Here is a 45,200-nt window from a genome sequence, read left to right on the forward strand (position 1 = left end):
GCCTGGTGGCCTTCGCCGCCGCCACCGGCGTAATGCCGCTGGACATGCCAGAATCGGTTCTGGTGCGCTTCAAGGGCAAGATGCAACCGGGTATCACCCTGCGTGACCTGGTCCATGCCATCCCCTACTACGCCATCCAGAAAGGCCTGCTGACCGTCGAGAAGAAAGGCAAGAAGAACATCTTCTCCGGCCGCATCCTCGAGATCGAAGGTCTGGACAACCTGACCGTCGAGCAGGCGTTCGAGCTGTCCGACGCCTCCGCCGAGCGTTCGGCTGCCGGCTGCACCATCAAGCTGCCGGAGTCGGCCATCGCCGAGTACCTGAAGTCCAACATCACCCTGCTGCGCTGGATGATCAGCGAAGGCTACGGTGATGCCCGCACCCTGGAGCGTCGTGCCCAGGCGATGGAAGCCTGGCTGGCCAACCCGGTCCTGATGGAAGCCGACAAGGACGCCGAGTACGCCGAAGTCATCGAGATCGACCTGAGCCAGCTCAACGAGCCGGTACTGTGCGCCCCGAACGACCCGGACGATGCCCGTCTGCTGTCCACCGTGGCCGGCGACAAGATCGACGAAGTGTTCATCGGTTCGTGCATGACCAACATCGGCCACTTCCGCGCTGCCGGCAAGCTGCTGGACAAGGTCAAGGGTGGTATCCCGACCCGTCTGTGGCTGTCGCCGCCGACCAAGATGGATGCTCACCAGCTGACCGAAGAAGGCTACTACGGTATCTACGGCAAGGCCGGTGCGCGTATGGAGATGCCGGGCTGCTCGCTGTGCATGGGGAACCAGGCACGTGTGGCTGCCAACTCCACCGTGGTTTCCACCTCCACCCGTAACTTCCCGAATCGCCTGGGCGATGGCGCCAACGTGTACCTGGCCTCTGCCGAACTGGCAGCGGTCGCTTCGATTCTCGGCAAGCTGCCGACCGTCGAGGAGTACATGGCTTACGCGAAGGATATCGACAGCATGGCTGGCGACATCTACCGCTACCTGAGCTTCGACCAGATCGCCGACTTCCGTGAAGCGGCAGCCAACGCCAAGATCCCGGTCGTTCAGGCCTGATCAAAGCGTAGTGAAAGGAGCCCCGCCTAGTGCGGGGCTTTTTTATATCTAAGCCAAATGGCCTTTTTCCGCCCCCGGCTTGCAGCCGATGCGCCACCGTCTACCTTCTGAAATGGGGAATCCCCCCAAGAACCATTCAGGAGCCCATCATGAAGTCATGGATCATCGTCGCCCTATGCCTGTTTGGACTGGCCGGCTGCGCCAGCGAATACATCATCACCACCACCGATGGCCAGATGCTCACCAGCGATGGCAAGCCGGAACTGGACAAGGACACTGGCATGCTCGAATTCACTGACAGCGAGGGTCGCAAGCAGCAGATTCCGCAAAGCAGCGTCAAGCAGATGCTCGAGCGCTGAGGCCTGAACCCGCACTGGCATATGCCTTGCTTCATCTCACTGCAAAAAGCCCTTCCAACGTCGGAAACGGCTTGATCGACAACGGCGTCGTATCGAATCCCGGAGCTCTCGCGCCTGGATCTGGTACGACGCTTTTTATGGGCAGCCGTCCATGAATCAATGTTTTTGCGTGAAGGTAAGGAAGCAGCATGAGCGAACACGACACCCCGCGCGACGATGCCCTGGCCTGGGCCTGGGGTAGCGATGCCCCGGAGAAGAGCATGCTGAACATCGGCTTCATGGCGCTGAGCGATTCGGCCTCGGTGATCGTCGCCGCGACTCAGGGCTTTGCCGAAAAGTATGGGCTGAGCCTCAGACTGCAACGTCAGACGTCCTGGGCCAGCTCGCGCGACCGCCTGCTCAGCGGCGAGCTGGACGCCGCCCACAGCCTGTACGGGCTGATCTATGGCGTGCAGCTGGGCCTTGGTGGTGCCGCCGCCACGGATATGGCCGTGCTCATGGGGCTGAACCAGAACGGCCAGAGCATCAACCTGTCGCACACCCTGCAAGCCGCTGGCGTGACCAGCGGCGAAGCACTGCGCCAATACGTGCACCAGCATGAAGCACGCCTGACCTTCGCCCAGACCTTTCCCACCGGCACCCACGCAATGTGGCTTTACTACTGGCTGGCCAGCCAGGGCATCCATCCACTGCGCGACGTCGACAGCGTGGTGGTGCCGCCGCCACAGATGGTCGAACACCTGGAAGCCAAACGCATCGACGGTTTCTGCGTTGGCGAACCCTGGACCGCCAAGGCCGTCGATGAACAGCTCGGCTGCACCGTCACCACCATTCAGGCGATCTGGCCGGATCACCCGGAAAAGGTGCTGGGCTGTACCCGCGCCTTCGCCGAGCAGAACCCCAATACCGCCCGAGCCCTGATCATGGCGGTGCTCGACGCTGCACGCTTCATCGACGAGAGCGAAGAAAACAGACGCAGCACCGCCCTGCTGCTCAGCGGTAGCGAATACGTCAACGCACCGGTTTCGGCGATCACTCCGCGTTTTCTCGGCCACTATCAGGACGGCCTCGGCCATGCCTGGCAGGACGAGCATCCTCTGCGCTTTCATGCCGGCGGGCTGGTCAACCATCCCTATCTGTCCGACGCCATGTGGTTCATGACCCAGTTCCGCCGCTGGGGCCTGTTGCGTAGCGATCCCGACTATCTGGGGGTGGCCCGCCAGGTCCAACAACTGGCCCTGTACCGCGAGGCCGCATCGACGCTGGGCATACCGGTGCCGGGGGAAATGCGTAGCTCCATCCTGCAGGACGGCACGTGCTGGGACGGCAGCGACCCGGCCGCCTACGCGCGCAGCTTCCGCCTCCATGCCCTGGCCGACAGCCCGGCTGTCGCCCTGTAATTACCGGGAGAGCGTCCGATGCTGCGTATCCTTCTGATCAACGACACCCCGAAGAAGGTCGGCCGCCTGAAATGCGCCCTGATCGAAGCGGGTTTCGAGGTGATCGACGAATCCGGCCTGACCATCGACCTGCCTGAGCGGGTCGAGGCGGTGCGCCCCGACGTCATCCTGATCGACACCGAATCACCCGGCCGCGACGTGATGGAACAGGTGGTACTGGTCAGCCGCGATCAGCCACGACCGATCGTGATGTTCACCGATGAGCACGACCCCGGCGTGATGCGCCAGGCGATCCAGAGCGGCGTCAGTGCCTATATCGTCGAGGGCATTCACGCCCAACGCCTGCAGCCGATCCTCGACGTGGCCATGGCCCGCTTCGAGAGCGATCAGGCGCTGCGTGCACAGTTGCAGGCGCGTGACGCACAGCTGGCCGAACGTAAGCGCGTGGAGCTGGCCAAGGGTCTGCTGATGAAGATGAAGAGCTGCAACGAGGAAGAGGCCTATACCCTGATGCGGCGCCAAGCCATGAGCCGCCAGCAGAAGCTGATCCAGGTGGCCGAGCAGATCATTGCGATGCACGATATGCTCGGCGGCTGAGCAACTGTACCGGTGAAACAGTTCACTGTATCGGTACGGACTGTATCACTCGGGTAACTGTTGCAGCCGCCTTCGTCGGCGCCTGTGTATGCCGCGCCCTGCCGGGCTCGGCTAGGGTAGACAGTCCCTAGCCGAGGATTCCCTCATGACCGAACACGACCTGCTGGCCGAAGCCGACCGCCGCGCCCTGACATACCTGGACGGCATTCCCACGCGCCGGGTCTTCCCCGACGCCACAGCCATCGCCGCCCTGGCCACCTTCGACCAGTCCCTGCCAGAGCAAGGCCATGCTGCCGATCAGGTACTCTGCCAGCTCGACGAAATTGGCTCACCGGCCACCGTAGCGAGTAATGCCGCGCGTTACTTCGGTTTCGTCATCGGCGCGACACTGCCGGTGGCAGCTGCTGCGGAACGCCTGGTACTGGCCTGGGATCAATGTGCCTCGTCCTTTGACAATTCGCCAGTCGCTGATCGGCTGGAGAAGATTGCCGGACGCTGGGTTTGCCAAGCACTAGGGCTACCGGATCACAGCGCCGTGGGGTTTGGCACCAGTGCAACCGCCTGCACCCTGGCCTGTATCTCTGCCGCACGGCGTGTACTGCTGGCACGCCAGGGCTGGGATTTCGATGGTGACGGATTATTCGGCGCACCGCAGATCCGCGTCGTACTCGCCGAAACGGCACACATCACGGTGAAGAAAGCGCTGCGCGTGCTCGGCTTCGGCATGAACCACCTGCACTATGCGCCAGTGGACCAGTACGGGCGTATCGACCCAGCCCGACTGCCTGAACTGGATGAACGCTCGCTGCTGATATTGCAGGCCGGCGAGGTCAATACCGGCGAGTTCGACCGTTTTGCCGAACTGATTGCCATCGCCCGCGAGGCTAACGCCTGGGTGCATGTCGATGGCGCATTCGGCCTATGGGCGCGAGCCTCATCCTCAGCGCATTTGCTCGAGGGCGTCGAGCTGGCAGATAGCTGGACGACCGATGGACACAAGTGGCTGAACACCCCTTACGACAGTGCCATGGCGATATGCCGTGACGCCGATGCACTGGCCGCCGCTATGAACAGCGATGCGGCATACGCCTCGGCAAGCAAGGATGCGCAGAAGAACCTGACACTGGAGTTCTCTCGCCGCGCCCGTGGCATCGCCATCTGGGCGGCTCTGGCCAACCTGGGCCGCAACGGCCTGCAAGCGATGATCGACCGCCATATCCGCCAGGCTGAAGAACTGGCCAGCACATTACGCAACGCCGGCTATCAGGTACTGAACCGGGTTGTGCTGAACCAAGTATTGGTGCGTGGCGACACGGACGAACAGACCATCGCCATTCGCCAAGCAGCCCAGGCATCTGGCGAAGTCTGGTTCGGCCCCACTGTCTGGCAGGGCCGCCCCGCCTTTCGCCTGAGCCTCTGCTCCTGGCGCACCGAAGACGCTGATGTGGAGGCACTGGGCGCCTTGCTGCTGCGCTTGAAAGATGAGTTGAGCTGAAGCGACTGATTCGCTGTTTTATCCCGCAACTGCGCTGGACAGCGCAGTTCGGCAGCCCTTATCTTTAGCGCCGGCCACCGCAGTGGCCAACGTCGCTCGGACGGTTCCGGGCGCTTACGTATCCGAGGAAATCATGGCTGACAACGCCAAGCGCCGCTTTGCGCGCATCGATCGTCTCCCCCCCTACGTCTTCAATATCACCGCCGAACTGAAGATGGCCGCACGCCGTCGCGGTGAAGACATCATCGACTTCTCCATGGGCAACCCCGACGGTGCGACTCCGCCGCATATCGTCGAGAAGCTCGTGCAGGTCGCCCAGCGTGAAGACACCCACGGATACTCCACCTCCCGCGGTATTCCTCGCCTGCGCCGCGCCATCTCGCGCTGGTACAAGGACCGCTACGACGTGGAGATCGATCCGGAAAGCGAAGCCATCGTCACCATCGGCTCCAAGGAAGGCCTGGCGCATCTGATGCTGGCCACCCTGGACCATGGCGATACCGTACTGGTGCCCAACCCCAGCTACCCGATCCATATCTACGGCGCGGTGATCGCCGGTGCTCAGGTGCGCTCCGTACCGCTGGTGCCGGGCGTGGACTTCTTCGCCGAGCTGGAACGGGCGATTCGCGAATCGATTCCCAAGCCGAAGATGATGATCCTCGGTTTCCCCTCCAACCCCACCGCACAGTGCGTGGAGCTGGATTTCTTCGAGCGCGTGGTGACCCTGGCCAAGCAGTACGATGTGCTGGTGATTCACGATCTGGCCTACGCCGACATCGTCTACGACGGCTGGAAAGCGCCGTCGATCATGCAGGTACCGGGCGCCAAGGACATCGCTGTGGAGTTCTTCACCCTGTCCAAGAGCTACAACATGGCCGGCTGGCGGATCGGTTTCATGGTCGGCAACCCGGAGCTGGTCAGCGCCCTGGCGCGGATCAAGAGCTACCACGACTACGGCACCTTCACCCCGCTGCAGGTCGCGGCCATCGCCGCACTGGAAGGCGATCAGCAGTGCGTACGCGATATCGCCGAACAGTACCGGCAACGCCGCAACCTGTTGGTCAAGGGCCTGCACGAGATCGGCTGGATGGTGGAAAAACCCAAGGCCTCGATGTACATCTGGGCCAAGATTCCCGACGCCTATGCCCATCTTGGCTCGCTGGAGTTCGCCAAGAAGCTGCTGGCAGAAGCCAAGGTCTGCGTCTCGCCCGGCCTGGGTTTTGGCGACTATGGCGACGACCATGTGCGCTTCGCCCTGATCGAGAACCAGGACCGCAGCCGCCAGGCACTGCGCGGCATCAAGGCGATGTTTCGCGCCGACGGTTTGCTGCCAGGCAAGCCGGCCAAGGCAGAGACCGAGTAAGCATTGAAGGGCGCCGTAAGGCGCCCTTTCTACATGGACCTGAAAACCGACAAGTTCTGCGACAATTCAGGACGTTACGCACGCCAAGCGGGGGTTTCGAGCAATTGCCCGGCAGAGTGAACGCCCGTACACTGCGCGCCCCTTCCCAGACGGTTCTCCCCAATGCTCTTCGTTTTGCGCATGCTGTTGATGGGCGTGCATTTCATCCTGGCCGGCCTGCTCGGCCTGCTGCTCGGCCTGTGCCGCCCGTTCAATCCGGACAACAGCCGCCTCTGCGCCCGTCTTTATTCGTTGCCCGCCCTGTGCCTGCTGCGCCTGAAGCTGAAGACCGACGTACGCCCGCTGCTGGAGCACCAGCGTTCCTGCGTGATCATCGCCAACCACCAGTCCAACTTCGATCTTTACGTGCTTGGCCGCGTGGTACCGAAACGTACCGTGAGCATCGGCAAGAAGAGTCTCAAGTGGGTGCCATTCTTCGGTCAGCTCTACTGGCTGGCCGGCAACGTGCTGATCGATCGCAGCAATGCCGTCGCCGCCAAGCGCGCGATGCTCACCACCACCGAAACCCTGCGTCACCGCGACACCTCGATCTGGGTGTTCCCCGAAGGTACGCGCAACCTCGGCCGCGGTCTGCTCCCATTCAAGAAAGGAGCATTTCAGATGGCAATCGCGGCCGGCGTACCGATCATCCCGGTGTGCGTGAGCAACTACAGCCAATCCATGCGTCTGAATCGCTGGAACAGCGGCCGCATCATGATTCGCTCGCTGCCGGCCATCCCTACTGCCGGCCTGAGCCTGGATGACATGCCCGCGCTGATCGAACGTTGCCAGCAAGCCATGAGCGAATGCATCAGCAGCATGGACAAGGAACTGGCCTCGGCATGAGGCCTGACGCGATCGCGAGCAGGTAGCTCGCGCCAGTCATCAAATCTATCGATAGTTACTCTGCCGCGCATCCATTATTCAATCGAAATGACTTAGGCGATTCTGTGCCCACGCCAACTCCTGACCTGGAGCACAGAACATGTCCCGCCTCTCTCAAGCCGCCCGCAACGGCGCTCTCGCTGCCATCGGCCTGTACCTGATCAGCACCTCGACGGTGCTGGTCGTGAGTTACGCTGCCGTCCAGCCAAGCACCCCGACCTTTGCACAAGCAGGCCCACTACAGAGCCTGATCGCTCATCTGCCCGCCCTACTCGGCGCGCGCTCGCAAGGATGAGTGAACGGCCATGATCAAAAATCACCGCACCCGCCTGTTGGTGCTCGCCAGCCTGTCGCTGCTGACCACCTTGCTGGCCCTCAGTGGCATCGGCAAAGGCTCGGCTGGCGCCGTGGCGCGCAACATCGAATGCAGCCACAAACTGGCTCATCACCTGGATCTGGCCGAGAGCCTCAAACGGCAACGCAGCAGCCCGCCACCGAACAGAAGCGAACGGCTCTCGCCTTACTTCGTGCTCACTCAGCAGACATGAAAAAGCCCGGCTAACCGGGCTTTTTCATGTCTCGATATCAGACTCAGGCCTTGGCTTGCTTGCCCTGAGCGACAAAACGCATCATCCACTCCGCCACAGCACTGCCCTGCTGCGAGTGTTTGAGGCTATCCACGCCCTGCTGATAGATCTGCTCGCCAAGATGCTGCTGACGCAGCTCAAGCAGCGCCCGCGAGTAATCGTGAACGAACTCCGGGTGCCCCTGGAAGCACAACACCTGATCCTCGATGTGGTAGGCACCAATCGGGCAGAAGTCGCTGGAAGCCAGCAGAGTGGCCTTTTCCGGCAGGCGAGTGACTTGGTCCTGATGGCTGATCAGCAACTGCAGCTCATCCAGCTCTGGGCTCATCCACTCGGGCTTGCCCGCCAGACGATAACTATGCACGCCCACGCCCCACCCCTGCTCTGCACGCTCAGCCTTGCCGCCGAGCAGCAACGCCAGTAGCTGGTGACCAAAGCAGATGCCCAGCAGCTTGTCGCCACGCTTGTAGCGCTCGAGCAGATACTCCTTGAGCGTCTGAATCCAGGGGTCGCTGCCGAAAGAGTCAGCCTTGCTGCCCGTCACCAGATAGGCATCGAATTTCTCGCTATCGGGCGGGTAATGGCCATCCACCACGTTGTAGACACTGAACTCCGCCGCAACCGGCTGCTGAGCGAACAACTGCTCGAACATGCGGCCATAGCCCTGATACTGGTCGACCAGTTCGGGGCGGAGGATGTCAGTTTCCAGAATACAGATACGCAGTGGCATGAGGTTTCCTGTGATGAACACGCGGGCGGGTAATTTGTGCGTTTTTCTTAACATATGAATTCGCACAAATAAATAGCCAACCCCGATTTTCAAGCAGATCCGCGATTATCGGCGCTGTGCAATGCCACGAACAGTCGTCAATTAAAATTGACGAAACTTTACCCTGTCAGTGCGTGGCGACGCTTCATCAGCCGCTTCGATAGTTACCATGCACGCCATTCACTTCTGTGATTGCACGCCCGCAGCGAATATCGCCACATCGGGCAGTCGCCCTCATCGCACAGAAGGAAATCGATCATGAGCATCTACGCCGCACTCGCCAGCTTCGCCGCCGCTTCCGCCTTCCAGACCGTCGTACCGGTTCGTCCCGAGCAGGCTGCCGCCCCAGCCCGCGACGTTCGTCCGAGCTGACACAACCCAGGAGAGCCGCCATGCACAGCCAACTCAGCCTGGACGCCTACGGCGTCACCTACGCCCACCTGCAAGATGGCAGCCTGCAGTTCGAAACCGAAGCCGCCCTGCAACTCGATGATGGCAGCATGTTGACCCTACGCATGCCGACTCGCCATAGCGAGATGCTGGCGATCCACGAAGCCGTGTGCATCCGTCAGGGCTGGTGCCAGGCGGCGTGAGAAAGCGATGGTCTAGACTCCTCGTGACATTCACGGAACGAGGAACTGGCCCCATGCAAACACGCACTCTGATCGCCCTGTTCGCCGGCAGCCTGTTGCTTGCTGGCAACGCTCTCGCGGATCGCCCCGGCAGTGACTGGATCAGCATCGACGAGGCGCTGAGCAAAGCACGTGCAGCTGGCTACACGGAGCTACACAAGATCGAAGCCGACAATGACGGTTACTGGGAGGGCGAAGGCCTGAAACAGGATGGCCGTATTCACGAATTTCGTATCGACGGCAAGAGCGGCGCGGTGATTCGCGACCAGCTGGACGATTGACTCAGCCAGTCAGCTAGCCAATGAGAAACGGCCCTTTCGGGCCGTTTCTGCATCCGTAGGGTGCGCCGTGCGCACCGGGGACACTCCGCTTAAGCGGTGCGCATGGCCTGGGCGGCCCCGCGACACCCTACATGGGAGGCTCAGAACGTCTCGCCCTTGGCGGCCTTTTCCAGCAACAGAGCTGGAGGCAGGAAGCGCTCGCCGTACTGCTCGGCCAGGTACTGCGCACGGGCGACGAAGTCCTTCACCCCGTACTGGTTGATGAACTGCAGCGCACCGCCGGTCCAGGCGGCGAAGCCGATACCGAAGATCGAGCCGATGTTGGCATCGGCCACTGACTTCAAGACGCCCTCTTCGACGCAGCGAACCGTCTCGATGGCCTGGATGAACAAGATGCGGTCACGCACGTCCTCCTGCGAGATCTGCGCATCGGCCTTTTCGAAACGCGCCTTGAGCTCGGGCCACAGGTGCTTCTTGCCGCCTGCCGGGTAATCGTAGAAACCGCCACCGGCCGCCTTGCCCGGACGCTTGAACTCGTTAAGCATCAGATCGATCACCGCAAACGCCGGGTGCTCGGGAATGGATTTGCCCTCGGCCGCCAGATCCTTGATGGTCTGCTGGCGAATGTGATTCATCAGGCTCATCGACACTTCGTCGCTGATCGCCAGCGGGCCGACCGGCATGCCGGCCTTGCGCGCTTCGTTCTCGATCATCGCCGCGCTGACGCCTTCACCGAGCATAGCCAGGCCCTCATTGGTGAAGGTGCCGAATACCCGCGAGGTGAAGAAGCCGCGGCTGTCGTTGACCACGATGGGGGTCTTCTTGATCTGCATGACGTAGTCGAAGCCACGCGCCAGCGTCTCGTCACTGGTCTTCTCGCCGCGGATGATCTCCACCAGCGGCATCTTGTCCACCGGGCTGAAGAAGTGCAGGCCAATGAACTTCTCCGGTTTGGCCACGGCAGTCGCCAGGCCGGAGATCGGCAGCGTCGAGGTGTTGGAGGCGATGACCGCATCGCTCAGCGCAGCAGCTTCGGCTGCCGCGGTGACCTTGCCCTTGAGCGCACGATCCTCGAATACGGCTTCGATGATCAGGTCGCAGCCGGCGAAATCCGCCTCGCTATCGGTAGCCTTGATCAGCGCTAGGAAAGCCTCACGCTGCTCGGCCGTCATGTGGCCCTTGCTGACTTTCTTGTCGAGCAGCTTGGCCGAATAGCTTTTGCCCTTCTCCGCCGCGTCGAGGGACACATCCTTGAGCACCACCTCGATACCAGCTGCCGCCGACACATAGGCGATGCCGGCGCCCATCATGCCGGCACCGAGCACGCCGACTTTTTTCGTCTGGGTTTTCGGATAGCCCTGTGGGCGCGAGCCGCCAGCATTGATTTCGTTGAGCTGGAACCAGAAGGTACCAATCATGTTCTTCGCCACCTGGCCGGTGGTCAGCTCGGTGAAGTAGCGCGCTTCGATGATCTGCGCAGTGTCGAAGTCGACCTGCGCACCCTCGACAGCCGCGCACATGATCTTCTCCGGCGCCGGGAAGCAGCCCTTGGTCTTGTCGCGCAACACGCTCGGGGCGATGGCCAGCATCTGCGCCACGTTGGGCGAGCTGGGCGTACCGCCGGGAATCTTGTAGCCCTGCACATCCCACGGCTGCTTCGCGGACGGGTTGGCGGCGATCCAGGCACGGGCCTTGTTCAGCATCTCGTCGCGGTCGCTGGCCAGGTCGTGAATCAGCCCAGCCTTGAGCGCGGCGTCCGGGCGCACCTTCTTGCCTTCGGCCAGATACGGCAACGCCTTTTCCAGACCGAGCAGGCGCACCATCCGCACCACCCCGCCGCCGCCCGGCAACAGACCGAGAGTCACTTCAGGCAAACCGAGTTGCACGTGGCTTTCGTTCAGGGCGATACGGTGGTGACAGGCCAGGGCAATTTCCCAGCCGCCGCCCAGCGCCGCACCGTTGATGGCGGCGACCACCGGCTTGCCGAGAGTTTCCAGGCGGCGCAGCTGACCCTTGATCCTCAGGATCATCTCGTAGAAACCCTGAGCATCGGCCTTGGTGACCTTGATCAGCTCGTTGAGGTCACCGCCGGCGAAGAAGGTCTTCTTCGCCGAGGTAACGATCACCCCCGCGATCGAATCCTTTTCCGCTTCCAGGCGTTCGACGATCTGGCCCATGGCTTCGCGGTATACCGCGTTCATGGTGTTGGCGCTCTGGCCGGGCATCTCCATGGTCAGGACGACGATATTGTCCTGACCTTTTTCGTAACGGATGGCGTCAGTCATTTTTATATTCTCTTCCCAAAGCTGCGAGAGCTGCGTAGGGCGGGTGCAACCCGCCAACATACGAATGGCGGGTTTCACCCGCCCTACCGGTCAGACTCGTTCGATGATGGTGGCGATGCCCATGCCGCCGCCGACACAGAGAGTGGCGAGGCCGTAGCGCAATTGGCGTTTTTCCAGCTCGTCGAGCAGCGTGCCGAGAATGGCGCAACCAGTAGCACCGAGCGGATGGCCCATGGCAATGGAGCCACCGTTGACGTTGACCTTGTCCTCGCTCACGCCCATGTCCTTCATGAACTTCATCACCACCGAGGCGAAGGCCTCATTGACCTCGAACAGGTCGATGTCGTCGATGGACAGCCCCGCCTTGGCCAGCGCCTTGCGCGTGGCCGGTGCTGGGCCGGTGAGCATGATGGTCGGGTCAGTGCTGGTCACCGCCGCCGCGACGATGCGCGCGCGTGGCTTCAGGCCCAGCTCCTTTCCCTTGGCCTCGGAGCCGATCAGCATCAGCGCCGCACCATCGACGATGCCCGAGCTGTTGCCGGGCGTGTGCACGTGCTCGATACGCTCGACATGGCTGTAGACGCGCAGCGCGGTGGAGTCGAAGCCCATCAGCCCCATCATCTCGAAGCTCGGCTTGAGCTTGCCGAGGCCTTCCAGGGTCGAATCGCCGCGAATGAACTCGTCATGATCGAGCAGCACAATGCCGTTCTGATCGGCGACCGGCACCAGCGACTTGGCGAACGACCCATTGCCGCTGGCACGCGCTGCCTTCTGCTGCGAACGCAGGGCGAAGGCGTCGACATCGGCGCGACTGAAGCCTTCCAGGGTGGCGATCAGGTCGGCGCCGATACCCTGCGGCACGAAATTGCTGTGGATGTTGGTTTCCGGGTCCATCACCCAGGCACCGCCGTCGGAACCCATGGGAATGCGCGACATGGACTCCACGCCACCGACCACCACCAGATCCTCGAAGCCGGAGCGCACCTTCATCGCCCCCAGGTTCACCGCCTCCAACCCAGACGCACAGAAGCGATTGAGCTGCACACCTGCCACGCTGACGTCCCAGTCCGCGACCATGGCAGCGGTCTTGGCGATATCGGCACCCTGATCGCCCACCGGCGTCACGCAACCGAGGACGATGTCATCCACCTGACTGGTGTCCAGATCATTGCGCACTTGCAGGGCGTTCAGCAGGCCGGCAACCAGTTGAACAGGCTTGACGCTGTAAAGCGCGCCGTCCTTCTTGCCCTTGCCACGGGGCGTGCGCACCGCGTCGAAAATATATGCTTCGGTCATGGCGTCCTCGGAGACTATTACGGCGCTGGCGGAACATCATGCTCCGGCCACACCTGTTCTTATTGAGCCTGCTTACCATAGCGCCGAGACGCCGTGGCTCAATGACCGAAGCGCTCAGCGCTATTGACCACTGAGCTCAGACGAACGGTCGGTTGCCGGGTTGGCAGTGGCCTCAGCAAGCAAGCGCTCTGTCTCAAGGCCTGCGACATGTCCTGCGAGGGCGCACATAGCTCGAACGTTTTAACAGGCTTCGGCTAGAAACCAAGTCATCTAAGGAAGTTGTGACACCAACCCTAGAGTTACACATGCGCCCTTGCACAAAGCGGCGCAGGGAGCCGCCGCCGGGTCATGCCGGGGCGGTGAGTCAGAACAACGCCCAGGCGTGACGCAGCGACCTGTCAGGCAGTACCACAGGCATCCAACGCCACCCATAACAACAAAAGGCATACGGCCATGTTCAAACAGCCGAAATACCGCCAGGCTGGCGTCATCCTTTTCGCCACGGCAGTCATCCTGATCCTTCCCAATCTGACCCGTCTGGTCAGTTGATCCCCACCGTTCCCGCAACTGCGCAGACGCCGTAGCGCGCTCAGCGCAGTGCGGGTATCCACCACGCCAGCAGCAGTGGAATCAGCACGAAGGCCAGCAGTGTCGAGCACAGCACCAGACTCGCGACCTGCTCAGGTGAACGGCCTGCGCGCACCGCGAACAGGTAATTGAACACCGCCACTGGCATCGACGACTGCAGCACCAATACGGCGTGCGCCAACGGCTGCAAGCCGATTACCCAGCCGATGATCCAGCCCAGCGCCGCACCACAGAGAATGCGCAGCAATCCCAGCACCAGGCCGTTACCCAGGTGCTGCACGCGGATACTGGCCAGTGATACACCCAGCGTGATCAACATCAGCGGGATGGTCATACCGCCCAACAGGTCGACGGTATTGGCCAGCCAGCGCGGCAATTCAACGTCGAGAAACAGCACCGGCAACACCAGCGCCAGGCTGATCATGATCGGGTTGAGCAACAGTCCCTTGACTGAAGCCGCGGCCCCGGAGAGCAGCATGCCGATACTGAAATGCCCCACCGACAACACCAGGAAAAACGCCACCGCCAATGCCAGGCCAGGCTCACCGAAGGCGAACAGGGCCATGGGCAGGCCCATGTTGCCCGAGTTCGGGAACAGGTAGGCCGGTACCAGCACTTTCCAGTCCAGGCCGAACAGGCGACTCAGCAGCCAGCCGACCAGCCCCATGCATGAGGTCACCAGCACGCAGGCCAGGGCCATCTGCGAGAAGGCCCCCACATCCAGTTCGGCTCGGCTCAGGGTAGACAGCACCAGGCAAGGCGTACCGACATTTAGCACCAGGCGCGCGATGAAATCAGTGGGGTACTGGTGACCACTGCGCACCCAGCCGAAGCCGATGCCTGCCGCAATCAGTACCGGAGCCAGAACGGCGAACAACTCGGCTAACATCTACTACCCCCGTCACGTCGAGCGAGGCATCCTAGACTGCACAAAAGGCCCGGGCAATGATGCCGGGCCCATCAATCCGCTCTGGGGTCTGCCATGCGCCTGATTCTCCTGCTCACCAGCCTGTTCGCTCTGCTCACTGCCCATGCCAGTGAAATCGATCAGGCCGCCGCCATCTCCGCCTTGCAGCGTAGCGACAGCCTGTTGATCGACGTGCGTAGCGCCGAAGAATTCGCGGAGGGTGCACTGCCCGGCGCCATCCGTATCGGCCATGAAGATATCGCCGCACAGATCGCCAGTGTCGCCCCGGACAAAGATCGCCCCCTGGTGCTCTACTGCCGCAGCGGTCGCCGCTCCGCCATCGCCCAGCAAAGCCTTGAGGAAATGGGCTATAGCCAGGTGATCAATGCCGGCGCCTATGACGGACTACGACCACTGCTGGAGCATCGCGAATGAGAGCTGCCCTGTTGCTGACGTTGATCATCCTGAGCGGCGTGGCCCAGGCGGCCGAGTTCGAGGTGCAACTCAACGATGGCCGACGCGCCTGGAGCAGCAGCGAACTGCTCGAGCACCCGCAAGCGCGCGATATCGAGATCATCGATGACGTCAGCTACAAGCGCACCATGCACTACCGTGCCGTGCCGTGCCGTGCCGATCAGTACGTTGCTGGAGGGTATCGAGCCCGGCGACCATCTCCAGGCCGTGGCCCTCGACGGTTTTGCCGCGGAACTGCCAGCCTCGATTCTCTTGGCCAGGGAAGGAGCAAAAGCCTGGCTGGCCATCGAAGATCCCGAGCATCCCTGGCCGCCGCTGACGCAAGGCAAACCCAGCGCAGGACCTTTCTACCTGGTCTGGACCGATCCTTCTGCCAGCCAGATCGGCCCCGAGCAGTGGCCCTTTCAGGTCGCCCGGATTCGTCAGTTGGCCGCTGTCGAACAGCGCTTCCCTGCCCTGCTCCCGGCGACGGATGCCAATGCTGAGGTGCAGGCGGGTTTCGCTGTCTACCAGAAGAACTGCATGGCCTGTCATCGCCTCAATGGCGCGGGTGATTCCGAGTTCGGCCCAGACCTGAACATTCCGCACAACCCGACCGAATATTTCAGCGGCGATTTTCTACAGCAGTACATCCGCGACCCACAGAGCCTGCGGCGCTGGCCGCAGGGGCGTATGCCCGGCTTCAGCGAGCAGGTACTGCCACCTGCCGAACTGCAGCGCTTGATCGCCTACCTGCGGCACATGGCCCAGCGCAAGAGCGACACGAGCCCGTAGAACGATTTGGGAAGGGTGCGCCGTGCGCACCGGGATTTTGGCGGGGTAAACCGAGGTGCGCATGGCGCACCCCACGAAAGGTCGTCAGTCTGGGGCGCGCGGCGCCCCTATGTCACGAGCGCCTATCGGCGCGTCACTGCTGACGCACCTGCAGCAGTGGCGCCACCTGCACCTGCGCATGCATTTGCTCGCAACCGCCACCGCGGCGCATGCCACGTACCGGGCAGGCATCGAGGTAATCCAGGCCGACTGCCAGCTTCAGATGTCGCTCCGGGCGCGCCAGGCAGTTGGTTACGTCGAAGCTGTACCAGGCATCGCCGACCCAGGCCTCGGCCCAGGCGTGGCTGGCCAGGTGCTCGGCATCGTCGGTATAGAGATAGCCCGACACATAGCGCGCCGGCACGCCCAGGCTGCGCGCGCAGGCGAGGAAGGCGTGAGTGTGATCCTGGCAGACGCCACGGCGACTGGCGAAGGCCTCAGCGGCGCTGGTGTCCACTTCGGTGGTGCCGGGCTGATAGGCAATGTGGGCGTTAAGCGCATGCATCAGGTCGATCAGGCCAGTGCGATCCACGCGCGCCTTGCTTTGCTGCGCAGCGAACTCACGAATGGCCTCATCGGCCTGAGTCAGGCGGGTGAAGCGCAAGAACGGCAGCGCTGACTGGCGCTCGTGCTCGGCCTCGCAGGTTTCGTCGATCTCCACCTGGCCGCGGGCGCCGATGACGATGGACTCGTGCGGCTCGTCCAGGGTCAGCACGTGCAGGATGTTGCCGTAGGGATCGAGTTGTGCGTGCACCGGGCGCGGCAGGTCGAGCTGCCAGCTGAGCACCTGCTGGCGTTCGCTGTCGTGCGGGGTCAGGCGCAGGTACTGGATGCTCGCGCGCACCTGATCATCGTAACGGTAGGTGGTGTCATGACTGATCGAGAGTCTCATGCGACCTCCAGATAGGACGTATGGATGGTGTTGCCCAGCTGGCGCACCAGCAGGATGAAGTCGGTGAGCCAGGCGTGCAGGCCTTCGTCGAGCACTTCATCGATGCTGGTGTAGCGCAGGCGGGCATCCAGTTCGGCGGCCAGGCGTTGTGCCGGGCGACCGTTCTCTCCGGGTAGACCGGAAAGCATCAGGTTCAGTTCTTCCATGCAGGCACGCAGCGAGCGCGGTACGTCGGGGCGCAGCAGCAATAGTTCGGCGACCTTGCGCGTGCGCGGCGAGCCACGGTAGCTCTCGGCAAAGGCTTCGAACGACGACAGTGCCCGCAGCAGCGCACTCCATTGGTAATAGCTGCGCGCGGTGCGTTCTTCCAGCTCGTCGATCTCCTCGCCGAGCATTTCGTAGCGAGCATCGAGCAGGCGCAGGGTGTTGTCGGCGCGCTCGATGAAGGTGCCCAGGCGAATGAAGCGATAGGCTTCGCCGCGCATGATGGTGCCGAAGGTGGCGCCACGGAACAGGTGCGAACGCTCCTTGACCCACTCGCAGAAACGGCTGATGCCGTAGCGCCCCAGGCCTTGCTCGGCGATGCCGCGCATTTCCAGCCAGGTGGCGTTGATGTTCTCCCACATGTCGGCGGTGATCCGCCCGCGCACCGCATGGGCGTTGCTGCGCGCGGCCTGCAGGCAGCAGTAGATGCTGCCCGGATTGCTTGCATCGAGGGCGAAGAACTGCAACATGCGCTCGGCGTGCAGCGGGCCGTGGCGCTCCAGGTAGTCGTCCAGAGTGCCGGTAATCAGCAGCGGCATGGCCAGTTCGTCGAGGCCGTCGCCACGGCCATCCTGCGGCATCAGCGACAGCGAATAGCTGACGTCGAGCATGCGCGCCAGGTTCTCGGCACGCTCCAGGTAGCGCGACATCCAGTACAGATCGGAGGCGGTTCTACTCAACATGATCAGTCCTCCACCACCCAGGTGTCCTTGGTACCGCCGCCCTGCGACGAGTTGACCACCCGCGAGCCTTCGCGCAGTGCCACGCGCGTCAGGCCGCCGGGCACCAGGCGGGTTTCGCGACCGGTCAGGACGAACGGGCGCAGGTCGATGTGGCGTGGGGCGATGCCGCGCTCGACGAAGGTCGGACAGGTCGACAGGCACAAGGTCGGCTGGGCGATATAGGCCTCCGGCTTGGCCTTGAGTCGCTCGCGGAAAGCGTCGATCTCGGCCTTGCTCGCCGCCGGACCGACCAGCATGCCGTAGCCGCCGGAGCCCTGGGTTTCCTTGACCACCAGCTCGGACAGATTGGCCAACACGTGGGACAGTTCTTCCGGTTTGCGGCACTGCCAGGTTGGCACGTTCTTGAGGATCGGCTCCTCGTCCAGATAGAAGCGGATCATGTCACCGACATAGGGGTAGACCGACTTGTCGTCGGCCACGCCAGTGCCGATGGCGTTGGCCAGCACCACGTTGCGTGAGCGATAGGCCGAGAGCAGCCCTGCGACACCGAGCATCGAGTCGGGGTTGAAAGCCAACGGATCGAGGAAGGCGTCGTCGAGGCGGCGGTAGATCACGTCCACCTGGCGCGCACCGGCGGTGGTGCGCATGTAGACCTTGTCGTCGCGGACGAACAGGTCAGCGCCTTCCACAAGCTCCACGCCCATTTCACGGGCGAGGAAAGCGTGTTCGAAGTAGGCGCTGTTGAAGCGCCCGGGGGTCAGTACCACAACCGTGGGGTTGTCCAGCGGGCTGGAGCTCTTCAGCGCATCGAGCAGCAGGTTCGGGTAGTGGTCCACCGGTGCCACACGTTGCGCGGCGAACAGCTCGGGGAACAGGCGCATCATCATCTTGCGGTCTTCGAGCATGTAGCTCACACCGCTGGGCGTGCGCAGGTTGTCTTCCAGCACGTAGTAGCTGCCGTCGCCGTCACGCACCAGGTCGACCCCGGCGATGTGTGCGTAGATGTCGCGATGCAGGTCGAGGCCCTGCATGGCCATCTGGTAACCCTCGTTGGCCAGCACCTGCTCGGCCGGGATGATCCCCGCCTTGATGATGCGCTGGTCGTGGTAAAGGTCGGCGAGGAACAGGTTGAGTGCCTGCACACGCTGGATGCAGCCGCGTTCGACGATACGCCATTCGCTGGCGGGGATGGAGCGGGGAATGATGTCGAAGGGGATCAGCCGCTCGGTGCCCTGATCATCTCCGTAGAGGGTGAAGGTGATACCGGCGCGGTGAAACAACAGGTCGGCTTCTCGTCGGCGCTGAGCCAGCAGATCGTCCGGCGTCTCTGCCAACCAGCGGGCAAATTCGCGGTAATGCGGGCGGACAGCGCCGCTCGCGTCGTACATCTCGTCATAAAAGGTGCGGGCCATGCCGTACTCCTTGTCACCCGGACTTGCAGCATCCTCTGCAAGGCCCGAGCCAGCACAATTAATCCTTTAAAATCAAAAACCTACCTATCAACCAAAAACATTGCGCACCATTACAGTGCAATACGATATTTCCGTCATGACGTACCGCCCCATTGCGTGGCACAGCGTGCCGTGCAGGGCAGCCATCCGCTTACCCATGCAGGTAAAAAGCCTGCAATGCCCGCACTGAAACGGGCCCGGACACTCAGCTGTCACATTGCGTGACCAGGCGGTCAAGCGCAACCGCTTTTACAGCGGCCGTGCGAGGAAAAAGTGTCCGAATACGAGCACGCGGCCGAGCTCGGATCAGTGTTTCATGCGCCCAAGAAACGCCACGATCTGTGCCGCTGCAGTGGCGAGGTGCTGCTCATGGCTGAAGCCGGACGCCTTCAACGGCTTGAGGTCATGGTCGGCAGCCTGCAGCCAGTGCAGCTCGATGGCCGCTGACAGCTCATAGCCGGCAACCGCCTCGCGATTGCCCAGTGCGTCGCGTTCACCCTGGATGATCAGCGTTGGCGTGCGCAGCTCGGCGAGATGGGCGACGCGCGGTTTCTCGGGCTTGCCGGCGGCATAGAAGGGATAGCCGAGGCAAACCAGAGCGGAAACCTCCAACTCGTCCGCCAGCAAGCTGGCCATGCGCCCGCCCATGGACTTGCCGCCGATGGCCACGGGCCCTGTGACCCGATGGCGCACCTGTGCATGCACATCACGCCATTGCTGCAGCAGTTGCGCCTGCGGAGTGGGCGGTCGTTTACGTCCGTCCACCCGCCGCTGCGCCATGTAGGCGAACTCGAAACGCACCACACGCACGCCCCGCTCTGCCAGGCCCAGCGCCATGGCCTGCATGAACGGGCTGTCCATCGGCGCGCCGGCCCCGTGCGCGAGGATCAGCGTGCTCGATGCCGCCTGCGGCGGTTCGTCCCACTGCCAGGGCAGTCCCTGCTCGCATTGATCAGCGTCAATAAATCCAGATGGCCCTTTGCTCATGCTTGCCTCGCGTCGATTTCCGTGGTGTCCGTGGCTTGCTCATGCCTGCGTCCACCACGGTTATCGGCCGCTCTGCCATAACCGTGGATGGAAGCCCAGACATGAACACAACAACCCGTTCCGCCTACAACTACAGGGTGGTTCGCCAGTTCGCCATTATGACGGTGGTTTGGGGCATCGTCGGCATGGGACTCGGCGTATTCATCGCTGCCCAGCTGGCCTGGCCCGAACTCAACTTCAACCTACCGTGGACCAGCTTCGGCCGCCTGCGCCCGCTGCATACCAATGCGGTGATCTTCGCCTTCGGTGGCTGCGCCCTGTTCGCCACCAGTTACTACGCGGTGCAACGCACCAGCCAGACCACGCTGTTCGCACCGAAACTGGCTGCCTTCACCTTCTGGGGTTGGCAACTGGTGATCCTGCTTGCAGCCATCACCCTGCCCCTGGGCTGGACCAGCTCCAAGGAATACGCCGAACTGGAATGGCCGATCGACATCCTGATCACCATTGTCTGGGTGTCCTACGCCATCGTCTTCTTTGGCACGGTGATGCAGCGCAAGGTCAGCCACATATACGTGGGTAACTGGTTCTTCGGCGGGTTCATCCTCACCGTGGCCATCCTGCACGTGGTCAACAACCTGGAGATTCCGGTCACCCTGACCAAGTCCTACTCGCTGTATGCCGGCGCCACCGATGCGATGATCCAGTGGTGGTACGGCCATAACGCCGTGGGCTTCTTCCTCACCGCCGGCTTCCTGGGGATGATGTATTACTTCGTGCCCAAGCAGGCCGGTCGCCCGGTCTACTCCTACCGCCTCTCCATCGTCCACTTCTGGGCGCTGATCGCTGTGTACATCTGGGCCGGCCCGCACCACCTGCATTACACCGCGTTGCCGGACTGGGCACAGAGCCTGGGCATGGTGATGTCGCTGATCCTACTGGCCCCCAGCTGGGGCGGCATGATCAACGGCATGATGACCCTCTCCGGTGCCTGGCACAAACTGCGTACCGACCCAATCCTGCGCTTTCTGGTGGTGTCCCTGGCCTTCTACGGCATGTCGACCTTCGAAGGCCCGATGATGGCCATCAAGACCGTCAACGCCCTGTCCCACTACACCGACTGGACCATCGGCCACGTTCATGCCGGCGCCCTCGGCTGGGTCGCCATGGTGTCCATCGGCTCGCTGTATCACCTGATTCCGAAGGTGTTCGGTCGTGAGCAGATGCACAGCATTGGCCTGATCAACGGCCACTTCTGGCTGGCCACCATCGGCACCGTGCTCTACATCGCCTCGATGTGGGTCAACGGCATCACCCAGGGCCTGATGTGGCGCGCAGTCAACGAAGACGGCACCCTCACCTACTCCTTCGTCGAAGCGCTGGAAGCCAGCCATGTCGGCTTCGTGGTGCGGGTGATCGGCGGCGCCATCTTCTTCGCCGGCATGCTGCTGATGGCCTGGAACGTCTGGCTGACCGTACGCAGCGCGAAATCCACCGAGATGGAAGCCGCTGCGCAGTTCTCGGTAGAAGGAGCCCACTGATGAAACACGAGATTCTCGAGAAGAACATCGGCCTGATGGCCCTGGTGATGATCCTGGCGGTCAGCATCGGCGGTCTGACGCAGATCGTCCCGCTGTTCTTCCAGGACGTCACCAACGAGCCGGTGGATGGCCTCAAGCCCTACAACGCGCTGCAACTGGAAGGCCGCGACATCTACATCCGCGAAGGCTGCGTCGGCTGCCACTCGCAGATGATTCGCCCGTTCCGTGCCGAGACCGAGCGCTACGGCCACTACTCCGTCGCCGGCGAAAGCGTCTGGGATCACCCCTTCCTGTGGGGTTCCAAGCGTACCGGCCCGGACCTGGCTCGCGTCGGCGGTCGCTACTCGGACGAGTGGCATCGCGCTCACCTGTACAACCCGCGCAACGTCGTGCCGGAGTCGATCATGCCCGCCTACCCCTGGTTGGTGGAGCACGCCCTCGACGGCAAGGACACCGCCAAGAAGATGAGCGCACTGCGCACATTGGGCGTGCCCTACAGCGACGACGATATCGCCGGGGCCAGCGACGCGGTCAAGGGCAAGAGCGAGATGGATGCTCTGGTCGCCTACCTGCAGGTGCTTGGCACCGCCGTGAAGAACAAGAGGTGAGTGCCATGTTCGAGCTTATCGATATCGGCACCCTGCGCGGCATAGGCACCGCGCTGGTCCTGATCGCCTTCACCGCCGTCACCCTCTGGGCCTACAGCGGCAAACGCCGCGACGCTTTCGCCGAAGCCGCCAACCTGCCCTTCGCCGATGAGCCCAAGCCCGCCGTTTCGAGGACCCAAGCATGACCACCTTCTGGAGTTGGTACATCACCCTGCTGACCCTAGGCACCATGGTCGCCCTGTTCTGGCTGATCTTCGCCACTCGCAAGAGCGAGGTGCACAAGAGCCCGACCGAACAGACCATGGGCCATGCCTTCGATGGCATCGAGGAATATGACAACCCACTGCCGAAGTGGTGGTTCATGCTGTTCCTCGGCACCCTGGTGTTCTCCGTGGGCTACCTGCTGCTGTATCCCGGCCTGGGCAACTTCAAGGGCCTGCTGCCGGGCTATGAGGACGGTTGGACCCAGGTCAACCAGTGGCAGCGCGAGATGAACCGTGCCGATGAGCAATACGGGCCGATCTTCGCCAAATATGCCGCTATGCCCATCGAAGAAGTGGCCAAGGACGAGCGCGCGTTGAAAATGGGCGGTCGCCTGTTCGCCTCCAACTGCGCGGTTTGCCACGGCTCCGATGCCAAGGGCAGCTACGGCTTCCCCAACCTGGCCGACAGCAGTTGGCGCTGGGGCGGCGAGCCGGAAACCATCAAGACCACCATCATGCATGGCCGTATGGGCATGATGCCGGCACAAGGCCCGGTGATCGGCGAAGATGGCGTACGCAACGTCGCTGCCTACGTCCTCACCGAACTCGGTGGCCGTGAACTGCCGGACGATGCCCAGGCCGACGCAGTCGCCGGCAAGCAGATCTTCGCCACCGTATGTTCCGCCTGCCACACCCCGGCCGGCACCGGCATGCCGGCGATGGGCGCACCGAACCTGACTCAACCCAGCGCGTTCATCTACGGCAGCAGCTTCGCCCAACTGCAACAGACCATTCGCTACGGGCGCAGCGGCAACATGCCGGCTCAGGGCGACTTCCTCGGCAATGACAAGGCCCACCTGCTGGCCGCCTACGTGCTCAAGCTGAGCCAGGGCGAAAACAAGTAACCTCCCCCTGCATTACCGGCGACCGAATCGCGGTCGCCGGCCTCTCCTCACACCTGTGCGACTCAGTGTCGCACCCGCCGACCAATAGCCCTGCAATTTCCTTGATCTGGGCTAAGCTGGCTTTCAGTCGCCATCTGTCACAACTCTAAGGCGATCCTTTCTTAGCGCTGCGCAAACTGGTTGCGCCAAAAGCTGACAGAGCTGTTTCCGAGACCATTGCAAACGGCTCGCGAAAAGCCCTGAAACCCTATTCGTGTCGGCACGTTGCGTTGCAATGGCTACCTGCTTTCTACATACTTGCCGCCGATTTTTGCCCCATAAAACTCCATTAACCGTGGAACCCCTAGCATGAGCACAGCAATCAGTCAGACTGCTTATAACTATAAGGTGGTCCGCCAGTTCGCCATTATGACGGTGATCTGGGGGGTCATTGGCATGGGTCTAGGCGTGTTCATCGCCGCACAACTCGTGTGGCCGGAACTCAACCTGGGCCTGCCGTGGACGAGCTTCGGCCGTCTGCGCCCGCTGCACACCAACGCGGTGATCTTCGCCTTCGGCGGATGCGCACTGTTTGCGACCTCGTATTACGTGGTCCAGCGCACCTGTCAGACGCGCCTGATCTCCGACGGTCTGGCTGCCTTCACCTTCTGGGGCTGGCAAGCGGTCATCGTCCTGGCGGTGATCACCCTGCCGATGGGCTACACCAGCTCCAAGGAATACGCCGAGCTCGAGTGGCCGGTCGATATCCTTCTGGGCATCGTCTGGATCACCTATCTGCTGGTGTTCTTCGGCACCATCGTCAAGCGCAAGACCAAGCACATCTATGTGGGCAACTGGTTCTTCGGTGCGTTCATCCTCGTGACCGCCATGCTGCACATCGTCAACAGCGCCGCCATGCCGGTGAGCCTGTTCAAGTCGTACTCGGCTTATGCCGGCGCGACCGACGCGATGATCCAGTGGTGGTACGGCCACAACGCCGTGGGCTTCTTCTTGACCACCGGCTTCCTGGGGATGATGTACTACTTCGTACCCAAGCAGGCCGAGCGTCCGATCTACTCGTATCGCCTGTCCATCGTGCACTTCTGGGCGCTGATCACCCTGTACATCTGGGCCGGTCCGCACCACCTGCACTACACCGCACTGCCGGATTGGGCTCAGTCCCTCGGCATGGCCATGTCGGTCATCCTGCTGGCCCCGAGCTGGGGCGGCATGATCAACGGCATGATGAGCCTGTCTGGCGCCTGGCATAAGCTGCGCACCGACCCAATCCTGCGCTTCTTGGTGGTCTCCCTGGCCTTCTACGGCATGTCGACCTTCGAAGGCCCGATGATGGCCATCAAGACCGTCAACGCCCTGTCGCACTACACCGACTGGACCATCGGCCACGTGCACGCCGGCGCCCTCGGCTGGGTTGCGATGATCTCTATCGGCTCGCTGTATCACCTGCTGCCGAAAGTATTCGGTCGCGAGCAGATGCACAGCATCGCCCTGATCAACACCCACTTCTGGCTGGCTACCATCGGTACCGTGCTGTACATCGCCTCGATGTGGGTCAACGGCATCACTCAGGGTCTGATGTGGCGCGCAGTCAACGAAGACGGCACCCTCACTTACTCCTTCGTCGAAGCCCTTGAAGCCAGCCATGCAGGCTATGTCGTACGCATGATCGGCGGCGCCTTCTTCGTGACCGGCATGCTGCTGATGGCCTACAACACCTTCCGCACCGTGCGTGCCGCCAAGCCGGCTGAATACGAAGCGGCTGCGCAGATTCCCGCCGGAGTAGCTCACTGATGAAACACGAAATCATCGAGAAGAATATCGGCCTGATGGCGCTGCTGATGGTGATTGCCGTCAGCATCGGCGGCCTGACCCAGATCGTCCCGTTGTTCTTCCAGGACGTTACCAATGAGCCGGTGGAAGGCCTCAAGCCCTACACCGCGATGCAGCTGGAAGGTCGCGACATCTACATCCGTGAAGGCTGCGTCGGCTGCCACTCGCAGATGATCCGCCCGTTCCGCGCCGAAACCGAGCGCTACGGCCACTACTCCGTCGCCGGCGAAAGCGTCTGGGATCACCCCTTCCTTTGGGGCTCCAAGCGTACCGGTCCGGACCTGGCCCGCGTTGGCGGTCGTTACTCGGACGAGTGGCATCGTGCCCACCTCTACAACCCGCGCAACGTCGTGCCTGAGTCGAAGATGCCTGCCTACCCGTGGCTGGTGGAAAACAAGCTCGACGGTCGCGACACCGCCAAGAAGATGGAAGTCATGCGTGGCTTCGGCATCCCCTACACCGACGAAGATATCGCCGGTGCTCGCGATGCAGTGAAAGGCAATACCGAAATGGACGCGCTGGTTGCGTATCTCCAGGTTCTCGGTACTTCCATCAAGAACAAACGGTAAGACGCTATGGACATCGGGATAATTCGCGGCATCGGCACGGCGGTCGTTTTCATCGCCTTCATTGGCGTGGTGCTCTGGGCCTACAGCAGCAAGCGCAAATCGAGCTTCGACGAAGCAGCCAACCTGCCCTTCGCCGACGATCCCAAGCCCGAGTCCAAGCGCGATCAAGACTCTTCCAGGAGCAATAACCAATGACCACGTTCTGGAGTTGGTACGTAACCATTCTGTCTCTGGGCACCATCTTCGCCCTGACCTGGCTGATCTTCGGCACCCGCAAGGGCCAGCGCCAGGAAACCACCGAAGAGACCGTCGGCCACAGCTTCGACGGCATCGAGGAGTATGACAACCCGCTGCCGAAGTGGTGGTTCATGCTGTTCGTCGCGACCATCATCTTCGCCCTTGGCTACCTCGCCCTGTACCCGGGCCTGGGTAACTGGAAAGGCCTGCTGCCGGGCTACGACTACGTCGACAGCGAGAAGGAAACGCCTTTCGCTGCTGGTGTACAGATCGCTGACGGCTCCATGCGTCACACCGGCTGGACCGGTGTGCACCAGTGGGAAAAGGAAATGGCGCGCGCCGATGAGCAGTACGGTCCGCTGTTCGCCAAATACGCCGCCATGCCGATCGAGGAAGTGGCCAAGGACGAGCAAGCCCTGAAAATGGGTGGTCGTCTGTTCGCTTCCAACTGCTCGGTCTGCCACGGCTCCGACGCCAAGGGCAGCTACGGCTTCCCCAACCTGACCGACAACGAATGGCGCTGGGGCGGCGAGCCGGAAACCATCAAGACCACCATTCTCAAGGGTCGTCAGGGTGCCATGCCGGCTCAAGGCCCGGCCATTGGCGAAGACGGCGTACGCAACGTCGCCGCCTACGTGCTGACCGAGCTGGCTGGTCGCGAACTGCCGGAAGGCGTGGAAGCCGATATCGAAGCGGGCCAGAAGGTCTTCGCCGGCACCTGCTTCGCCTGCCATGGCGCAGACGGTAAGGGCATGGCCGTCATGGGCGCGCCGAACCTGACCAACCCGGCTGCGTTCATCTACGGCAGCAGCTACGCACAACTGCAGCAGAGCATCCGCTACGGTCGTCACGGCAACATGCCGGCCCAGGAAGAATTCCTCGGCAATGACAAGGTGCACCTGCTGGCTGCCTACGTGTACAGCCTGTCGCACAAGGCACAAGAGCAGTAATCGCATAACGACTCTTTTGACAAGGGTCAATGAACGCCCGGGTCGCGACCGCTGGTCGCACCCGGGCGTTGTCTTTCAGGCGTACCATATAGCTACCGTGAATTGACCCTGACCGGCACGTATCGGCCCGGGCTGCCACTCAACCGCTTTGGTATGCATTGATGAGCGAACAGATTCCCGTCCAGGACGTCACCCCTCCTTCTGCCAAGAACGCCAGCGTCGATCTCTACGCCAGCCGTGAAAAGATCTATACCCGCGCGTTCACTGGCCTGTTTCGTAATCTGCGACTCGCTGGCGGCGCCCTCCTCTTCCTGCTGTTCTTCGGCACGGTGTGGCTGAGCTGGAACGGCCGTCAAGCGGTCTGGTGGAACCTCCCCGAACGCAAGTTCCACATTTTCAGTGCCACCTACTGGCCGCAGGACTTCATGCTGCTGTCGTGGCTGCTGATCATCTGCGCCTTCGGCCTGTTCTTCATCACCGTGTTCGCCGGTCGCGTCTGGTGCGGTTATACCTGCCCACAGAGTGTCTTCACCTGGGTATTCATGTGGGCGGAGAAGGTCACCGAGGGTGACCGCAACCAGCGCATGAAGCTGGACAAACAACCCATAAGCGGCAAGAAACTGGGACGCAAGGCGGCCAAGCACGGCATCTGGATAGGTGTGTCGCTGCTGACTGCGATCACCTTCGTCGGCTACTTCACGCCGATTCGCGACCTGGTCATCGAGATATTCACCGGTGAAGCCAGCGGTTGGGCCTATTTCTGGATCGGCTTCTTCACCCTCGCCACCTATGGCAACGCTGGCTACCTGCGCGAGCAGGTGTGCATCTATATGTGCCCCTATGCGCGCTTTCAGAGCGTGATGTTTGACCAGGACACCCTGATCGTTTCCTACGACCCGCGCCGCGGCGAATCACGCGGACCGCGCAAGAAGGACGCCGACTACAAGGCGCAGGGTCTCGGCGACTGTATCGACTGCAAGATGTGCGTACAGGTCTGCCCCACCGGCATCGACATCCGCGATGGCTTGCAGATCGAGTGCATCGGCTGCGCCGCCTGCATCGACGCCTGCGACGACATCATGGACAAGATGAACTACCCCAAGGGGCTGATCAGCTACACCACTGAACACAACCTGTCTGGCCGCAAGACCCACCTGCTGCGCCCGCGCCTGATCGGGTACGCTGTCGCGCTGGTCGCCATGATCGGCCTGTTCGCCTGGGCCGTGGCCAATCGCCCGCTGGTGGAGCTGGACGTGCTCAAGGACCGCGTGCTGTTTCGTGAGAACGAGCGCGGCCACATCGAGAACGTCTACACCCTGAAGATCATGAACAAGGCGCAGCGTGACATGACCTACGTGATCACCGCCGACGGTCTCGACGGCCTGGTCTACGAAGGCAAGCGCGAAGTGCGGGCCCTGGCTGGCGAGGTGTATTCCTTCCCGGTCGAGCTGTCCATCGCACCGGAGAAGCTGCCGTCGAGCGCCAACAACATCGTCTTCCACGTACAATCCGCGGATGACCCCAGTATCAAGAACGACGCCGACAGCCGCTTCATCGGCCCAAGCGTCCGCTGACAACGGAAACGACATGTCCGAGCAAACCCCATCGCCAGTCAAACCCTGGTACAAGCAGTTCTGGCCCTGGTTCATCCTGTTCCTGTTGGGCTACTCGGTGGTGCAGGGCCTGACCCTGCTCACCATCGCCACCAAGAATCCGCCAGGGCTGATCTCCGACGACTACTACGACGTCGGCAAGGGCATCAACCAGTCACTGGAACGCGAGAAGCTGGCCGAGCGCCTGCAACTGCATGGCGAGCTGGTGCTGGACAACACCACCGGCGTCGCCACCCTGTTGCTGGAGGGCAATAGCAAACCGCAGCAGATCGTCCTCAACCTGATCTCGCCGACCCAGCCGGAGCGCGACCGCCGCGTGATCCTGCAACCGGCGGCTGACGGCCAGTACCGTGGACAGATGGTCGATGAAGTCAGCGGTCGCCGCTTCGTCGAGTTGCTCGGCCAGGAAGGCAGCCAGAACTGGCGCCTGTTCGAGGAAGAAAACATCACCGGTGGCCAGACCATCATGATCGGTGACAACCCCTCCTACTGACCCAGCCGATGCCCACCCCCACTCCCTGCTATCACTGCGGCCTGCCGGTGCCCGCCGGCAGCCAGTTCCGTGCCGACGTGCTCGGCCAGACCCGCGAAATGTGCTGCCCCGGCTGCCAGGCCGTGGCCGAAGCCATCGTCGCCGGCGGCCTGGAGCATTACTACAGCCACCGCAGCGAGAACGCCGCCAACCCGCAGGCACTGCCCGCCGCACTGCCTGACGAACTGGCGCTGTACGACCGCAGTGATGTGCAGCAACCCTTCGTCCAGCACGAGGGCGAACTGAGCGAAACCCAGTTGTTGATCGAAGGCATCAGCTGCGCCGCCTGCGGCTGGCTGATCGAAAAGCATCTGCGCGGCGTACCGGGCGTGGCAGAAGCGCACTTGAACCTGTCCAATCACCGCCTGCAGGTGCGTTGGCAGGACAGCCAGATCGCGCTGAGCAAGCTGCTCGCCGAACTGCGCCGCATCGGCTACGCCGCGCACCCCTGGCGCGCCGACGAGGCCGCCGAGCGCATGGCCGCAGAAAATCGCCGACGCATGCGCGAGCTGGGCGTGGCCGGCCTGCTGTGGATGCAGGTGATGATGGCGACCATGGCCACCTGGCCGGAATTCAACATCGACCTGTCCCCCGAGCTGGACAAGATCCTGCGCTGGACCAGCCTGTTCCTCACCACCCCCATCGTCTTCTACTGCTGCGGGCAGTTCTTCCGTGGCGCCCTGCGCGACCTGCGCACCCGTCACCTGACCATGGACGTCTCGGTCTCGCTGGCCATCGGCGGCGCCGACGTCGCCGGCATCTGGTCGACCATCACCGGCCAGGGCGAACTGTATTTCGATGCCGTAGGCATGTTCGCGCTGTTCCTGCTCGCCGGCCGCTATCTGGAGCGCCGTGCGCGAGAACGCACCGCCGCTGCTACCTCGCAGCTGGTCAAGCTGTTGCCGGCCTCCTGTCTGCGCCTGGACGCCGATGGCCAGAGCCAGCGCATCCTGCTCAGCGAATTACGAGAAGGTGAGCAGGTGCTGGTGCAGCCCGGCTCGCTGATTCCAGCCGACGGGCGCATCCTTGCCGGCCAATCCAGCGTCGATGAGTCATTGCTCACTGGCGAATACCTGCCGCTGGCACGCGGCATCGGCGACAGCGTCACTGCTGGCACACTGAATGTCGAAGGCCCACTGACCGTCGAAGTGCAGGCCCTCGGTGATGCCACTCGCCTGTCGGCCATCGTGCGCCTGCTGGATCGCGCGCAAAGCGAGAAGCCGCGCCTGGCGGAAATCGCCGACCGCGTGTCGCAGTGGTTCCTGCTGTTCATCCTGATCGCCGCTGCCGTGGTCGGTTTCGCCTGGTGGGAAATCGATTCCAGTCGCGCCTTCTGGGTCGTGCTCGCCCTGCTCGTGGCTACCTGCCCCTGCGCCCTGGCACTGGCCACCCCAACCGCGTTGACCACCGCCACCGGCACCCTGCACAAGCTGGGCATGCTGTTGACGCGCGGCCATGTACTCGAGGGTCTCAACCAGATCGACACCCTGGTGCTGGACAAGACCGGCACGCTGACCGAAGGCCGCCTGACGCTCAAGGCCATCCACCCGCTGCGCGATCTTGACGAAGGCAGTTGCCTGGCGCTGGCCGCCGCGCTGGAGAACCGCTCGGAGCACCCCATTGCCCGTGCGTTCAGTCAGGCACCTCGCGCTGCGCAATCCGTCGACAGTCATCCTGGCCAGGGCCTGCAGGGTAGCGTCGATGGCCGCCTGCTACGCATTGGCGAGGCCAGCTTCGTCTGCACCCTGAGCGGCCAGCCCGTGCCACCGATTGCCAGCGAGCACGGCCAATGGCTGCTGCTGGGCGATGAGCAGGGGCCACTGGCCTGGTTCGTCCTCGACGATCGCCTGCGCGAAGACGCGCCAGATCTGATCGCCGCAGCGCGCGCGCGGGGCTGGAACATTCACCTGCTTTCCGGCGACAGCTCGCCGATGGTGGGCGAAGTCGCCCGCCAGTTGGGCATAGACGACGCCCGGGGTGGACTGACCCCGGATGCCAAACTGACGGTGCTCAAGCAGTTGCACGGCGAAGGGCGTCGCGTGCTGATGCTCGGCGATGGCGTCAACGACGTACCGGTACTGGCCGCTGCCGACATCAGCGTGGCCATGGGTTCGGCGTCCGACCTGGCGAAAACCAGCGCCGACGCCGTGTTGCTGTCGAATCGTCTGGGCAGCCTGGTCGATGGCCTGAAACTGGCCAAGCGCACGCGCCGCATCATCATCGAGAACCTGGCCTGGGCGACGCTGTACAATGGCCTGGTACTGCCCTTCGCCGCTCTGGGCTGGATCACCCCGATCTGGGCCGCCGTGGGCATGTCGCTCAGCTCGCTACTGGTGGTGCTCAACGCGCTGCGCCTGAGCAGATAAGCTGCAAGCAAGCGTAGCCCGAACATCTAGGAGCGAGCTCTGCTCGCGAGCAGAGCTCGCTTCTACCCAGACGCAACCACGGAGACCGCATGTCCGCCCTCTATATTCTGATCCCCGTTGCCATCGGCCTGGTCGGCTTCGCCATCTGGCTGTTCTTCTGGGCGGTGGACAGCGGTCAGTACGACGATCTCGACGGCCCTGCACACAGCATTCTGTTCGACGACGAAGATCCGCTGCACAAGGCCGGCATCGAGCAGGCCGAGGAGCACAGCAAGTCGGGCAAACCTGATGCTTGAACTGGCACCGCTGCTGGTGTCGGCGCTGATTCTCGGCCTGCTCGGTGGCGGCCATTGCCTGGGCATGTGCGGCGGCCTGATGGGCGCGCTGACCCTGGCGATTCCGCCCGAGCAACGCGGCAGGCGTCTGCAACTGCTGCTGGCCTACAACCTCGGGCGCATTCTCAGCTATAGCCTGGCAGGCTTGCTCCTCGGCCTGGCCGGCTGGGCCATTGCCGGCAGTAAAGCCGAGGTGGTCATGCGCACGCTGGCGGCGCTGCTGCTGATCGCCATGGGTCTGTATCTGGCTGGCTGGTGGAGCGGGCTGACGCGTATCGAAGCGCTGGGCCGCGGTTTGTGGCGGCATATCCAGCCGCTGACGCGGCGCTTTATGCCGGTCACAAGCGTCCCGAAGGCAGTGGTGCTAGGCGGTCTCTGGGGCTGGCTGCCGTGCGGGCTGGTCTACAGCACGCTGCTGTGGGCTTCCAGCCAGGGCAATGCGGTCAACAGCGCCCTGCTGATGCTGGCATTCGGCCTGGGTACCTGGCCGGTGCTGCTGGCCACCGGGCTGGCCGCTGAGCGCATCACCGCGCTGCTGCGCAAGCGCGGCATTCGCATGGCAGGCGGCCTGCTGGTCATCCTGTTCGGCATCTGGACCCTGCCTGGTTCCCACCAGCACTGGCTGATGGGCCACTGACACCTAGCCCGGATGCAATCCGGGGATGCTCTGCAGGTTTCCCCGGATTGCATCCGGGCTACGCAGCGATAACGTATCCGATGCCCCACGCGCCCTTGATTCATGTCAAGGCCGCCACCCACGCGCATCCCTAGACTGGCCACACAGCCTGTCCAGGATTATTTCCCATGCTCGACACCATCCAGTGGGATGCCGACCTGATCCGCCGTTACGATCTCGCCGGCCCGCGCTACACCTCCTACCCGACCGCCGTACAGTTCCACGACGATATCGGCCCGTTCGACCTGCTGCATGCGCTACGCGACAGCCGCAAGGCCGGACGCCCGCTGTCGCTCTACGTGCACGTGCCGTTCTGCGCACACATCTGCTACTACTGCGCCTGCAACAAGGTCATCACCAAGGACCGTGGTCGCGCCCTGCCCTATCTGGAAAAGCTCGAACGGGAAATCGAGATCATCAGTCGCTACGTCGACAGGACCCAGCCGATCGAGCAGTTGCACTTTGGTGGCGGCACACCGACCTTCCTCAGCCACGACGAACTGCGCCGTCTGATGCAGCACCTGCGCCAGCACTTCAACCTGCTGGATGACGACTCCGGCGACTACAGCATCGAGATCGACCCGCGCGAGGCCGACTGGTCGACCATGGGCCTGCTGCGCGAACTGGGTTTCAACCGCGTCAGCCTCGGCGTGCAGGATCTCGACCCCGAGGTGCAGCGCGCGGTCAACCGCCTGCAGACCCTGGAGGAAACCCGCGCCATCGTCGAGGCAGCGCGCACCCTGCAGTTCCGTTCGGTGAACATCGACCTGATCTACGGCCTGCCCAAGCAGACGCCGGAACGCTTCGCCCGCACCGTGGCCGAGGTCATCGCCCTGCAGCCGGATCGCCTGTCGCTGTTCAACTACGCGCACCTGCCGGAACGTTTCATGCCGCAACGCCGCATCAGTTCCGACGATCTGCCGAGTCCGGCAGACAAACTGGCCATGCTGCAGAACAGCATCGAGCAACTGACGCGCGCCGGGTATCGCTATATCGGCATGGACCACTTCGCCCTGCCCGATGACGAGCTGGCCATCGCCCAGGAGGAAGGCACGCTGCAACGCAACTTCCAGGGCTATACCACCCATGGCCATTGCGACCTGATCGGCCTGGGCGTCTCTGCCATCAGCCAGATCGGCGACCTGTACAGCCAGAACGACAGCGATATCGCCAGCTATCAGCAAACCCTGGGCAACGGCCAGCTGGCGACGCGCCGCGGCCTGCACTGCAATGCCGACGACCGCCTGCGCCGCGCCGTTATCCAGCAGTTGATCTGCCACTTCGAACTACGCTTCGCCGACATCGAACAGGCCCACGACGTGGTATTCCGTGATTACTTCGAGGCGCTCTGGCCAGAGCTTGAGCAGCTCCACCGCGATGGGCTGATCGAACTGAGTGCAGAAGGGATTCAGGTGCGGCCGGCCGGACGCCTGCTGGTGCGCTCGCTGTGCATGCTGTTCGACCGCTATCTCAACGACCAGGTGCGCCAGCGCTTCTCGCGGGTGATCTGAACAGGTCCGCCCCGTGACGGATGCACGTCGTCACGGGGCACTGCCTCAACTCATCGCCAACGTGGTGGCGGCCTGCATCTGCTCGCTGGAAAGACCATTCTCACGCATCAGCTTGATCAGGTTGGCGTTGGCCGTCGTCAGTGCGCTGTTGAGCGAAGCGAGCTCGGTCTGCAGCCCCTCGATCTGCTGACGCTTGGCCTCGGCATCCAGGCTCTGATCACTCATGATCGCGTCGATCTGTGCCTGTTTCTCGGCGATCTGCGCACGTAGCTCGCGGATCATCTTGAGCAGATCCTTGATCGCCTTGGGCAGATCGCTGTTGTCGATGTCCTCGTTCTTGTCGGACTTGGCCGACATGCTCTTGCCCAACTCGGACAGGCTCACACGCAGCCCCTCGCGCATCTCCTCCGGGGTCTTCTCGACTGCGGTTAATTGTCGCTGAACACCCTGGACCAGATTATTCAGCGGCCCGCTGGATGATATGCGCATCGCAATGCTCCCTGCGTTGGACTATGGTTCTACAGTCTAATCGGCACCCCAGGGCTAAACTTGAGCGCTCGGTCAGCCTTTATATGACTGGCTGACACCCGAGCCCTGCGGTACCCTTACGAACATTGCGTGTATATCTGGGAAACCCAACGATGTCCGAGAGCATCAAGCTGCGTACGCAGCATCAAGCCCATTGCAAGGATTGCAGCCTGGCAAGCCTGTGCCTGCCCATTTCCCTGAACCTGGAGGACATGGACGCGCTCGACGACATCGTCAAGCGCGGCCGCCCGCTGAAAAAAGGCGAGTTCCTGTTCCGTCAGGGCGACACCTTCGGTTCCGTGTTCGCCGTGCGCTCCGGTGCGCTGAAGACCTTCAGCCTGAGCGATGGCGGTGAGGAACAGATCACCGGCTTCCATCTGCCCAGCGAGCTGGTCGGCCTGTCCGGCGTCGACGGCGAACGCTATCCGGTTTCCGCGCAGGCGCTGGAAACCACTTCGGTCTGCGAGATTCCCTTCGAGCGCCTCGACGACCTGGCTCTGCAGCTACCACAACTGCGCCGTCATCTGATGCGTATCATGAGCCGTGAAATCCGTGACGATCAGCAGATGATGCTGTTGCTGTCGAAGAAGACCGCCGACGAACGTATCGCCACCTTCCTGGTCAACCTCTCCGCCCGCTTCCGCGCACGCGGCTTCTCGGCCAACCAGTTCCGCCTGGCCATGTCGCGCAACGAAATTGGTAACTATTTGGGCCTTGCGGTCGAGACGGTGTCTCGCGTATTTACCCGCTTCCAACAGAACAAGCTGCTCGAAGCCGAAGGCAAGGAAGTGCACATCCTCGACCCAATCGAGCTGTGTGCTCTGGCCGGCGGCAATCTCGACGTTTGAGTTCGCACGATTTTCGCGGGCTCAAGGCATTAGGACCCCACGATGATCTTTGACGAATTCAGCATCAAGACCCTGATCCGCCCGGTACCGGACTTCCCCAAGCCGGGCGTCATCTTTCGCGACATCACCCCGCTGTTCCAATCACCGCGCGCCCTGCGCATGGTTGCCGACAGCTTCATCCAGCGCTACGTCGAAGCCGAGTTCAGCCATATCGGCGCCATGGACGCGCGCGGTTTCCTGATCGGTTCGATCATCGCCTACGAATTGAACAAACCCCTGGTGCTGTTTCGCAAGCAGGGCAAACTGCCCGCCGACGTACTCAGCGAGGCCTACCAGACAGAATATGGCGAAGCCTTCCTCGAAGTGCACAGCGACAGTCTCTGCGAAGGCGACTCGGTGCTGATCTTCGATGACCTGATCGCCACCGGTGGCACCCTGATCGCTGCTGCCAACCTGGTGCGGCGCATGCGCGCGACGGTCTTCGAGGCCGCCGCGATCATCGACCTGCCTGAGCTGGGCGGCTCGCAGAAACTGCAGGACGCCGACATCCCCACCTTCACGCTGACAGCCTTCGCCCTCGGCGATCACTGAGCAGAAACACCTGCCAGCCGGCCGACACGGAAGTGGGTTCTTGATTCAGCCGGGCAATGCCCGGCATCACCGATAACCTTGATCAGACTCCCATGCACGAACTCGAACTGAACCCATCCAGCGACTGGCGTCAGCGCCTGGGCGCCCTCATGGACGGCGCCACCATGCAGCGCCTGGTAACCCTGCTGATCATCATCAATGCCGTCATCCTCGGCCTGCAGACCTCACCGTCGATCATGGCCGACTGGGGTACGCCGCTGCTGATCCTCGATACCTTCATCCTCACCTGCTTCGTCACCGAGCTGGCGCTGCGCTTCACCGCCCGCGGCATCGGCCTGCTGCGCGATCCCTGGGCGGTATTCGACTGCCTCGTCGTCGGTATTGCCCTGGTACCGGCCAGCGGCCCCTTCGCCGTGCTGCGTGCCTTGCGCGTGCTGCGGGTACTGCGACTGGTGTCGATCAATCCGAGCATGCGCAAGGTGGTGCAGGCGCTGCTCGCTTCGCTACCCGGCATGGGCAGCATCGTCATGCTGATGGGGCTGGTGTTCTATGTCGCCGCGGTGATGGCCACCCAGCTGTTCGGTGAAAGCTTCCCCGAGTGGTTCGGTAACATCGGCGCCAGCCTGTACACCCTGTTCCAGGTGATGACGCTGGAAAGCTGGTCGATGGGCATCGTGCGCCCGGTAATGGAACAGCATCCGCTGGCCTGGCTGTTCTTCGTGCCCTACATCCTCGTCGCGACATTCATGATGCTCAACCTGTTCATCGCCGTTATCGTCAACGCGATGCAGAGCACCCACGAGCCAAATGCCGAGGAACAGGCCGCAGCAGCTCGCGAACAGGCGATTCTCGACGAGCTGCGCGCACTGCGCAGCGAAGTGGCCGAGCTTCGCCGTAACGCGCCGTAAACCGCTCCATCAACGCATCCGCCGCGTCTAGCGCGGCGGGTTGCGTACCCTCTCCCCTGACACCTGCCCATCAGACCCGCCTTAAGTTGGCGGCGCGCAGCGCCCGCACGCCCGATAGTTACATCGTTCAATGACACGATCGCTCGTGTCGCCCAGAGCCGCATAACCAATCGGGAGCACCCGCTCCCCATGAGAGGACTCGAACGATGAGCGCCAGTGCCACCCTGCCCCAGCCGAACCCCAGCTTTCCGGTGCGTCGCATGGACTTCAGTTTCAGCGAGACACCGAAATACTGGTTCTACGACGACCCCTTCATGAGCCAATTCATGAACAACCTGTCGTCGCTGTTCCCCTACGGCGAGAAGTTCTTCGTCGACAGCGTGCGTGCCGTGCGCGACCAGGTCAGCGAGCCGCAACTGAAGAAGGACATCAGCGCCTTCATCGGCCAGGAGGCCATGCACTCCAAGGAGCACGCGGCCTACAACGACTACGCCAAAAAGCATGATATCGACTTGGAGCGCCTGGAGCTGCGCACCAAGGTATTGCTCGAGTGGACGACTCGCTTCAGTACCAAGAAACAACGCCTGGCAGCCACCTGCGCACTGGAGCACTTCACCGCGACCATGGCCGAGCAGTTGCTCAAGCGCGAAGACCTCACCACCCAGATGAACGATCCGAAGCTTTACCAACTGTGGATGTGGCACGCCATCGAAGAGAGCGAGCACAAGGCCGTGTGCTACGACGTCTACCAGAAGGTCTACGGCGGCTACTTCACCCGCACGCTGGTGATGATGCTGACCACCGTGATGTTTCTCGGCGTGATCGGCTGGTTCCAGATTCACCTGCTGCGCAAGGACGGTCAGTTGTTCAACTGGCGCAGCTGGGGCTTCGGCCTGAAGAAGCTGTTCGGCCCGCGTAATGGCTTCTTCACCAGGCTGCTCGGTCCGTACCTGGACTACTACCGCCCCGGCTTCCATCCCAAGGATCACGACACCGAGAATCTGGAAAACCGCTGGCGCGAGCGCCTCGGCTTCGGCAACTGATGTCACTTGGCGTACAGATATAGACACCAACAAGAACGACAAGCAGGAGTTCGGTCATGAATGCGCCCGTTTCCCCCCCTACCGCTGCCCGCCATTGCAAGATTGCCATCCTCGGCAGCGGCTTCTCCGGCCTCGGCATGGCCATCCGTCTCAAGCAGCAGGGCGAGCAGGACTTCCTGCTGTTCGAAAAGGAAGCCGGCGTCGGCGGCACCTGGCGGGTGAACAACTACCCGGGTTGCGGCTGCGACGTACAATCGCACTTGTACTCCTTTTCCTTCGAGCCCAACCCGAACTGGACGCGAATGTTCGCCAGGCAGCCGGAAATCAAGGCCTACCTGGAGGGCTGCTGGGAAAAGTACCGCCTGCAGGACAAAACCTTGCTGGAGACCGAAGTGGTGCAGATGCGCTGGGACGAGCACGCCGAGCTGTGGCATCTGCAGGACCGCGCCGGCAACCACTACAGCGCGCAGTTCGTGGTCTCCGGCATGGGCGCCCTGTCCACCCCATCGATTCCCAAGCTCAAGGGCCTGGAGCACTTCTGCGGCGAGGTCTTCCACTCGCAGCAGTGGAATCACGACTATGACCTGACCGGCAAGCGCGTGGCGGTGATCGGCACCGGCGCCTCGGCGATCCAGTTCGTGCCGCAGATCCAGCAGCAGGTGGCGCGCCTCGATCTCTACCAGCGCACCGCGCCGTGGATCATGCCCAAGCCCGATCGCGCCATTCGCGATGGCGAACGCACGCGCTTCAAGCGCTTTCCGCTGGCGCAGAAGCTTTGGCGCGGCGCGCTGTACGGCATCCTCGAAAGCCGGGTAATCGCCTTCGCCTTCGCCCCGCGCCTGCTACGCATGGCCCAGGGCATCGCCAGGCTGTACATCAAGAAGCAGATCAAGGACCCGGTGCTGCGCGCCAAGGTCACCCCGGACTACACCATGGGCTGCAAGCGCGTGCTGATCTCCAATGACTACTATCCGGCGCTGACCCAGGCCAATGTCGAGGTGATCACCGACGGAATCGCCGAAATTCTGCCGCACGGTGTACGCACCTCCGATGGTCAGGAGCGTGAAGTGGATGCCATCATCTTCGGCACCGGCTTCACCCCCAGCGACCCGCTGCCGCGCGGCGCGGTGTTCGGTCGCGGCGGTGTCGATCTGCTCGATACCTGGCCCGAAGGCCCGGAAGCCTACAAGGGCACCATGACCGCTGGCTTCCCCAATCTGTTCTTCCTCATGGGGCCGAACACCGGCCTGGGCCACAACTCCATGGTCTACATGATCGAGTCGCAGATCACCTATGTGCTCGGTGCCCTCAAGCAGCTCGAAGAAGGCCGGCTGCAGAGCCTGGAGCCCAAGCGCGAGGCGCAGGACGCCTTCAATCGCAAGATCCAGGGCACCCTCGGCAGCACTGTATGGAACTCGGGCGGGTGCATGAGCTGGTACCTGCACCCGGTCAGCGGGCGCAACTGCACGGTGTGGCCGGGCTTCACCTGGCGCTATCGCATGCTGACGCGCCAGTTCGATCCGCACGCCTATCACTTCAGCCGCAAGCACGCCGCTCACCCGGCGCAGAGCAACGCCCTCACCCTCGATGTGCAGGAGGTCAGCGCATGAAATCCTTCGAGAACAAGGTAGCCGCCATCACCGGCGCCGGCTCCGGTATCGGCCGCGCCCTCGCCTATCACCTGGCGCGCCAGGGCTGCCGCCTGGCGCTGTCCGACGTCAATGTCGAAGGTCTCCAGGAAACCGTCGAGCAGGCCCGCAAGCTCGGCGTCACCGTCAGCGGACAACGCGTCGACGTCGCCGACCGTGCCGCCGTCGAGGCCTGGGCGGAGCAGATCATCAGCGAGTTCGGTCGGGTCAACGCCATCTTCAACAATGCCGGCGTGGCGCAGGGCGGCACCGTGGAAGGCAACGACCACGCCGACTATGAATGGATCATGAATATCAACTTCTGGGGCGTGGTCAACGGCACCAAGGCCTTCCTGCCCTATCTCAAGGCGGCAGGCCAGGGTCACGTGATCAATGTATCCAGCGTGTTCGGCCTGTTCTCCCAGCCCGGCATGAGCGCCTATAACGCCAGCAAGTTCGCCGTGCGCGGCTTTACCGAGTCGCTGCGCCAGGAGCTGGACATGGCCGATTGCGGGGTTTCCGCCAGCTGCGTGCATCCGGGTGGTATCAAGACCAACATCGCCAAGACAGCGCGGATGAACGACAGCCTGGCCAAGGTCACCGGCCAGGAAGCCGAGCAGGCGCGCCAGCAGTTCAATGACCAGTTGCTGCGCACCACGCCGGAACAGGCGGCCAAGGTCATCGTCAATGGAGTGCTGGCCAACAAACGGCGCATTCTGATCGGTACCGATGCCCACGCCCTGGACTGGATGCAGCGCAGCATGCCGGCACTGTACCAGCGCCTGGTGACCGTCTCGATGCGCCTGGCGGCGCGTTTTGCACCGAAACGGAGAAATGCGGACAAGGTGCGCGAGGCCACCGAGTAGGGTCGCCCGAAGCAACCCCACAGGGCCGGCCAATGCCGGCCCTGTACGTTTGTCGGGCAACGCTCGCAAGCGCGGCACCTGGGCTAAGGTAAGGAAACAGACGCACCACTCATCCCCGCGGCGCCGCTACCGGCTCCCGGCTGGAACCTCGGTGTAGCGTCGACGCCGAGGGCGGCGCCTTGGTCTACGAGGTGGCCTCATGAGCGCGCTTACCTGTACCCACCGCGATCACGTCATTCATGCCAGCGTCATGGAGCATCCCGGCCTGCCCACACCCTGGGCCGGCGGATGCCAGATCACCGACCCCGACGGCAATACCAGCAAACGCCAGCCATTACCGGTGGATTACGCCTTCATGGATGACCTGCACAAGGCCCAGCACGCCTCCATCGCCCATGGCAAATGGCTGGTGGATCAGAAGCTGGATCACGGTCGCAACTGGCATTGAGGGCACCCCAGACGCAGGGGCGTAGCCCGGCTGGAATCCGGGAGAGATCGGCAATTGCCCCCGGATTGCATCCGGGCTACGAACGGTCGCGCAACGGATCGAGCAAGGGTTTGAGGCCGTTGTGATCGATCTCCTGCATCAGCGCCAACAGCTGGCCCAGCTCACCCTTGGGAAAGCCCGTGCGGGCGAACCAGTTGAGGTAGTGCCCCGGCAGATCGGCGATCAGCCGATCCTTGTACTTGCCGTAGGGCATGCGGCGGGTCACCAGGAGTTTCAGTGCTTCGGGGTTCATCGGTTGCTCGAGTGGCCGGAAAATGATCCGGCCATTGTGCCAGGCCTCAGTTGATCAATGCTTCACGCACGAAATCCAGACGATCCTGGCCGAAGAACATCTCCCCATCCACGAAACAGGTCGGCGCACCAAATACACCGCGTTTGGCTGCCTCCTCGGTCGTCGCCTTGAGCGCGCCCTTTACCGCCGGTTCGACGATTTGCGCCTGCAGAGCGGCCGCATCAAAACCAGCGGCGACCAGCACGCCTGCCACCGTGGTCGGATCGCCCATGTTCACCCCGTCGACCCAGATCGCCCGGAACAGCGCCTGCAAGGCATCTTCGAAGCGCTCCGGCTGATGCAGTTGAACGGCCACCAGCAAACGCATCAGCGTCAGGGTATTGATCGGAAAATGCGGGTTGAAGCGCATCGGCACGCCATAGCGCTCGGCAAAGCGCGCCAGGTCGCGAATCATGTAGCGCCCCTTGGCCGGAATCATCGCCGGCGAGGCATTGCCGGTGGCCTGGAACACGCCGCCGAGCAGCATTGGCCGATAGACCAGTTCAGCGCCCGCGTCGCGACACAGATCAGGTAGCTGGGTATGGGCCAGGTAGGACGCAGGGCTGCCCAGATCGAAGAAGAACTCCACCGTCTTGCTCATCAGTTTCACTCGCTCGTTATTGTGATTATGCGCTCTGCGCAGACTACCAGCGCTCCATCCAAGGCCGCAGGTCCAGCTCGAAGGTCCAGGCATCGCGCGGCTGTGCGTGCACGAACCAGTAGCTGTCGGCGATATGCTCGGGATCGAGAATGCCATCCTGCTCCTTCCTGGCGTACAGCTCGGGAAAGCTGTCGCGGATGAAGGCGGTATCGATGGCACCATCCACCACGACATGAGCGACATGAATGTTCAGCGGCCCCAGCTCGCGCGCCATGCTCTGCGCCAGCGCACGGATGCCGTGCTTGGCCCCGGCGAACGCAGCAAACCCGGCAGCACCGCGCAAACCCGCAGTGGCGCCAGTGAACAAAATGGTGCCACGGCCGCGGCCGACCATGCGTCTGGCCACCGCCTGACTGGTCAGGAAGCCGGAGAAGCAGGCCATTTCCCAGATCTTGAAGTACTTGCGCGCGGTTTCCTCGAGGATGCTGCAGGACACGTTGGCGCCGATATTGAACACCATGACCTCGATGGGGCCGATGTCACGCTCGATGTTCTCGACCAATTCAGCCACCTGCTCCTCACGCCGTGCATCGGACGCGAAACCGTGCGCCTCACCGCCCTCGCCGCGGATTTCCTCCAGCAGCGGTTGCAGTTTGTCCAGGCTACGACGGGTGACGCAGGCGACATACCCCTCACGGGCGAACCGCCGGGCGATGGCTCCGCCCGTGGCGTCACCGGCGCCAATGATCAACGCGACTTTCTTGTTTTCGTTCATGGCTTTCTCCATTGACTAACGATCGTTAGCTGAACGAACGTTATGCTATGCTTTCGGGCAGGTCAACCCAGCATAGAACGGAGTCATCCATGCGTTATTCCGCCGAACACAAGGCCGAAACCCGCGAGCGCCTGCTCGCCAGCAGCGGCGCGATTGCCAAGCAACAAGGTTTTGCCGTGACCGGCGTGGATACGCTGATGAAGACCATCGGTCTGACCGGCGCGGCCTTCTACAGCCACTTTCCGAGCAAGGACGACCTGTTCGCTGAACTGATCGAACGCGAGCTGCGTAACAGCCTGAGCCGGCTTGGCGGCGAAGCGGGTGACGCCGGGCGCGACAAGCTGCAACGCTGCCTGGCGGCCTATCTCAGCCTGGCGCATGTCGAACAACCGGATAAAGGTTGCGTGCTGCCTGCCCTGGGCGCGGAGATCGCCCGTGCCGATGAACGCGTTCGGCTGTGTACCGAGCAGCAGATCCTGCAGCTGCAGAACACCTGGGCCGAGATCATCGGCGACCCGCAACTGGCCTGGACGATTCTCGCGCAATGCCTCGGCAGCCTGCTGCTGGCACGCATGATGGCCAGCGAGGAAACGCGCCAGCAGGTACTCGGCGCCAGCCTGGACATGCTCGAACACACATTGAAGCCTGTCAGCTGAGCGCGGATGCCGTTAACCTAGGCAGGTTCTTCCTGCCAGGATCGATCCATGTCGCACACCCCATCCCCGCTGGTTGGTGAAACTCCGCTGCACGCTGTCGAGGTGCGCATCCTCGGCTGCTTGATCGAAAAGCAACTGACCACGCCGGAAACCTACCCGCTGACGCTCAATGCCGTGCAACTGGCCTGCAACCAGAAGACCAGCCGCGAACCGCTGATGAACCTGGAAACCGGAGAAGTCGGGCGCTACCTGCGCAGCCTCGAAGGTCGCCAGCTGGTGCACCTGGTGATGGGCAGCCGTGCCGATCGCTGGGAACAGCGTTGCGACAAGCATCTGGAGTTGGTCAAGCCACAGACGGTGCTACTCGGCCTGCTAATGCTGCGTGGCCCGCAAACGCTCAACGAGCTGCTCACGCGCAGCAACCGCATGCACGACTTCGACGATGTCGCAGAAGTCCAGCATCAACTGGAGCGCCTGATCGGTCGCGGGCTGGCCCTGCTGCTGCCTCGCCAAAGCGGTCAGCGCGAGGATCGCTACATGCATCTGCTCGGCGAGCCTGCCGATCTGGAGAGCCTCCTGGCGAGCCGCCCAGCTGCTCGCGGGGAGGCTGCGGCACCTAACGAAGATCGACTGGTCGAACTGGAAGCGCGCATCGCAGCGCTGGAAGAACGCCTGGCACGCCTAGAAGGCGCGCAATGACCGCTACACCTATGGAAAAGGAGCCCAACGCGTTGAACTTCAATACTCGTTTCAGCCTGATTCTCACCGCTGCACTGCTCGCCGTCGGCTGCAGCAGCAACGCCGAGAAGCCGACCTCCGCAGCCGCACCGAGCGGCGCAACGCCGGATAGCTGCACCTCGTCCGCTGCCGAACACTTCAAAGGCCAGGCCGCGACGCCCGAACTGCTCGAGCAGGCACGCCAGCAAGCCGGAGCCAGCACCGCCCGCATTCTCACGCCCGACAGCGTGGTGACCTTGGAATACAATGGGCAACGCCTTAACCTCAACGTCGATGATCAGCGAATGATCACCCGCGTATCCTGCGGCTGAGTCACCAGAGGTGCGGGTTGCCCGCACCACTTGCCGACAACGCCAACCACCCTTGCACAGGCCAATGCCATGACCTCCCAAGTGGAACCCTGCGCCGAGCTGATGCTGGATAACCAGCTGTGCTTCGCCCTCTATTCCACCTCGCTGATGATGACCAAGACCTACAAGCCCCTGCTGCAGGCGCTCGGTCTCACCTATCCGCAATACCTGGCCATGCTGGTGCTGTGGGAAAACGAGGGCATCACCGTCAGCGAGATCAGCGCACGCATGCTGACCGATCCGGGCTCATTGACACCTCTGCTCAAGCGCCTGGAAAGCGAAGGCCTGTTGCAACGCCAGCGCAGCAGTCAGGATGAACGTGTGGTGCAGCTGTACCTGACCGACAAAGGTCGCGCCCTGCACGAACAAGCCAAAGCATTGCCTGCCTGCATCCTCAAGGCTTCAGCGTTGAGTGTGGAACAGTTGAGCAAGCTGCGTGATGACCTGATCGAATTACGCGGCCACCTGCAAGACGCCCTCTGACGCCTGGCGATGCCAGTCATCGCCTGCTCCCGCAGAACCCTGGCCCTTTCCCTCTTTGGGCGAAACGCCGCGTGCGTCGTACCCAGCGACCTCACTGTGTATACGCGCCCACTCAAGCCCAACCAATGCTGAGCTGTAGCAGCCTCTGAATCGGGCAAATTCCCCCTAGTGTCGTCCGTAAGGCATGGATACATCCCTTGCCGGCCGTGCTTATTCCTGAAAATCAAATCCCTATAACAAAATCTTCCATACATTTATCTTGCGCGCTAATGTTTTGCGCAATATAGTTCGCCCCATGGAAATGGTTAGCGCACAAAAGGTTAGCAAGCCAATCCATCCCTGACTCACCGACAAGGATCAATGCCATGACTATCGAAAACGTTCTCTACCGTGCAACCGCTGAAGCCTTTGGTGGCCGT

Annotated in this window: 50 protein-coding genes and 1 pseudogene (1 of these 51 only partly in view); 39 read left to right on the forward strand and 12 right to left on the reverse strand. The window is 62.5% G+C overall.

Going from position 1 to position 45,200, the window contains the following annotated elements:
• The 9 genes from acnB to EGJ86_RS12995 form a co-directional block, all read left to right on the forward strand.
• Positions 1-1,064: the 3' portion of a bifunctional aconitate hydratase 2/2-methylisocitrate dehydratase gene (gene acnB / locus EGJ86_RS12955; protein WP_125835386.1), read on the forward strand. It extends 1,537 nt beyond the left edge of the window; only the last 1,064 of its 2,601 coding nucleotides appear in the window; its start codon lies off the left edge, out of view; the stop codon is at positions 1,062-1,064.
• Positions 1,065-1,213: 149 nt separating this feature from the next.
• Positions 1,214-1,423, forward strand: coding sequence for a YgdI/YgdR family lipoprotein (locus tag EGJ86_RS12960; RefSeq protein ID WP_106732119.1), 210 nt, complete (start codon positions 1,214-1,216; stop codon positions 1,421-1,423).
• Positions 1,424-1,611: 188 nt separating this feature from the next.
• Positions 1,612-2,823, forward strand: a complete 1,212-nt coding sequence (locus EGJ86_RS12965) for a CmpA/NrtA family ABC transporter substrate-binding protein (RefSeq protein WP_125835357.1) — start codon at positions 1,612-1,614, stop codon at positions 2,821-2,823.
• Between the two features lie 18 nt (positions 2,824-2,841).
• Positions 2,842-3,420 carry an ANTAR domain-containing response regulator gene (locus EGJ86_RS12970; RefSeq protein ID WP_036999951.1) on the forward strand — a complete coding sequence of 193 codons (579 nt, stop codon included), beginning with the start codon at positions 2,842-2,844 and terminating at the stop codon, positions 3,418-3,420.
• A gap of 145 nt (positions 3,421-3,565) precedes the next feature.
• A complete protein-coding gene (locus EGJ86_RS12975; protein ID WP_125835358.1) occupies positions 3,566-4,915 on the forward strand; it encodes a pyridoxal-dependent decarboxylase in 1,350 nt (449 codons plus the stop codon).
• A 133-nt stretch (positions 4,916-5,048) separates the two neighbouring features.
• Complete coding sequence (gene alaC / locus EGJ86_RS12980) at positions 5,049-6,278, forward strand: alanine transaminase (protein WP_125835359.1); 1,230 nt, start codon at positions 5,049-5,051, stop codon at positions 6,276-6,278.
• A 162-nt stretch (positions 6,279-6,440) separates the two neighbouring features.
• Positions 6,441-7,163: a 1-acylglycerol-3-phosphate O-acyltransferase gene (locus EGJ86_RS12985; RefSeq protein ID WP_125835360.1), complete on the forward strand. Its 723-nt coding sequence runs from the start codon at positions 6,441-6,443 to the stop codon at positions 7,161-7,163.
• A 139-nt stretch (positions 7,164-7,302) separates the two neighbouring features.
• On the forward strand, positions 7,303-7,497 hold the full coding sequence (locus EGJ86_RS12990) for a hypothetical protein (protein WP_099523711.1): 195 nt from the start codon (positions 7,303-7,305) through the stop codon (positions 7,495-7,497).
• Between the two features lie 10 nt (positions 7,498-7,507).
• Positions 7,508-7,750, forward strand: a complete 243-nt coding sequence (locus EGJ86_RS12995; RefSeq protein WP_003461396.1) for a hypothetical protein — start codon at positions 7,508-7,510, stop codon at positions 7,748-7,750.
• 43 nt (positions 7,751-7,793) lie between these two features.
• Here EGJ86_RS12995 and EGJ86_RS13000 read toward each other — a convergent pair whose 3' ends face one another.
• The gene (locus tag EGJ86_RS13000) at positions 7,794-8,519 is read right to left on the reverse strand and encodes an amidotransferase (protein ID WP_099523709.1); all 726 of its coding nucleotides are present in this window, start codon (positions 8,517-8,519) and stop codon (positions 7,794-7,796) included.
• A 297-nt stretch (positions 8,520-8,816) separates the two neighbouring features.
• Here EGJ86_RS13000 and EGJ86_RS25465 point away from each other — a divergent pair, with 297 nt between their 5' ends.
• Genes EGJ86_RS25465 through EGJ86_RS13010 form a run of 3 tightly spaced genes read left to right on the forward strand, consistent with a single transcriptional unit; the run spans position 8,817 to position 9,471 of the window.
• Complete coding sequence (locus EGJ86_RS25465) at positions 8,817-8,930, forward strand: PA2485 family small membrane protein (protein WP_279432779.1); 114 nt, start codon at positions 8,817-8,819, stop codon at positions 8,928-8,930.
• 20 nt (positions 8,931-8,950) lie between these two features.
• Entirely contained in the window at positions 8,951-9,151 is a 201-nt protein-coding gene (ptrC, locus tag EGJ86_RS13005) for a type III secretion system co-regulatory protein PtrC (protein WP_003461392.1), read from the forward strand.
• 53 nt (positions 9,152-9,204) lie between these two features.
• Complete coding sequence (locus EGJ86_RS13010; RefSeq protein ID WP_125835361.1) at positions 9,205-9,471, forward strand: PepSY domain-containing protein; 267 nt, start codon at positions 9,205-9,207, stop codon at positions 9,469-9,471.
• A gap of 140 nt (positions 9,472-9,611) precedes the next feature.
• On the opposite strand, the gene EGJ86_RS13015 is transcribed toward EGJ86_RS13010, so the two are convergent.
• From EGJ86_RS13015 to EGJ86_RS13025, 3 genes are all read right to left on the reverse strand, one after another.
• Positions 9,612-11,756 carry a 3-hydroxyacyl-CoA dehydrogenase NAD-binding domain-containing protein gene (locus EGJ86_RS13015; protein ID WP_125835362.1) on the reverse strand — a complete coding sequence of 715 codons (2,145 nt, stop codon included), beginning with the start codon at positions 11,754-11,756 and terminating at the stop codon, positions 9,612-9,614.
• A 90-nt stretch (positions 11,757-11,846) separates the two neighbouring features.
• Positions 11,847-13,052: an acetyl-CoA C-acetyltransferase gene (locus EGJ86_RS13020; RefSeq protein ID WP_125835363.1), complete on the reverse strand. Its 1,206-nt coding sequence runs from the start codon at positions 13,050-13,052 to the stop codon at positions 11,847-11,849.
• A 589-nt stretch (positions 13,053-13,641) separates the two neighbouring features.
• Positions 13,642-14,529: an AEC family transporter gene (locus tag EGJ86_RS13025; protein ID WP_125835364.1), complete on the reverse strand. Its 888-nt coding sequence runs from the start codon at positions 14,527-14,529 to the stop codon at positions 13,642-13,644.
• A 93-nt stretch (positions 14,530-14,622) separates the two neighbouring features.
• Here EGJ86_RS13025 and EGJ86_RS13030 point away from each other — a divergent pair, with 93 nt between their 5' ends.
• Together EGJ86_RS13030 and EGJ86_RS13035 are read left to right on the forward strand one after the other, a co-directional pair.
• The gene (locus EGJ86_RS13030) at positions 14,623-14,982 is read left to right on the forward strand and encodes a rhodanese-like domain-containing protein (protein WP_125835365.1); all 360 of its coding nucleotides are present in this window, start codon (positions 14,623-14,625) and stop codon (positions 14,980-14,982) included.
• A pseudogene (locus EGJ86_RS13035) lies at positions 14,979-15,795 on the forward strand (cytochrome c). Before EGJ86_RS13030 ends, EGJ86_RS13035 begins: the two are co-directional and overlap by 4 nt.
• 133 nt (positions 15,796-15,928) lie before the next feature.
• Here the strand turns inward: EGJ86_RS13035 and EGJ86_RS13040 are convergent.
• The 4 genes from EGJ86_RS13040 to EGJ86_RS13055 all read right to left on the reverse strand — a co-directional run bounded on the left by EGJ86_RS13040 (position 15,929) and on the right by EGJ86_RS13055 (position 20,111).
• Positions 15,929-16,726: a transglutaminase family protein gene (locus EGJ86_RS13040; RefSeq protein WP_099523693.1), complete on the reverse strand. Its 798-nt coding sequence runs from the start codon at positions 16,724-16,726 to the stop codon at positions 15,929-15,931.
• Positions 16,723-17,673 carry an alpha-E domain-containing protein gene (locus tag EGJ86_RS13045; protein ID WP_125835366.1) on the reverse strand — a complete coding sequence of 317 codons (951 nt, stop codon included), beginning with the start codon at positions 17,671-17,673 and terminating at the stop codon, positions 16,723-16,725. Before EGJ86_RS13045 ends, EGJ86_RS13040 begins: the two co-directional genes overlap by 4 nt.
• Before the next feature lie 2 nt (positions 17,674-17,675).
• On the reverse strand, positions 17,676-19,085 hold the full coding sequence (locus tag EGJ86_RS13050) for a circularly permuted type 2 ATP-grasp protein (RefSeq protein WP_125835367.1): 1,410 nt from the start codon (positions 19,083-19,085) through the stop codon (positions 17,676-17,678).
• A gap of 345 nt (positions 19,086-19,430) precedes the next feature.
• A complete protein-coding gene (locus tag EGJ86_RS13055) occupies positions 19,431-20,111 on the reverse strand; it encodes an alpha/beta family hydrolase (protein WP_372237968.1) in 681 nt (226 codons plus the stop codon).
• Positions 20,112-20,212: 101 nt separating this feature from the next.
• Here EGJ86_RS13055 and ccoN (EGJ86_RS13060) point away from each other — a divergent pair, with 101 nt between their 5' ends.
• The 14 genes from ccoN (EGJ86_RS13060) to hemN all read left to right on the forward strand — a co-directional run bounded on the left by ccoN (EGJ86_RS13060) (position 20,213) and on the right by hemN (position 33,987).
• The gene (ccoN, locus tag EGJ86_RS13060; RefSeq protein ID WP_099523689.1) at positions 20,213-21,652 is read left to right on the forward strand and encodes a cytochrome-c oxidase, cbb3-type subunit I; all 1,440 of its coding nucleotides are present in this window, start codon (positions 20,213-20,215) and stop codon (positions 21,650-21,652) included.
• The gene (gene ccoO, locus EGJ86_RS13065; RefSeq protein WP_099523687.1) at positions 21,652-22,260 is read left to right on the forward strand and encodes a cytochrome-c oxidase, cbb3-type subunit II; all 609 of its coding nucleotides are present in this window, start codon (positions 21,652-21,654) and stop codon (positions 22,258-22,260) included. Before ccoN (EGJ86_RS13060) ends, ccoO (EGJ86_RS13065) begins: the two co-directional genes overlap by 1 nt.
• Before the next feature lie 5 nt (positions 22,261-22,265).
• Positions 22,266-22,445: a cbb3-type cytochrome c oxidase subunit 3 gene (locus EGJ86_RS13070; RefSeq protein ID WP_125835368.1), complete on the forward strand. Its 180-nt coding sequence runs from the start codon at positions 22,266-22,268 to the stop codon at positions 22,443-22,445.
• The gene (gene ccoP, locus EGJ86_RS13075; protein WP_125835369.1) at positions 22,442-23,368 is read left to right on the forward strand and encodes a cytochrome-c oxidase, cbb3-type subunit III; all 927 of its coding nucleotides are present in this window, start codon (positions 22,442-22,444) and stop codon (positions 23,366-23,368) included. Before EGJ86_RS13070 ends, ccoP (EGJ86_RS13075) begins: the two co-directional genes overlap by 4 nt.
• A 348-nt stretch (positions 23,369-23,716) precedes the next feature.
• A complete protein-coding gene (gene ccoN, locus EGJ86_RS13080) occupies positions 23,717-25,159 on the forward strand; it encodes a cytochrome-c oxidase, cbb3-type subunit I (RefSeq protein WP_099523684.1) in 1,443 nt (480 codons plus the stop codon).
• The gene (gene ccoO, locus EGJ86_RS13085; RefSeq protein ID WP_013715226.1) at positions 25,159-25,767 is read left to right on the forward strand and encodes a cytochrome-c oxidase, cbb3-type subunit II; all 609 of its coding nucleotides are present in this window, start codon (positions 25,159-25,161) and stop codon (positions 25,765-25,767) included. Before ccoN (EGJ86_RS13080) ends, ccoO (EGJ86_RS13085) begins: the two co-directional genes overlap by 1 nt.
• Before the next feature lie 6 nt (positions 25,768-25,773).
• On the forward strand, positions 25,774-25,962 hold the full coding sequence (locus EGJ86_RS13090) for a cbb3-type cytochrome c oxidase subunit 3 (protein ID WP_099523682.1): 189 nt from the start codon (positions 25,774-25,776) through the stop codon (positions 25,960-25,962).
• Positions 25,959-26,954 (forward strand): cytochrome-c oxidase, cbb3-type subunit III, encoded by a 996-nt coding sequence (gene ccoP / locus EGJ86_RS13095; protein ID WP_125835370.1) that lies wholly within the window; start codon positions 25,959-25,961, stop codon positions 26,952-26,954. The genes EGJ86_RS13090 and ccoP (EGJ86_RS13095) overlap by 4 nt, the downstream gene beginning before the upstream one ends.
• A 161-nt stretch (positions 26,955-27,115) precedes the next feature.
• On the forward strand, positions 27,116-28,528 hold the full coding sequence (ccoG, locus tag EGJ86_RS13100) for a cytochrome c oxidase accessory protein CcoG (protein WP_074678861.1): 1,413 nt from the start codon (positions 27,116-27,118) through the stop codon (positions 28,526-28,528).
• A gap of 13 nt (positions 28,529-28,541) precedes the next feature.
• Positions 28,542-29,060 carry a FixH family protein gene (locus tag EGJ86_RS13105; RefSeq protein ID WP_125835371.1) on the forward strand — a complete coding sequence of 173 codons (519 nt, stop codon included), beginning with the start codon at positions 28,542-28,544 and terminating at the stop codon, positions 29,058-29,060.
• Between the two features lie 8 nt (positions 29,061-29,068).
• Positions 29,069-31,465 carry a heavy metal translocating P-type ATPase gene (locus tag EGJ86_RS13110; RefSeq protein ID WP_125835372.1) on the forward strand — a complete coding sequence of 799 codons (2,397 nt, stop codon included), beginning with the start codon at positions 29,069-29,071 and terminating at the stop codon, positions 31,463-31,465.
• Positions 31,466-31,554: 89 nt separating this feature from the next.
• Positions 31,555-31,761 carry a cbb3-type cytochrome oxidase assembly protein CcoS gene (gene ccoS, locus EGJ86_RS13115; protein WP_125835373.1) on the forward strand — a complete coding sequence of 69 codons (207 nt, stop codon included), beginning with the start codon at positions 31,555-31,557 and terminating at the stop codon, positions 31,759-31,761.
• A complete protein-coding gene (locus EGJ86_RS13120; RefSeq protein ID WP_125835374.1) occupies positions 31,754-32,437 on the forward strand; it encodes a sulfite exporter TauE/SafE family protein in 684 nt (227 codons plus the stop codon). Before ccoS ends, EGJ86_RS13120 begins: the two co-directional genes overlap by 8 nt.
• A gap of 167 nt (positions 32,438-32,604) precedes the next feature.
• Positions 32,605-33,987: an oxygen-independent coproporphyrinogen III oxidase gene (gene hemN, locus EGJ86_RS13125; RefSeq protein WP_125835375.1), complete on the forward strand. Its 1,383-nt coding sequence runs from the start codon at positions 32,605-32,607 to the stop codon at positions 33,985-33,987.
• A 45-nt stretch (positions 33,988-34,032) separates the two neighbouring features.
• Here hemN and EGJ86_RS13130 read toward each other — a convergent pair whose 3' ends face one another.
• Positions 34,033-34,476 carry a hypothetical protein gene (locus EGJ86_RS13130; protein ID WP_125835376.1) on the reverse strand — a complete coding sequence of 148 codons (444 nt, stop codon included), beginning with the start codon at positions 34,474-34,476 and terminating at the stop codon, positions 34,033-34,035.
• A gap of 152 nt (positions 34,477-34,628) precedes the next feature.
• Here EGJ86_RS13130 and fnr point away from each other — a divergent pair, with 152 nt between their 5' ends.
• The 7 genes from fnr (at position 34,629) to EGJ86_RS13165 (ending at position 40,847) form a co-directional block, all read left to right on the forward strand.
• Complete coding sequence (gene fnr / locus EGJ86_RS13135; protein ID WP_125835377.1) at positions 34,629-35,363, forward strand: fumarate/nitrate reduction transcriptional regulator Fnr; 735 nt, start codon at positions 34,629-34,631, stop codon at positions 35,361-35,363.
• 42 nt (positions 35,364-35,405) lie between these two features.
• Complete coding sequence (locus EGJ86_RS13140) at positions 35,406-35,954, forward strand: adenine phosphoribosyltransferase (RefSeq protein WP_074678877.1); 549 nt, start codon at positions 35,406-35,408, stop codon at positions 35,952-35,954.
• Between the two features lie 92 nt (positions 35,955-36,046).
• On the forward strand, positions 36,047-36,862 hold the full coding sequence (locus tag EGJ86_RS13145) for an ion transporter (RefSeq protein WP_125835378.1): 816 nt from the start codon (positions 36,047-36,049) through the stop codon (positions 36,860-36,862).
• 206 nt (positions 36,863-37,068) lie between these two features.
• Entirely contained in the window at positions 37,069-37,905 is an 837-nt protein-coding gene (locus EGJ86_RS13150; RefSeq protein WP_125835379.1) for a metal-dependent hydrolase, read from the forward strand.
• 56 nt (positions 37,906-37,961) lie between these two features.
• Positions 37,962-39,515, forward strand: coding sequence for an NAD(P)/FAD-dependent oxidoreductase (locus EGJ86_RS13155; RefSeq protein WP_125835380.1), 1,554 nt, complete (start codon positions 37,962-37,964; stop codon positions 39,513-39,515).
• A complete protein-coding gene (locus tag EGJ86_RS13160) occupies positions 39,512-40,399 on the forward strand; it encodes an SDR family oxidoreductase (protein WP_125835381.1) in 888 nt (295 codons plus the stop codon). The genes EGJ86_RS13155 and EGJ86_RS13160 overlap by 4 nt, the downstream gene beginning before the upstream one ends.
• A 199-nt stretch (positions 40,400-40,598) precedes the next feature.
• Positions 40,599-40,847 (forward strand): hypothetical protein, encoded by a 249-nt coding sequence (locus EGJ86_RS13165; RefSeq protein WP_125835382.1) that lies wholly within the window; start codon positions 40,599-40,601, stop codon positions 40,845-40,847.
• Positions 40,848-40,923: 76 nt separating this feature from the next.
• Here EGJ86_RS13165 and EGJ86_RS13170 read toward each other — a convergent pair whose 3' ends face one another.
• From EGJ86_RS13170 to EGJ86_RS13180, 3 genes are read right to left on the reverse strand one after another with little or no spacing between them, the layout of a single operon-like run.
• A complete protein-coding gene (locus EGJ86_RS13170; protein ID WP_003243834.1) occupies positions 40,924-41,139 on the reverse strand; it encodes a DUF3820 family protein in 216 nt (71 codons plus the stop codon).
• A 46-nt stretch (positions 41,140-41,185) separates the two neighbouring features.
• On the reverse strand, positions 41,186-41,779 hold the full coding sequence (locus EGJ86_RS13175; RefSeq protein ID WP_125835383.1) for a 2-hydroxychromene-2-carboxylate isomerase: 594 nt from the start codon (positions 41,777-41,779) through the stop codon (positions 41,186-41,188).
• A 43-nt stretch (positions 41,780-41,822) separates the two neighbouring features.
• The gene (locus EGJ86_RS13180; RefSeq protein ID WP_125835384.1) at positions 41,823-42,554 is read right to left on the reverse strand and encodes an SDR family oxidoreductase; all 732 of its coding nucleotides are present in this window, start codon (positions 42,552-42,554) and stop codon (positions 41,823-41,825) included.
• Positions 42,555-42,643: 89 nt separating this feature from the next.
• On the opposite strand from EGJ86_RS13180, the gene EGJ86_RS13185 reads away from it, so the two are divergent.
• The 4 genes from EGJ86_RS13185 to EGJ86_RS13200 all read left to right on the forward strand — a co-directional run bounded on the left by EGJ86_RS13185 (position 42,644) and on the right by EGJ86_RS13200 (position 44,781).
• Positions 42,644-43,210, forward strand: a complete 567-nt coding sequence (locus EGJ86_RS13185) for a TetR/AcrR family transcriptional regulator (protein ID WP_125835385.1) — start codon at positions 42,644-42,646, stop codon at positions 43,208-43,210.
• A 48-nt stretch (positions 43,211-43,258) separates the two neighbouring features.
• Entirely contained in the window at positions 43,259-43,909 is a 651-nt protein-coding gene (locus EGJ86_RS13190; RefSeq protein WP_106732093.1) for a YceH family protein, read from the forward strand.
• Between the two features lie 11 nt (positions 43,910-43,920).
• The gene (locus EGJ86_RS13195; protein ID WP_177432834.1) at positions 43,921-44,259 is read left to right on the forward strand and encodes an I78 family peptidase inhibitor; all 339 of its coding nucleotides are present in this window, start codon (positions 43,921-43,923) and stop codon (positions 44,257-44,259) included.
• A 69-nt stretch (positions 44,260-44,328) separates the two neighbouring features.
• Positions 44,329-44,781, forward strand: coding sequence for a MarR family winged helix-turn-helix transcriptional regulator (locus EGJ86_RS13200; RefSeq protein ID WP_099523645.1), 453 nt, complete (start codon positions 44,329-44,331; stop codon positions 44,779-44,781).
• The last annotated feature ends 419 nt before the right edge of the window (positions 44,782-45,200 follow it).

Source organism: Pseudomonas sp. o96-267, assembly GCF_003935465.1.
Lineage (GTDB): Bacteria > Pseudomonadota > Gammaproteobacteria > Pseudomonadales > Pseudomonadaceae > Aquipseudomonas > Aquipseudomonas sediminis.

Bases quoted from the DNA above. Each gene is read 5' to 3' on its own strand.
- EGJ86_RS12985 (WP_125835360.1), top strand. From the start codon at position 6,441: ATGCTCTTCGTTTTGCGCATGCTGTTGATGGGCGTGCATTTCATCCTG.
- EGJ86_RS13195 (WP_177432834.1), top strand. From the start codon at position 43,921: ATGGAAAAGGAGCCCAACGCGTTGAACTTCAATACTCGTTTCAGCCTG.
- ccoO (WP_099523687.1), top strand. From the start codon at position 21,652: ATGAAACACGAGATTCTCGAGAAGAACATCGGCCTGATGGCCCTGGTG.
- ccoG (WP_074678861.1), top strand. From the start codon at position 27,116: ATGAGCGAACAGATTCCCGTCCAGGACGTCACCCCTCCTTCTGCCAAG.
- EGJ86_RS13045 (WP_125835366.1), bottom strand. From the start codon at position 17,673: ATGTTGAGTAGAACCGCCTCCGATCTGTACTGGATGTCGCGCTACCTG.
- EGJ86_RS13040 (WP_099523693.1), bottom strand. From the start codon at position 16,726: ATGAGACTCTCGATCAGTCATGACACCACCTACCGTTACGATGATCAG.
- EGJ86_RS13000 (WP_099523709.1), bottom strand. From the start codon at position 8,519: ATGCCACTGCGTATCTGTATTCTGGAAACTGACATCCTCCGCCCCGAA.
- EGJ86_RS13185 (WP_125835385.1), top strand. From the start codon at position 42,644: ATGCGTTATTCCGCCGAACACAAGGCCGAAACCCGCGAGCGCCTGCTC.
- hemN (WP_125835375.1), top strand. From the start codon at position 32,605: ATGCTCGACACCATCCAGTGGGATGCCGACCTGATCCGCCGTTACGAT.
- EGJ86_RS13180 (WP_125835384.1), bottom strand. From the start codon at position 42,554: ATGAACGAAAACAAGAAAGTCGCGTTGATCATTGGCGCCGGTGACGCC.
- EGJ86_RS13025 (WP_125835364.1), bottom strand. From the start codon at position 14,529: ATGTTAGCCGAGTTGTTCGCCGTTCTGGCTCCGGTACTGATTGCGGCA.
- EGJ86_RS13170 (WP_003243834.1), bottom strand. From the start codon at position 41,139: ATGAACCCCGAAGCACTGAAACTCCTGGTGACCCGCCGCATGCCCTAC.
- ccoN (WP_099523689.1), top strand. From the start codon at position 20,213: ATGAACACAACAACCCGTTCCGCCTACAACTACAGGGTGGTTCGCCAG.
- EGJ86_RS13020 (WP_125835363.1), bottom strand. From the start codon at position 13,052: ATGACCGAAGCATATATTTTCGACGCGGTGCGCACGCCCCGTGGCAAG.
- EGJ86_RS13030 (WP_125835365.1), top strand. From the start codon at position 14,623: ATGCGCCTGATTCTCCTGCTCACCAGCCTGTTCGCTCTGCTCACTGCC.
- EGJ86_RS13140 (WP_074678877.1), top strand. From the start codon at position 35,406: ATGATCTTTGACGAATTCAGCATCAAGACCCTGATCCGCCCGGTACCG.
- EGJ86_RS12995 (WP_003461396.1), top strand. From the start codon at position 7,508: ATGATCAAAAATCACCGCACCCGCCTGTTGGTGCTCGCCAGCCTGTCG.
- EGJ86_RS13155 (WP_125835380.1), top strand. From the start codon at position 37,962: ATGAATGCGCCCGTTTCCCCCCCTACCGCTGCCCGCCATTGCAAGATT.
- ccoO (WP_013715226.1), top strand. From the start codon at position 25,159: ATGAAACACGAAATCATCGAGAAGAATATCGGCCTGATGGCGCTGCTG.
- ccoP (WP_125835369.1), top strand. From the start codon at position 22,442: ATGACCACCTTCTGGAGTTGGTACATCACCCTGCTGACCCTAGGCACC.
- EGJ86_RS12975 (WP_125835358.1), top strand. From the start codon at position 3,566: ATGACCGAACACGACCTGCTGGCCGAAGCCGACCGCCGCGCCCTGACA.
- EGJ86_RS13015 (WP_125835362.1), bottom strand. From the start codon at position 11,756: ATGACTGACGCCATCCGTTACGAAAAAGGTCAGGACAATATCGTCGTC.
- EGJ86_RS13120 (WP_125835374.1), top strand. From the start codon at position 31,754: ATGCTTGAACTGGCACCGCTGCTGGTGTCGGCGCTGATTCTCGGCCTG.
- ccoN (WP_099523684.1), top strand. From the start codon at position 23,717: ATGAGCACAGCAATCAGTCAGACTGCTTATAACTATAAGGTGGTCCGC.
- EGJ86_RS13055 (WP_372237968.1), bottom strand. From the start codon at position 20,111: ATGAGCAAAGGGCCATCTGGATTTATTGACGCTGATCAATGCGAGCAG.
- EGJ86_RS13175 (WP_125835383.1), bottom strand. From the start codon at position 41,779: ATGAGCAAGACGGTGGAGTTCTTCTTCGATCTGGGCAGCCCTGCGTCC.
- EGJ86_RS13070 (WP_125835368.1), top strand. From the start codon at position 22,266: ATGTTCGAGCTTATCGATATCGGCACCCTGCGCGGCATAGGCACCGCG.
- EGJ86_RS12960 (WP_106732119.1), top strand. From the start codon at position 1,214: ATGAAGTCATGGATCATCGTCGCCCTATGCCTGTTTGGACTGGCCGGC.
- EGJ86_RS13200 (WP_099523645.1), top strand. From the start codon at position 44,329: ATGACCTCCCAAGTGGAACCCTGCGCCGAGCTGATGCTGGATAACCAG.
- EGJ86_RS13010 (WP_125835361.1), top strand. From the start codon at position 9,205: ATGCAAACACGCACTCTGATCGCCCTGTTCGCCGGCAGCCTGTTGCTT.
- EGJ86_RS13145 (WP_125835378.1), top strand. From the start codon at position 36,047: ATGCACGAACTCGAACTGAACCCATCCAGCGACTGGCGTCAGCGCCTG.
- ccoS (WP_125835373.1), top strand. From the start codon at position 31,555: ATGTCCGCCCTCTATATTCTGATCCCCGTTGCCATCGGCCTGGTCGGC.
- alaC (WP_125835359.1), top strand. From the start codon at position 5,049: ATGGCTGACAACGCCAAGCGCCGCTTTGCGCGCATCGATCGTCTCCCC.
- ptrC (WP_003461392.1), top strand. From the start codon at position 8,951: ATGCACAGCCAACTCAGCCTGGACGCCTACGGCGTCACCTACGCCCAC.
- EGJ86_RS13050 (WP_125835367.1), bottom strand. From the start codon at position 19,085: ATGGCCCGCACCTTTTATGACGAGATGTACGACGCGAGCGGCGCTGTC.
- fnr (WP_125835377.1), top strand. From the start codon at position 34,629: ATGTCCGAGAGCATCAAGCTGCGTACGCAGCATCAAGCCCATTGCAAG.
- EGJ86_RS12965 (WP_125835357.1), top strand. From the start codon at position 1,612: ATGAGCGAACACGACACCCCGCGCGACGATGCCCTGGCCTGGGCCTGG.
- EGJ86_RS13110 (WP_125835372.1), top strand. From the start codon at position 29,069: ATGCCCACCCCCACTCCCTGCTATCACTGCGGCCTGCCGGTGCCCGCC.
- EGJ86_RS13130 (WP_125835376.1), bottom strand. From the start codon at position 34,476: ATGCGCATATCATCCAGCGGGCCGCTGAATAATCTGGTCCAGGGTGTT.
- ccoP (WP_125835370.1), top strand. From the start codon at position 25,959: ATGACCACGTTCTGGAGTTGGTACGTAACCATTCTGTCTCTGGGCACC.
- EGJ86_RS13160 (WP_125835381.1), top strand. From the start codon at position 39,512: ATGAAATCCTTCGAGAACAAGGTAGCCGCCATCACCGGCGCCGGCTCC.
- EGJ86_RS13090 (WP_099523682.1), top strand. From the start codon at position 25,774: ATGGACATCGGGATAATTCGCGGCATCGGCACGGCGGTCGTTTTCATC.
- EGJ86_RS13165 (WP_125835382.1), top strand. From the start codon at position 40,599: ATGAGCGCGCTTACCTGTACCCACCGCGATCACGTCATTCATGCCAGC.
- EGJ86_RS13190 (WP_106732093.1), top strand. From the start codon at position 43,259: ATGTCGCACACCCCATCCCCGCTGGTTGGTGAAACTCCGCTGCACGCT.
- EGJ86_RS12970 (WP_036999951.1), top strand. From the start codon at position 2,842: ATGCTGCGTATCCTTCTGATCAACGACACCCCGAAGAAGGTCGGCCGC.
- EGJ86_RS13105 (WP_125835371.1), top strand. From the start codon at position 28,542: ATGTCCGAGCAAACCCCATCGCCAGTCAAACCCTGGTACAAGCAGTTC.
- EGJ86_RS25465 (WP_279432779.1), top strand. From the start codon at position 8,817: ATGAGCATCTACGCCGCACTCGCCAGCTTCGCCGCCGCTTCCGCCTTC.
- EGJ86_RS12990 (WP_099523711.1), top strand. From the start codon at position 7,303: ATGTCCCGCCTCTCTCAAGCCGCCCGCAACGGCGCTCTCGCTGCCATC.
- EGJ86_RS13150 (WP_125835379.1), top strand. From the start codon at position 37,069: ATGAGCGCCAGTGCCACCCTGCCCCAGCCGAACCCCAGCTTTCCGGTG.